This is a genomic window from Luteimonas sp. GW821-FHT14E02, assembly GCF_058803905.1.
In genome coordinates, this window is sequence record NZ_JBXAPK010000005.1 from 57,672 (window position 1) to 114,573 (window position 56,902).

51 protein-coding genes, 2 tRNA genes, 3 rRNA genes and 1 other RNA gene (2 of these 57 only partly in view) are annotated in these 56,902 nt (G+C 64.5%); 29 read left to right on the forward strand and 28 right to left on the reverse strand.

Going from position 1 to position 56,902, the window contains the following annotated elements; genetic code table 11:
• The 4 genes in view from AC1RNP_RS09675 to AC1RNP_RS09690 are tightly spaced (at most 1 nt apart) and all read right to left on the reverse strand, a layout consistent with a single transcriptional unit that may run on beyond the window.
• Nucleotides 1–347, reverse strand: the 5' portion of a protein-coding gene (locus tag AC1RNP_RS09675) for a pilus assembly protein PilP (RefSeq protein WP_493051049.1). 187 nt of this gene lie to the left of the window's left edge; the window shows 347 of its 534 coding nt (coding positions 1–347); the start codon lies at nt 345–347; its stop codon lies off the left edge, out of view.
• Between the two features lies 1 nt (nt 348).
• A complete protein-coding gene (locus AC1RNP_RS09680; protein WP_493051050.1) occupies nt 349–1,065 on the reverse strand; it encodes a type IV pilus inner membrane component PilO in 717 nt (238 codons plus the stop codon).
• On the reverse strand, nt 1,062–1,772 hold the full coding sequence (locus AC1RNP_RS09685) for a PilN domain-containing protein (protein WP_493051051.1): 711 nt from the start codon (nt 1,770–1,772) through the stop codon (nt 1,062–1,064). Before AC1RNP_RS09685 ends, AC1RNP_RS09680 begins: the two co-directional genes overlap by 4 nt.
• Nucleotides 1,772–2,830 carry a pilus assembly protein PilM gene (locus tag AC1RNP_RS09690; RefSeq protein ID WP_226468009.1) on the reverse strand — a complete coding sequence of 353 codons (1,059 nt, stop codon included), beginning with the start codon at nt 2,828–2,830 and terminating at the stop codon, nt 1,772–1,774. The genes AC1RNP_RS09685 and AC1RNP_RS09690 overlap by 1 nt, the downstream gene beginning before the upstream one ends.
• A 349-nt stretch (nt 2,831–3,179) precedes the next feature.
• Here AC1RNP_RS09690 and AC1RNP_RS09695 point away from each other — a divergent pair, with 349 nt between their 5' ends.
• The gene (locus AC1RNP_RS09695) at nt 3,180–5,762 is read left to right on the forward strand and encodes a penicillin-binding protein 1A (RefSeq protein ID WP_493051052.1); all 2,583 of its coding nucleotides are present in this window, start codon (nt 3,180–3,182) and stop codon (nt 5,760–5,762) included.
• A 190-nt stretch (nt 5,763–5,952) separates the two neighbouring features.
• Complete coding sequence (locus tag AC1RNP_RS09700) at nt 5,953–6,594, forward strand: hypothetical protein (RefSeq protein ID WP_493051053.1); 642 nt, start codon at nt 5,953–5,955, stop codon at nt 6,592–6,594.
• Nucleotides 6,595–6,740: 146 nt separating this feature from the next.
• Here the strand turns inward: AC1RNP_RS09700 and AC1RNP_RS09705 are convergent, their stop codons facing one another.
• The 8 genes from AC1RNP_RS09705 to AC1RNP_RS09740 form a co-directional block, all read right to left on the reverse strand.
• The gene (locus AC1RNP_RS09705; protein WP_493051054.1) at nt 6,741–7,313 is read right to left on the reverse strand and encodes a hypothetical protein; all 573 of its coding nucleotides are present in this window, start codon (nt 7,311–7,313) and stop codon (nt 6,741–6,743) included.
• A 4-nt stretch (nt 7,314–7,317) separates the two neighbouring features.
• Entirely contained in the window at nt 7,318–8,607 is a 1,290-nt protein-coding gene (locus tag AC1RNP_RS09710; protein WP_493051055.1) for a citrate synthase, read from the reverse strand.
• Between the two features lie 358 nt (nt 8,608–8,965).
• Nucleotides 8,966–9,208, reverse strand: a complete 243-nt coding sequence (locus tag AC1RNP_RS09715; protein ID WP_493051056.1) for a type B 50S ribosomal protein L31 — start codon at nt 9,206–9,208, stop codon at nt 8,966–8,968.
• A 115-nt stretch (nt 9,209–9,323) separates the two neighbouring features.
• Nucleotides 9,324–10,316 (reverse strand): nucleoside hydrolase, encoded by a 993-nt coding sequence (locus tag AC1RNP_RS09720; RefSeq protein ID WP_493051057.1) that lies wholly within the window; start codon nt 10,314–10,316, stop codon nt 9,324–9,326.
• Between the two features lie 116 nt (nt 10,317–10,432).
• Nucleotides 10,433–12,547: an ATP-dependent DNA helicase RecG gene (gene recG, locus AC1RNP_RS09725; RefSeq protein ID WP_493051058.1), complete on the reverse strand. Its 2,115-nt coding sequence runs from the start codon at nt 12,545–12,547 to the stop codon at nt 10,433–10,435.
• 66 nt (nt 12,548–12,613) lie between these two features.
• Nucleotides 12,614–15,088: a TonB-dependent receptor gene (locus AC1RNP_RS09730; RefSeq protein ID WP_493051059.1), complete on the reverse strand. Its 2,475-nt coding sequence runs from the start codon at nt 15,086–15,088 to the stop codon at nt 12,614–12,616.
• A 240-nt stretch (nt 15,089–15,328) separates the two neighbouring features.
• On the reverse strand, nt 15,329–16,405 hold the full coding sequence (locus AC1RNP_RS09735) for an SO2930 family diheme c-type cytochrome (protein ID WP_493051060.1): 1,077 nt from the start codon (nt 16,403–16,405) through the stop codon (nt 15,329–15,331).
• A gap of 439 nt (nt 16,406–16,844) precedes the next feature.
• Nucleotides 16,845–18,068, reverse strand: coding sequence for a parallel beta-helix domain-containing protein (locus AC1RNP_RS09740; RefSeq protein WP_493051061.1), 1,224 nt, complete (start codon nt 18,066–18,068; stop codon nt 16,845–16,847).
• Between the two features lie 115 nt (nt 18,069–18,183).
• On the opposite strand from AC1RNP_RS09740, the gene AC1RNP_RS09745 reads away from it, so the two are divergent.
• The gene (locus tag AC1RNP_RS09745; protein ID WP_493051062.1) at nt 18,184–19,314 is read left to right on the forward strand and encodes an AraC family transcriptional regulator; all 1,131 of its coding nucleotides are present in this window, start codon (nt 18,184–18,186) and stop codon (nt 19,312–19,314) included.
• Between the two features lie 24 nt (nt 19,315–19,338).
• On the opposite strand, the gene AC1RNP_RS09750 is transcribed toward AC1RNP_RS09745, so the two are convergent.
• On the reverse strand, nt 19,339–19,722 hold the full coding sequence (locus tag AC1RNP_RS09750) for a RidA family protein (RefSeq protein ID WP_493051063.1): 384 nt from the start codon (nt 19,720–19,722) through the stop codon (nt 19,339–19,341).
• 367 nt (nt 19,723–20,089) lie between these two features.
• On the opposite strand from AC1RNP_RS09750, the gene AC1RNP_RS09755 reads away from it, so the two are divergent.
• Nucleotides 20,090–20,308 (forward strand): hypothetical protein, encoded by a 219-nt coding sequence (locus AC1RNP_RS09755; RefSeq protein ID WP_493051064.1) that lies wholly within the window; start codon nt 20,090–20,092, stop codon nt 20,306–20,308.
• A 56-nt stretch (nt 20,309–20,364) separates the two neighbouring features.
• Here the strand turns inward: AC1RNP_RS09755 and AC1RNP_RS09760 are convergent, their stop codons facing one another.
• From AC1RNP_RS09760 to AC1RNP_RS09775, 4 genes are all read right to left on the reverse strand, one after another.
• A complete protein-coding gene (locus AC1RNP_RS09760; protein WP_493051065.1) occupies nt 20,365–22,542 on the reverse strand; it encodes a RelA/SpoT family protein in 2,178 nt (725 codons plus the stop codon).
• Between the two features lie 154 nt (nt 22,543–22,696).
• Entirely contained in the window at nt 22,697–22,999 is a 303-nt protein-coding gene (gene rpoZ, locus AC1RNP_RS09765) for a DNA-directed RNA polymerase subunit omega (protein WP_493051066.1), read from the reverse strand.
• Nucleotides 23,000–23,138: 139 nt separating this feature from the next.
• The gene (gmk, locus tag AC1RNP_RS09770) at nt 23,139–23,753 is read right to left on the reverse strand and encodes a guanylate kinase (RefSeq protein WP_493051067.1); all 615 of its coding nucleotides are present in this window, start codon (nt 23,751–23,753) and stop codon (nt 23,139–23,141) included.
• A gap of 2 nt (nt 23,754–23,755) precedes the next feature.
• Nucleotides 23,756–24,631, reverse strand: a complete 876-nt coding sequence (locus tag AC1RNP_RS09775) for a YicC/YloC family endoribonuclease (protein WP_493051068.1) — start codon at nt 24,629–24,631, stop codon at nt 23,756–23,758.
• 144 nt (nt 24,632–24,775) lie between these two features.
• Here AC1RNP_RS09775 and rph point away from each other — a divergent pair, with 144 nt between their 5' ends.
• Nucleotides 24,776–25,510, forward strand: coding sequence for a ribonuclease PH (gene rph / locus AC1RNP_RS09780; protein WP_493051069.1), 735 nt, complete (start codon nt 24,776–24,778; stop codon nt 25,508–25,510).
• Complete coding sequence (locus AC1RNP_RS09785) at nt 25,507–25,896, forward strand: VOC family protein (protein WP_493051070.1); 390 nt, start codon at nt 25,507–25,509, stop codon at nt 25,894–25,896. Before rph ends, AC1RNP_RS09785 begins: the two co-directional genes overlap by 4 nt.
• A gap of 63 nt (nt 25,897–25,959) precedes the next feature.
• Here the strand turns inward: AC1RNP_RS09785 and AC1RNP_RS09790 are convergent, their stop codons facing one another.
• Nucleotides 25,960–26,769 carry a crotonase/enoyl-CoA hydratase family protein gene (locus tag AC1RNP_RS09790; protein ID WP_493051071.1) on the reverse strand — a complete coding sequence of 270 codons (810 nt, stop codon included), beginning with the start codon at nt 26,767–26,769 and terminating at the stop codon, nt 25,960–25,962.
• A gap of 95 nt (nt 26,770–26,864) precedes the next feature.
• On the opposite strand from AC1RNP_RS09790, the gene rdgB reads away from it, so the two are divergent.
• The 8 genes from rdgB (at nt 26,865) to AC1RNP_RS09830 (ending at nt 34,835) form a co-directional block, all read left to right on the forward strand.
• On the forward strand, nt 26,865–27,467 hold the full coding sequence (gene rdgB / locus AC1RNP_RS09795; RefSeq protein WP_493051072.1) for an RdgB/HAM1 family non-canonical purine NTP pyrophosphatase: 603 nt from the start codon (nt 26,865–26,867) through the stop codon (nt 27,465–27,467).
• A gap of 43 nt (nt 27,468–27,510) precedes the next feature.
• Complete coding sequence (gene hemW / locus AC1RNP_RS09800) at nt 27,511–28,707, forward strand: radical SAM family heme chaperone HemW (RefSeq protein WP_493051073.1); 1,197 nt, start codon at nt 27,511–27,513, stop codon at nt 28,705–28,707.
• Between the two features lie 125 nt (nt 28,708–28,832).
• Nucleotides 28,833–30,173 carry a Xaa-Pro dipeptidase gene (gene pepQ, locus AC1RNP_RS09805; RefSeq protein WP_493051295.1) on the forward strand — a complete coding sequence of 447 codons (1,341 nt, stop codon included), beginning with the start codon at nt 28,833–28,835 and terminating at the stop codon, nt 30,171–30,173.
• A 12-nt stretch (nt 30,174–30,185) separates the two neighbouring features.
• Nucleotides 30,186–30,875, forward strand: coding sequence for a TetR/AcrR family transcriptional regulator (locus AC1RNP_RS09810; RefSeq protein ID WP_493051074.1), 690 nt, complete (start codon nt 30,186–30,188; stop codon nt 30,873–30,875).
• 66 nt (nt 30,876–30,941) lie between these two features.
• Entirely contained in the window at nt 30,942–31,907 is a 966-nt protein-coding gene (locus tag AC1RNP_RS09815) for an SDR family oxidoreductase (protein ID WP_493051075.1), read from the forward strand.
• On the forward strand, nt 31,904–32,587 hold the full coding sequence (locus tag AC1RNP_RS09820; RefSeq protein ID WP_493051076.1) for an NAD-dependent epimerase/dehydratase family protein: 684 nt from the start codon (nt 31,904–31,906) through the stop codon (nt 32,585–32,587). Before AC1RNP_RS09815 ends, AC1RNP_RS09820 begins: the two co-directional genes overlap by 4 nt.
• Nucleotides 32,580–33,842: an MBL fold metallo-hydrolase gene (locus AC1RNP_RS09825; protein ID WP_493051077.1), complete on the forward strand. Its 1,263-nt coding sequence runs from the start codon at nt 32,580–32,582 to the stop codon at nt 33,840–33,842. Before AC1RNP_RS09820 ends, AC1RNP_RS09825 begins: the two co-directional genes overlap by 8 nt.
• Before the next feature lie 102 nt (nt 33,843–33,944).
• Complete coding sequence (locus AC1RNP_RS09830; protein ID WP_493051078.1) at nt 33,945–34,835, forward strand: EamA family transporter; 891 nt, start codon at nt 33,945–33,947, stop codon at nt 34,833–34,835.
• A gap of 34 nt (nt 34,836–34,869) precedes the next feature.
• Here the strand turns inward: AC1RNP_RS09830 and AC1RNP_RS09835 are convergent, their stop codons facing one another.
• Both AC1RNP_RS09835 and AC1RNP_RS09840 read right to left on the reverse strand, forming a co-directional pair.
• Entirely contained in the window at nt 34,870–36,195 is a 1,326-nt protein-coding gene (locus AC1RNP_RS09835) for an aminopeptidase P N-terminal domain-containing protein (protein ID WP_493051079.1), read from the reverse strand.
• A 54-nt stretch (nt 36,196–36,249) separates the two neighbouring features.
• The gene (locus AC1RNP_RS09840) at nt 36,250–36,795 is read right to left on the reverse strand and encodes a UPF0149 family protein (RefSeq protein ID WP_493051080.1); all 546 of its coding nucleotides are present in this window, start codon (nt 36,793–36,795) and stop codon (nt 36,250–36,252) included.
• A 158-nt stretch (nt 36,796–36,953) separates the two neighbouring features.
• Between AC1RNP_RS09840 and AC1RNP_RS09845 the strand changes: the two genes are divergently transcribed.
• The 8 genes from AC1RNP_RS09845 to AC1RNP_RS09880 all read left to right on the forward strand — a co-directional run bounded on the left by AC1RNP_RS09845 (nt 36,954) and on the right by AC1RNP_RS09880 (nt 43,839).
• Nucleotides 36,954–39,164 carry a putative bifunctional diguanylate cyclase/phosphodiesterase gene (locus AC1RNP_RS09845; RefSeq protein WP_493051081.1) on the forward strand — a complete coding sequence of 737 codons (2,211 nt, stop codon included), beginning with the start codon at nt 36,954–36,956 and terminating at the stop codon, nt 39,162–39,164.
• A gap of 31 nt (nt 39,165–39,195) precedes the next feature.
• Nucleotides 39,196–39,423: a TIGR02449 family protein gene (locus tag AC1RNP_RS09850; RefSeq protein ID WP_493051082.1), complete on the forward strand. Its 228-nt coding sequence runs from the start codon at nt 39,196–39,198 to the stop codon at nt 39,421–39,423.
• Nucleotides 39,420–39,722: a cell division protein ZapA gene (locus tag AC1RNP_RS09855; RefSeq protein ID WP_493051083.1), complete on the forward strand. Its 303-nt coding sequence runs from the start codon at nt 39,420–39,422 to the stop codon at nt 39,720–39,722. The genes AC1RNP_RS09850 and AC1RNP_RS09855 overlap by 4 nt, the downstream gene beginning before the upstream one ends.
• Nucleotides 39,723–40,036: 314 nt before the next feature.
• Nucleotides 40,037–40,222, forward strand: a non-coding RNA gene (gene ssrS / locus AC1RNP_RS09860) — 6S RNA.
• A 142-nt stretch (nt 40,223–40,364) separates the two neighbouring features.
• The gene (locus tag AC1RNP_RS09865) at nt 40,365–40,967 is read left to right on the forward strand and encodes a 5-formyltetrahydrofolate cyclo-ligase (RefSeq protein WP_493051296.1); all 603 of its coding nucleotides are present in this window, start codon (nt 40,365–40,367) and stop codon (nt 40,965–40,967) included.
• A gap of 32 nt (nt 40,968–40,999) precedes the next feature.
• Nucleotides 41,000–41,470, forward strand: a complete 471-nt coding sequence (locus AC1RNP_RS09870; protein ID WP_493051084.1) for an EVE domain-containing protein — start codon at nt 41,000–41,002, stop codon at nt 41,468–41,470.
• Nucleotides 41,471–41,576: 106 nt separating this feature from the next.
• Nucleotides 41,577–42,224 carry a ribose-5-phosphate isomerase RpiA gene (gene rpiA / locus AC1RNP_RS09875; RefSeq protein ID WP_493051085.1) on the forward strand — a complete coding sequence of 216 codons (648 nt, stop codon included), beginning with the start codon at nt 41,577–41,579 and terminating at the stop codon, nt 42,222–42,224.
• A 139-nt stretch (nt 42,225–42,363) separates the two neighbouring features.
• Nucleotides 42,364–43,839: a DNA polymerase Y family protein gene (locus tag AC1RNP_RS09880; RefSeq protein ID WP_493051086.1), complete on the forward strand. Its 1,476-nt coding sequence runs from the start codon at nt 42,364–42,366 to the stop codon at nt 43,837–43,839.
• Nucleotides 43,840–44,011: 172 nt separating this feature from the next.
• Here the strand turns inward: AC1RNP_RS09880 and rrf are convergent.
• The 5 genes from rrf to AC1RNP_RS09905 form a co-directional block, all read right to left on the reverse strand.
• A 5S ribosomal RNA gene (gene rrf / locus AC1RNP_RS09885) occupies nt 44,012–44,125 on the reverse strand.
• Nucleotides 44,126–44,258: 133 nt separating this feature from the next.
• Nucleotides 44,259–47,121, reverse strand: a 23S ribosomal RNA gene (locus AC1RNP_RS09890).
• A 228-nt stretch (nt 47,122–47,349) separates the two neighbouring features.
• Nucleotides 47,350–47,426 (reverse strand) — tRNA-Ile (locus AC1RNP_RS09895).
• A 22-nt stretch (nt 47,427–47,448) separates the two neighbouring features.
• Nucleotides 47,449–47,524: transfer RNA gene (locus AC1RNP_RS09900), tRNA-Ala, on the reverse strand.
• 71 nt (nt 47,525–47,595) lie between these two features.
• Nucleotides 47,596–49,140, reverse strand: a 16S ribosomal RNA gene (locus AC1RNP_RS09905).
• The 16S, 23S and 5S rRNA genes sit together here with 2 tRNA genes alongside, the layout of an rRNA operon.
• 671 nt (nt 49,141–49,811) lie before the next feature.
• Between AC1RNP_RS09905 and AC1RNP_RS09910 the strand changes: the two genes are divergently transcribed.
• Together AC1RNP_RS09910 and AC1RNP_RS09915 are read left to right on the forward strand one after the other, a co-directional pair.
• Nucleotides 49,812–50,300, forward strand: coding sequence for a DUF192 domain-containing protein (locus AC1RNP_RS09910; RefSeq protein ID WP_493051087.1), 489 nt, complete (start codon nt 49,812–49,814; stop codon nt 50,298–50,300).
• Nucleotides 50,301–50,353: 53 nt separating this feature from the next.
• Complete coding sequence (locus AC1RNP_RS09915; RefSeq protein ID WP_493051088.1) at nt 50,354–51,199, forward strand: SirB1 family protein; 846 nt, start codon at nt 50,354–50,356, stop codon at nt 51,197–51,199.
• A gap of 54 nt (nt 51,200–51,253) precedes the next feature.
• Here the strand turns inward: AC1RNP_RS09915 and AC1RNP_RS09920 are convergent, their stop codons facing one another.
• Nucleotides 51,254–51,493 carry a rubredoxin gene (locus tag AC1RNP_RS09920; RefSeq protein ID WP_493051297.1) on the reverse strand — a complete coding sequence of 80 codons (240 nt, stop codon included), beginning with the start codon at nt 51,491–51,493 and terminating at the stop codon, nt 51,254–51,256.
• Nucleotides 51,494–51,515: 22 nt separating this feature from the next.
• On the opposite strand from AC1RNP_RS09920, the gene thiE reads away from it, so the two are divergent.
• Genes thiE through AC1RNP_RS09935 form a run of 3 tightly spaced genes read left to right on the forward strand, consistent with a single transcriptional unit; the run spans nt 51,516 to nt 54,262 of the window.
• Nucleotides 51,516–52,223 carry a thiamine phosphate synthase gene (gene thiE, locus AC1RNP_RS09925; RefSeq protein WP_493051089.1) on the forward strand — a complete coding sequence of 236 codons (708 nt, stop codon included), beginning with the start codon at nt 51,516–51,518 and terminating at the stop codon, nt 52,221–52,223.
• Between the two features lie 45 nt (nt 52,224–52,268).
• Complete coding sequence (gene hemL, locus AC1RNP_RS09930) at nt 52,269–53,561, forward strand: glutamate-1-semialdehyde 2,1-aminomutase (RefSeq protein WP_493051090.1); 1,293 nt, start codon at nt 52,269–52,271, stop codon at nt 53,559–53,561.
• Entirely contained in the window at nt 53,558–54,262 is a 705-nt protein-coding gene (locus AC1RNP_RS09935) for an HAD family hydrolase (protein WP_493051091.1), read from the forward strand. Before hemL ends, AC1RNP_RS09935 begins: the two co-directional genes overlap by 4 nt.
• Nucleotides 54,263–54,339: 77 nt before the next feature.
• Here AC1RNP_RS09935 and AC1RNP_RS09940 read toward each other — a convergent pair whose 3' ends face one another.
• The gene (locus tag AC1RNP_RS09940) at nt 54,340–55,572 is read right to left on the reverse strand and encodes an acetylornithine transaminase (RefSeq protein WP_493051092.1); all 1,233 of its coding nucleotides are present in this window, start codon (nt 55,570–55,572) and stop codon (nt 54,340–54,342) included.
• 255 nt (nt 55,573–55,827) lie between these two features.
• Between AC1RNP_RS09940 and AC1RNP_RS09945 the strand changes: the two genes are divergently transcribed.
• Entirely contained in the window at nt 55,828–56,046 is a 219-nt protein-coding gene (locus AC1RNP_RS09945) for a hypothetical protein (protein WP_493051093.1), read from the forward strand.
• A gap of 28 nt (nt 56,047–56,074) precedes the next feature.
• The gene (locus AC1RNP_RS09950; RefSeq protein ID WP_493051094.1) at nt 56,075–56,275 is read left to right on the forward strand and encodes a hypothetical protein; all 201 of its coding nucleotides are present in this window, start codon (nt 56,075–56,077) and stop codon (nt 56,273–56,275) included.
• 214 nt (nt 56,276–56,489) lie between these two features.
• On the opposite strand, the gene AC1RNP_RS09955 is transcribed toward AC1RNP_RS09950, so the two are convergent.
• Nucleotides 56,490–56,902, reverse strand: the 3' portion of a protein-coding gene (locus AC1RNP_RS09955) for an SDR family oxidoreductase (protein WP_493051095.1). The gene runs 403 nt beyond the window's last position; the window shows 413 of its 816 coding nt (coding positions 404–816); the start codon falls outside the window, past its right edge; its stop codon occupies nt 56,490–56,492.

The following is a 56,902-nucleotide window of genomic DNA, read 5'->3' on the forward strand; positions in this document are numbered from 1 at the left end:
CCACCGGCCTGGATCGTACCCACCATGTCGAGCGTATCCAGCGGAAATTGCTCCAGTGGCTGCTTGCGGCGATGCGAGTCCGGACGCGGACCACTGCCCGTGTCTTCGTCCGTGAATGCATCGCTAAACGGATCGCGCAGCCCCTGCGCGGCGTATTCGAAGGTCTCGAACTGCTGCATCACCGGCAAGGGATCCAGCGGCGGCGCCGGCTTGGCCTTGATCTCGGCGACCCACTCCTCGAGGTTCGGCGCATCGCCGGGCGTGCTGGTGATGCCGCGGCCACAACCGGTCAGCGCCAGGACAACGGCGAGCAATGCCAGGGAACGCGAAGTGACGATCATGCGCATGTCAGCTCTCCCCTCCGGCAGCGGCCTTGGGCTTCTTCTTGCCCTTGTTCTCCTTGGCGGCGGCTTCGGCGGCGACCTTTTCCTGCTCGGCCACTTCCTGCTCGTCGAGATAGCGATAGGTCTTCACGGTGCCGGCGAGCTTCAGGCTGCCGTCCGGGCGCAGCGATGCGAGCGGATCTTTGTCCGCATTCACGGGCTTTAGAGAGATGTTGTGCATCGTCATGATGACCACGCGCGGCAGCGAGGCCACGCCGCTGACGAAGGCGCCGAACTGGTGATAGGTCCCCACCATTTCCAGATCGATGGGCTTCTCGGCGTAGAACTCTTTCAACGTCTCGGGCTGGGGCCGGAACAGCTCGTTGCGGATGCCGGTGGCCAGTGCCGTCTGCGAGATGTCGGTGATCAGGTCGGGCATCTCGGTCTTGCTGGGCAGCTGGCGCAGCATCTGCTGCAACTGCTGTTCCATCTGCGCCAACTGCTGCTTCAGCGGCTCGAGATTGGCGGCGCGCCCCTGATCCTTTTGGAACTTGGCGCGCAGTTCGGTTTCCTTGCTCTCCAATCCCTTCAGCACATCGCCCTTGTCGCTGGTCAGCAACCACCACATCAGGCCGAAAATGATCAGGGCGATGAGCGCGCAGAACCCCATCTGGTAGGTCCGCGGCCACGATCCGATGTTGTTGATGTCCAGCTGTTTGAGCGACACCTTTTTCTGGCTCATGGCGTGGCTCCTGCGGCGGTCTTGGCATCGGCCGGTTTGGCGGCGGCTGGCGCTGCGGCCGGCTGCGTGCCGGCGGCCGGCGTCGTGCCCGTGGCATCGGCCGCGCCGGGCGTCTGCTCTGGCGGCGCATCGGGGATGCCGTCGCCGTCCTCGTCACGCGGCGCGTTGGGATTCGCGGTCGTCACCGCCAGGGTGAAGACGTAAGGCAGGCCCTTCACCGCGCCCTTGGCCTGGATCACCGACAGATCCGGCTTCGTCATCCAGCCGGAGCTTTCCAGGTTGCGCATGTAGTTGCTCACACGCGCATTGGACTGCGAGCGACCTTCCAGGGTGAGCTTCTCGCCCTCCTGCTTGATCGAGGTCAGCACCACGCCGTCGGGAATCGTGCGCACCAGCGAATCGAACAGGTGCACCATCTTCGAACGATCGGACTGCAGCTTCTCGATGATCTCCTTGCGCTTGAGCAGTCGCGCCTTCTTCTCGTCGAGCTGCTTGATCTCCTCGATCTGTTTCTGCACTTCCTTGATCCGCGCCTCCATGTAGGCATTGCGCGCGTTCTGGCCGTCGATCTGGCTGTTGTAGTAGCTGTTCACCAGGAACCAGAGGAACACGCCGCCCAGGGCGAAGAGCCCGAGCATGATCATGAATCCTTTCTGGCGCTGCTTGCGGCGTTCTGCCCGCCACGGCAACAAATTGATCCGCGCCATCAGTCAAAGCTCCTCAGGGCCAGGCCCACCGCGATCATCAGCGCCGGCGCATCCTGCTGCAGCATGTGTGCCTGCACGCGCGCGCCCAGCGTCATCTGCGCCATCGGATTGGCGACCACGGTCGGCACGCCGAGTTGTTCCACCACCATCTCGGCGACGCCGGGAATGGAGGCGCATCCGCCGGCCAGCACGATCTGGTCGACGCGATTGAACTCGCTGCCCGCATAGAAGAACTGCAGCAGACGTCCGATCTGCTGCACCAGCGTTTCCTTGAAGGGTTCCAGCACTTCGATGGCGTAGCTTTCCGGCAGGCCGCCCTGGCGCTTGGCGAGCGCGGCGTCCTCGTAGCTCAACCCGTAACGGCGCATCACCTCGTCGGTGAGCTGCTTGCCGCCGAACATCTGTTCGCGGCTGTACAGGCTGCGGCCGTTGCGCAGGATGCTCAGCGTGGTCGTGCTCGCACCGATGTCGACCAGCGCCACCAGGCCGCCGTGCGGCAGGTTGAGCGAGTGCGACACCAGCGCGAAGGCGTTCTCGATCGCGAGCGCCTCGACATCCATCACCTTCGCCGAGAGCCCGCCGAGTTCGAGCGCCGAAGCGCGCAGCTCGACATTCTCCGAACGCGACGCGGCCAGCAGCACCTGCACCATCTCGTTGTTGCCGGGCATCGCGCCGAGCACTTCGTAATCGAGGTTCACTTCCTCGATCGGATACGGGATGTAGTTGGCGGCCTCGAGCTCGACCTGCGACTCCAGCTCGTCGTCATCGAGATCGGCCGGCATCGGAATGATCTTGGTGATCACCGCCGATCCCGCCACGGCGGCGGCGGCATGCTTGGCGCGGCTGCCCGAACGCGTCAGCGCGCGCCGGACGGCACCCGCGACCGCGTCGACCTCGACGATGTTCTTCTCCACCACCGCGTTCGCGGGTAACGGCTCGATAGCGTAATGCTCGACCCGGTAACGCTCGCCCGCACGCGACAACTGCACCAGCTTTACGGCCGTCGAGCTGATATCGACCCCGACCAGCGGGACCTGGCTCTTAGTAAGTAACCCCACGATCTCTCCCCATTTCACGGGCGCGCATAGCGCTTCTCGTGCCCCAGCGTCATTAGATAACGGACTTTTCACTCCCTGGCAACCGCCAAGTTCACAGAGCGTGTCGCAATGCCCGCATTTGGGATCGTACAAGCGACGTGAAGCGCTCGTTTACGACCGACATGCAACTGTCATGCCAAAAATCGACGCATCAGGTCGCCACGCCCGCAGCGGGTATTTCGTGGCGTAACGGGGCTGGAAACGCCTCTCGGGAGGCGCCCCATCCCCTATTCCGGGGCCGATCAGGCCGGTCCTCTATACTTCCGCGGCCACGACAACCTCGTTACACCACACCCCAGGGACCTGTTTGATGTCACGCTTTCGCCGCCTGTTGCGCTGGACACTGATCGTTTGCGTCGCCGCGATCCTCCTGGGAGGACTGGCACTCGGCACGCTCTACGTCGTCGTCTCCTCGCGCCTGCCGGACGTGCAGACGCTGCGCCACATCGAGTTGCAGGAACCGATGTACGTCTACGCGCGCGACGGCCGCCTGATGGCGCTGTTCGGCGAGACCCGGCGTTATCCCATCGCCATCGAGAAAGTGCCCAAGCGTGTGAAGGACGCCTTCATCGCGATCGAGGACAGCCGCTTCTACCAGCACCACGGCGTCGACTACAAAGGCGTGGGGCGCGCCATCTGGCTACTTGCCACCACCGACGACCAGCGCGTGCCCGGCGGCTCGACCATCACCCAGCAGGTGGCGCGGCAGTTCTTCCTCAGCTCCGAATACAGCTACATGCGCAAGCTGCAGGAAATGCTGCTGGCGATGAAGATGGAGCGCGAACTGACCAAGGACGAGATCCTCGAGCTGTATCTCAACAAGAGCTTCTTCGGCAATCGCGCCTACGGCGTCGCCGCGGCATCGGAGTACTACTACGGCAAGCCGCTGGACCAGCTGAGCCTGGACGAGATCGCCACCCTGGCCGGCACGCCGAAGTTCCCCTCCAGCGGCAACCCGATCAGCAATCCCGAGCGCAACAAGCTACGCCGCGACTACATCCTCGACCGCATGGCCGAACTCGGCTACGCCGCCGCCGATGAGGTCGCGCAGGCCAAGACCGTCGCGATGCACGCCACGCCGCACGAGCGGCCGGTGGAGGTCTACTCGCCCTATGTCGCGGAAATGGTGCGGCAGGAGATGCTCGCCCGCTACGGCGGCGAAGCGCTTACCAAGGGCTATCACGTCACCACCACCATCGACCCGGTGATGCAGGCCGCCGCCGACAAGGCGATCCGCGACGGCCTGGAGACCTACGACCACCGTCACGGCTGGCGCAAGGTCGAACAGCATTTCGACCTGGCCGCGAACGAGGACGCCACCGCGGCGGCCGCGCGCCTGCGCGGGATCGCCTCGCAGGGCGGCCTGTATCCGGCGGTGGTGTTGCGCAGCGGCGGCGGCACCGCCGACGTCGTTCTCGCCGATGGCACCACGCTGACACTGGACGCGGCCAGCAGCCGCTGGACCGGACGCGCGCCCTCGGCCCTGCTCGTGCGCGGCGACCTCGCGCGCGTGCGCAAGATCGAGACGCCCGTGAAAACGGCGACGCCACCCGCCGGCAACGACAAGACCGGCGCCGCCGACGCGCCGCAACCGCCGCCAGCCGTCACGGTGAGCTGGCGCCTCGACCAGTTGCCGCTCGCGCAGGCGACGCTGGTCTCGCTGGAACCGGACACCGGCGCCCTGCGCGCCCTGGTCGGCGGTTTCAGCTTCGCCGGCAGCAAGTTCAACCGCGCCACGCAATCGCGACGCCAGCCCGGCTCGAGCTTCAAGCCTTTCCTCTACGCCGCCTCCTTCGAACGCGGCTACAACCCGGCCTCGATCGTGCTCGACGCCCCGGTGGTATTCCGCATGCGCCGCGGCCAGATGTGGCGTCCGCAGAACGACACCGGCAACTTCGCCGGCCCGATGCGCCTGCGCGAAGCGCTGGTGCAGTCGCGCAATCTCGTCTCGGTGCGCCTGCTCGATGCCATCGGCGTCGACTACGCGCGCCGCTACATCAGCCACTTCGGCATCGACGAGGCGCTGCTGCCGCCCAACCTGTCGATGTCGCTCGGCACCGCCTCGCTGCCGACCATCGACATCGCGCGCGGCTACGCCGTGTTCGCCAACGGCGGCTTCCGCATCACGCCCTGGTTCATCGACGAGGTGAAGGACCGCGACGGCAAGGTCATCTTCAAGGAGAAGCCGCCGACCGCCTGCCGCAGCTGCAACCAGGGCACTGGCGGACAACAGGGCATCCAGGTCTCCAACGTCGTCGACGGCTTCAATCTCGGCCCTGGCACACCGCCGCCCGCCCCCACCGACAAGACCGCTGCGGGCAAGGACAAGAACGGCAAAGACAAGAAGGACGCCAAGGCCGACGCGGACACCGCGCCGCTCGCACCGCCGCCCCCGCCCGGCACGCCACTCGCGCCGCGCGCCATCGACGAACGCGTCGCCTACCAGCTCGTCTCAATGATGCGCGATGTGGTCCAGCGCGGCACCGGCACCGCTGCAAAGGTGCTCGGACGCGAGGACATCGGTGGCAAGACTGGTTCCACCAATGACCACCGCGACGCCTGGTTCTCCGGCTTCGGCGGCAACCTCGTCACCACCGTCTGGGTGGGACGCGACGATTTCCGTTCGCTCGGCTACCGCGAATACGGCGGCAAGGCCGCGCTGCCGATCTGGATCGACTACATGCGCGTGGCGTTGAAGGACGTGCCGATCGCGCGCAACGATCCGCCGCAGGGCATGGTCAAGGTCACCGTCGCAGGCAACGGCACGCTGATCCCGGGCGGCAGCGGCGGCATCGTCGAATGGGTCAAGGCCGAAGACCTCGAACGCATGGAGACCTACACCAACGAAGACGTCGAACAGGCACCGGACGAGAAGTCGTTCGACATCTTCTGAGCCGGTGAGTTCCCGCAGGGTGAATTCCTGCGAGGAATCCGGCCCATTCTTCCGGCATCATCGACCGATGCCGGTTGCGTTGCTCCGTCTCGTTTCGTAACGCCCGATGCGTCATTTCGACCGGGGCGTTTGGTAGACATGCATAAAACTTCGTGTACAGTCCCGCGCAGGCTTGATCCGGGAGCATGCGATGCACCACGCCCGTCAGCACGCCGAGACGCGAACCCGCGAACGTCGCCGCCGTCTCGCTCATGAAGCCGCGCGCCTGATGGCCGAAGGCGGCATCCGCGACTATCACCAGGCCAAGCTCAAGGCCGCCAGCCGCCTCGGCATCCACGACGACGCCTCGCTTCCGCGCAATCGCGAGATCGAGGATGCGCTGCGCGAATATCAGCGCCTGTTCGTCGGCGGCGCTCATCGCGATGCCCTGCGCGCGCGCCGCGACGCCGCGCTACGCGCACTGGAATTCTTCGCCGCCTTCGATGCCCGCCTCGTCGGCCCGGTGCTCGAGGGCACCGCCGATGCCAACGCGCCGGTCGCATTGCAGCTCTACACCGACGATGCCGAAGCGGTCGTGCGCTTCCTCGAGGAGCATCGTATTCCCGCCGACAGCCGCAACCGCCGCCTGCGCCTGGATCGCTCGCGCGAAGGCGATTTCCCGGTCTGGGTGTTCAGCGCCGAGGAGTTGTCGTTCGATCTGACCGTGCTACCCGCCGACGCGTTGCGGCAGGCGCCGCTATCGGGCATCGACGAGAAGCCAATGAAACGCGCGTCCGCCTCGCAGTTGCGGCAGATGCTGACCGAGGAAGAGATCGCCGCCTACGAAGCGTAGGCGGTGTGTCGTATCCGCATCGATGCGTTCGGCTTCGCTCAGCCGAGGATGGTGATCGTCGGCACTCGGCGCTGGCCGAGATTGTTCGCACGACAATGCGCGGACGCGATCGCGTGCATCCGCGTGCGTCAGGCCGGGGATCAGGTTCAAGCGGCCGTCGGGCGCTGCTCGAAACCGAAGACGTTGAGTTCGATCACCACGAACGCCACCAGCCACAGCAGCGCATCCCAGGCGTCCAGCCAGACCGCCGCGGTGCCATCACCGACACCACGCACGAACCAGGTGAGGAGAAAACCGGCCAGCGCCAGATACAGCAGGCCGGTCGCCCAACGCCGCAACGCGTGCGCGAGCCGGCGTTGCCGTGGAATGCGCACTTCCAGCTCCAGCAACGCCACCACCCCGAGCCAGGTCAGGGCATTGCCGAAGTCCAGCCATTCCCGCGCCAGGGCGTAATCGAGACAAGCCCAGACCACCGCGGCGGCAGCGGGGATGCGCAACCCATGCAGCCATCGCCGCAGCCGCGGCGATGTTCGCCAGTCGCCCGTCTCCCATTCGAACAGGAGCAGCAGCACGACCCAGGCGCCGGTATCGATCTGCTCGGTCACCGTGCCGTGCATGCCGTAGAGCATGACGTTCCCGGCGAGCAGAACGTATACCAGCCACTTGAACGCGACGAAGCCGCGCAGCGAATGCCGCCCGGACGACGCCGCGTCGGTCACACGCTCAGCGCTTGTCGATGCCGACGTAATCGCGCACGTCGTGGCCGGTGTAGATCTGGCGCGGACGGCCGATCTTCGCTTCCGGATCGACCTGCTGTTCCAGCCAATGCGCCACCCAGCCGGCGGTGCGGGCGATGGCGAACATGACCGTGAACATCTCGGTCGGAATCTTCAGCGCCTTGTAGATGATGCCGCTGTAGAAATCGACGTTCGGATAGAGCTTGCGCTGGATGAAGTACTCGTCCTTCAGCGCCGCCTCTTCCAGCTTCAGCGCCACTTCCAGCAGCGGATCGTTGACGCCGAGTTCGCCCAGCACCTTGTGCGTCATCTCGCGGATGATCTTGGCGCGCGGATCGAAGTTCTTGTAGACGCGATGGCCGAAGCCCATCAGGCGGAAGCCGGATTCCTTGTCCTTGGCCTTGGCGACTGCGCTTTCCACGTTCTTGGCGTCGCCGATCTCGGCCAGCATCTTCAGCACCGCTTCGTTGGCGCCACCGTGCGCCGGGCCCCACAGCGCGGCGATACCGGCAGCGACCGAAGCATACGGATTGGCGCCGGTGGAACCGACCAGGCGCACGGTCGAGGTCGAAGCGTTCTGTTCGTGATCGGCGTGCAGGATGAACAGCAGGTCCAGCGCCTTGGCGACCACCGGGCTCAGCTGCAGCGGTTCGCTCGGCACCTCGAACATCATGTGCAGGAAACGGTCGACGTATTCGAGGTTGTTGCGCGGATAACGGACCGGCCAGCCGATCGAATAACGGTAGGCGGCCGCGGCGATCGTCGGCACCTTGGCGATCAGGCGGATCGCGGCCAGGCGGCGCTGCTCGGGATCATTGAGATCGAGCGTGTCGTGATAGAACGCCGACAGCGAAGCCACCGAGGCGCACAGGATCGCCATCGGATGCGCGTCGTAATGGAAACCGTGCAGGAAGTTCTTCAGCGACTCGTGCATCATCGTGTGATGCGTGACTTCGTCGTCGAAGGCGGCGAATTGCGTCTTGTCCGGCAGATCGCCGTTCATCAGCAGATAGGCGACTTCGAGGAAGCTGGAATCCTTCGCCAGCTGCTCGATGGGATAGCCGCGATACAGCAGCACGCCGTTGTCGCCGTCGATGTAGGTGATGGCGGACTTGCAGCTCGCCGTCGCCGTGAAGCCGGAGTCGTAGGTGAACAACCCCGTCTCCTTGGTGAGCTTGGCGATGTCGACACAGCCGTTGCCCAGCGTCGGTTTCAGCACCGGCAATTCGACCGACTTGTCGCCGGCGTTCAACGTGACCTGATCGATGGTTGACACTGCAACACTCCTCAGAACATGCCGTTTTCACAGCCGCGCTGCCTGGACAGCGCTGGGTGGATGGGATCGGCGGTCGAAGCCGGCGGCTTGCCGCGATGCAGCAATTATTGCATAGCGCGATTGGAGTCCCGACTCGATCCCGAGGGGTGGTGCGCGATGCAGCGTTGCGCCTGACGAACGGTGGGATTCGCGGGCCGCGGCGCCGTGTTTTCTCGCGGCATCATGCGACCGTCACACGCCCATGACCTCGCAGGGATGGCCAGGATTCGTGCCACTCACGTTTCCGGATGCCGGAAGCACAAACGGCCGCCCGAAGGCGGCCGCGGCGGCGTCGCGCGAAGCGCGGACGCTTAACTTATTACTTGGTGTAGCGGCGCTTGAACTTGTCGATACGGCCGCTGGTGTCCATGACCTTGTTCTGGCCGGTATAGAACGGATGCGTGGCCGAGGAGATTTCCACCTTGATCAGCGGATACTCATTGCCGTCCTCCCACTTGATCTTCTCCTTGCTGCCAAGGGTCGAGCGGGTGAGGAACTTGAAATCCGAAGTCACGTCCTGGAAGACGACTTCGTTGTATTGGGGGTGGATGTCGGCCTTCATGGCGGGCACCAGATTCGTGCAAGGAAAGAGCGGCATTTTAGCCCGCTTTCGAGCCGGTATGCAACCCCGGGCGTTCCATGCTGACCGAAGCCGTCCTTGGCGCGACCCGACCGGCTTACGGGACGTCCGGCCCGGCCATCCCTGGCTGGGCGTTCGCAGGCGCTGACGGCGCCTGCTCACCCAACGCCGCCTGGATCAAGGACTCGAAGCGGCCCTGGTCGTAACGCATCAGGATCGCCGCCTTGTCCGGACGCCCCTCCTGGCGGCGCCAGTCGACCACGGTCGCGCCGCGGCCGTAGCGGCCTTCGAGCTCGATCGAGACCGGACGTTCGAGCACTTCCAGCGCCCCGTCCGGCTCCAGCGCATAGGCCATCGCCAGGGCGTCGGCGGCGAACCAGTGATCGCCGCGGCGATCGATCGACCACAGCCGGGTCTTCTCGGAGATGCGGTCGTAGAAGCGCCCGCGTTCGGAGCCGGCCTTCAGCCATTCGGCCACGCGGGCGTGATGCAGCCCGTGGGCGATCACGGCCTCCCAGTCGGCCAGTTCGATGTGCTCGAAGGCCTCGAACACGATGTGCGCGGCCTCGGGGTCGTAGTAGATGTTGAACTCGGCGGCCGGCGTGATGTTGCCCTGGCAGGTCACCGCACCGCCCATCACCACGAAACGCGCCACACGCTGCGGCAGCGTGGGATCGAGCTTGAGCGCCAGCGCGATGTTGGTCAGCGGGCCGAGCGCCACCAGCAGCAATTTGCCGGCATGCGCGTGGGAGAGGCGCAGGATCGCTTGCGCGGCGTGCTCGGCCTCGGCCTGGCGCTTGGCGGGTTCGTAGCCGACGTCGCCAAAGCCGTCCTGTCCGTGCACGTAACCCGCGTCCGGCGCCGGATGCAGCAACGGCCCGGCGCAGCCCGCGAACACGGGCACATCGTCGCGGCCGGCCACTTCGCACAGCTTGAGGGCATTGGCGACGGTGTGCTTCAGGCCGACGTTGCCCGCGGCGACGGTCAATCCGACGACGTCGTGGCGGGGATCGTTGAACGCCATCAGCAGGGCGAGGGCGTCGTCGACGCCGGGATCGGTGTCGATGAGCAGCGGAGTCTTGTCGGTCATGCTGGCTATCTGGACTCGGCGGGGAAGTTTATACGCTTTTTCCCGGCCTTTCCGTCGTTCTCATGCTGGCCGGGAGACCGCGGGCGGCGCCCCTCGCCGCCGCGACGGGCACAACCTCACGCGGCGGCATAGCGCGCGGCGCTGCCGATCCAGCGATCCACCAGCCGGTCCGCCAGCTGCGGCGATTCCTGCAGCAAGCGCTCGGCCACGCGGTGCACGAACGGCAGCAGATCGGCATCGCGCGCCAGATCGGCGACGCGGAACGCGGCCAGGCCGGTCTGGCGCGTGCCGAGCAGTTCGCCGGGACCGCGCAGTTCGAGATCCTTCTCGGCGATGACGAAGCCGTCGTTGGTCTGGCGCATCGTCTCCAGCCGCTGCTTCGCCATCATCGACAGCGGCGGCTGGTACAGCAGCACGCAGGTCGACGCCGCGGAACCGCGACCGACGCGGCCGCGCAGCTGATGCAATTGCGCCAGCCCCAGCCGCTCCGCGTTCTCGACGATCATCAACGAAGCATTCGGCACATCGACGCCGACCTCGATCACCGTGGTCGCCACCAGCAGATCGAGCTCGCCGGATTTGAACGCGATCATCGCCGCCTGCTTGTCGCGCGCCTTCATGCGTCCGTGTACGAAGCCGACGCGCAATGCCGGCAGCGCTTTCGACAAGGCTTCGAACGTGACTTGCGCGGCCTGCGCGACCACTTCATCCGATTCATCGATGATCGTGCACACCCAGTACGCCTGCCGCCCTTCGGCGCAGGCGGCGCGGATGCGCTCCACCAGCTCCGGCCGCCGCTCGCCGCTGAGCACGACCGTCTGCACCGGCGTGCGACCCGGCGGCAACTCGTCGATCGCCGAGACATCGAGATCGGCGTAGGCGGCCATCGCCAGCGTGCGCGGGATCGGTGTCGCGGTCATCACGAGTTGATGCGGGACGCGGCCGCCCTCGCCGCCCTTGTCTCTCAACGCCAGACGCTGGTGCACGCCGAAGCGATGCTGCTCGTCGACGATCGCCAGCGCGAGATCGCGGAAGACCACGCCTTCCTGCATCAGCGCATGCGTGCCGACGACCAGTTGCGCTTCGCCGCCCGCCACCGACGCCAACGCGGTTTCACGCGCGCGGCCGGCGACCTTGCCCGCCAGCCAGGCGATGCGCACACCAAGCGGCTCAAGCCATGCGCGCAGATTGTTGAGATGCTGCTCGGCGAGCAGCTCGGTCGGCGCCATCAGCGCGGCCTGCCGTCCGTTCTCGATCGCCAGCAGCGCCGCGAGCGCCGCGACCACGGTCTTGCCGCTGCCGACGTCACCCTGCACCAGGCGCAGCATCGGCATCGCCTTCGCCAAGTCCTCGCGCACCTGCGCGTACACGCGTTCCTGCGCGCCCGTGAGCGCGAACGGCAGCGCCTTGCGCAATGCGTCCGCCAATTTCCCGCCGCGCAGCGGCGTCGCCGCATGCGCCTGCAAGGCGATGCGCTGACGACGCAGGCTGAGATGGTGCGCGAGCAATTCCTCCAGCGCCAGACGACGCTGCGCGGGATGCGTGCCGGCCAGCAGTGCGGCCACGTCGGCGTCCCTCGGCGGGCGATGCATGATCCGCAACGCATCGCGCAGGCCGGGAAGATTGTGTTCCTGCAACCACGCCTGCGGCAGCAGTTCCAGCGCCTGCTCGTCGGGCAGATGATCGAGCGCCTGTCCGATCAGTTTGCGCAGCGTCGCCGGACCAATGCCCTCGATGGCGGGATAGACCGGATCGAGCCCTTCGCTCAGTTCGGCGGCATCGTCCGCACCAAGAATGCGATAGCTCGGATGCACCATTTCCAGACCATGCTGGCCCGGTCGCGGCGTGCCATAGGCGCGCAGCCGCGCGCCCGGCGTGAACTGCGCCACCTGGGCAGCGCGAAAATGAAAAAAGCGCAGCACCAGCGTGCCCTGCGAATCGTCGCTGATCGCCACGCGCAGCATCGGCCGATAGCGGAAGCCGCGCTCGACCGCCTCCACCCTGCCCTCCACCTGCGCCGCCACGCCGGGCTGCAGCAACCGGATCGGCGTCAACGCGGTGCGGTCCTCGTACTGCCGCGGCAGCAGCAGCCACAGGTCCTGCAGATTATGGAGATCGCGCGCCGCGAGCTTTTCCGCCACGCGCGCGCCGACGCCCGGCAAGGTCGTCAACGGCGCGTGGGCGGGATCGGTACGATCAGAAGCGGATGGAGGGGGAACGGACACCGGCATGCTGCAAGCATGCCGGGAACGCCCGCAAACCAAAACCCCGACACGCGGTCGGGGTCGGGATTGGCCTCAGAACTTCAGCTGCGCCTCCACGCCGTACATGCGTGGCGCGGTGACGCGCGCGCCGACCGTGCCGAGCACGGTCTTGCCGTAGGTGCCGAGCGAGTTGATGTACTGGTTATCGAAGACGTTGTTGCCGAACACCGCCCAGGTCCAGTGCCCGCGCGGCGAAGTCCACGCCACGCGCACGTCGGTGCGGTTCTCGGCCTCGCCGAGGTCGAGCGCATGGCTGGGACCACAAGCGCCCTGCTCCTGCGACTGGTCGTTGCAGCGGGCCTTGCCACGATAGGCATGACGGAGCGTGAAGCGCACATCGCCAGCGTCATTCAGATTCCAGAGGTAGTTCACGCCGGCCGCGAACGACCAGCGCGGCTCGCCGCTGGGCTGGCCACTGAGATCGTCATTGCCGACCTTGTACTCCTTGTACGTGGAATCGATGTATTCGACGTTGAAGTCCAGGCTCAGCGCGTCGGTCGGCTTCCACACCGTGTCGAAGTCGAGCCCGTAGGCCTTGATGTCGGCGGTATCGACCACGAAGCGCGGGATGTCGGTGCTGAAATCCAGCACCGTCGACTGCCGGTTGTCGTAGACGTAGTAGAAGAGCGAGGCGTTGTACTGCAGGCGCAGATCCGGGAACGCCTGCTTGATGCCGGTCTCGAAGTTCCACACCTCTTCGTTGTCGAAGCGGCTGTTGATCTGCAACGCGTTGTAGCCGCCGGCCTTGTAGCCCTTCGCCAGCGAGGCGAACACCATCGTGTCGTCATTGAGGTGATAGTCGACGACGAAGCGCGGGCTGAAATCGGACCAGGCGTGCTTGGTGCGTACGGTCTGGTTGCGATAGAGCTCGGACACCGGATCGCTGAAGGCGACGTTGAAGAGCAGGTCATCCCGATTCAGGCCCAGAGCGGCCAGCAATCCCATCTGTTCAAGCTGATCGAGGCTGGCGTCGAGCCCGGGCGCGGAACGATCGGGATTGAACCAGCTGAATTCTTTCTTGTCGCGCGTGTAGCGCAAGCCGAAGGTGAGGTTGAGCTTGTCGGTGGCATGCCAGATCACGTCGCCGAACAAGGCGTAGGACTTCGACTTCAACTTGTTGTGATAGGCCTCGTTCCAAGGCTGACCGAGCAGCTTGACCGGGATGTTGAACGCGTCGAGCAATCCCTGACCGAAGGTGAACAAACCGACGCCCGGCGGCAGCGGACCATTGGGCTGCACGAATTCCGGCGGGATCAAACCACTGCTCACCATCGCCGTGTCCACGCTGTCGCTGAACAGGTTCACTTCGCTGGTCTGCTGCGAACTCTCGTCGTAGTAGCTCGCACCCGCCACCCAGTCGATGTGTTCGTTGCTGCCGTTGAACTTGATCTCCTGATAGTAGCTGCGGCTGCTCTCGGTGTTGGTGGAATCGATGTACAGGTTGCGGCGATTGGTGCCGTCCTCGTCGACCGCGGTGTTGTTGGAGTCGTAGTCGCGCCAGGCCGTGGTCGAGGTCATCGAACCCCAGTCCATGCTGTGGTCGACGATCAGGGTGACGCCGTCGAAACGGCGTGACTCATCGCTGCCGATGGCGTCGTTGTAGGTCGGGGTCTTGCGCGGATCGAGATAAGCGGTCTCGTCCACCGGCACCGGCGGCACGCCGGGCTCAGGTGGCAGGGCAACGATCCCGGTCGTCGCCTGCGCACGCTGGCTCAGGCTTTCGTGATCCCAACTCAACACCGCGCTGGTGTTGTCGCCGAAGCGCATGCGCCAGGCGGCGCGCGTTGCCCAGTTGTTCTCGGGATTCAGATCCTCGCCGGTGGCGGCGTCCTTGATCCAGCCCTTGCTGTGATTGAACAGGCCGTTCAAGCGCAGCGCCGAGTCCTCGCCCGTCGGCAGGTTGACCATCGCCTCCAGATACTGCTTGTGATCGTTGCCCAGGCGCAGCTTGGCGCGCGCTTCCTGCTCGTCGCTGGGCTTGTTGGTGATGATCGAAATGGCACCGGCCGCGGTGTTGCGGCCGAACAGCGTGCCTTGCGGTCCTTTCAGGATCTCGATGCGTTCCACATCGGTGAACGGCAGCAGCACACCGCCACCTCGGCCCGCATAGACGCCGTCGATGTAGACGCCGACCGCCGAATCCGTGCCGATGCCGAAATCGTCGGTCTGGATGCCACGCAGCTGGAAACTGGGTTGCGTCGGCTGGTTGCTGTTGACCTGGAGACCCGGCACGAACCCCTCGATGTCGCCGAGATTCTCGGCACCGACATCACCGAGCAGCTGCTCGTTCACCACCTGCAGCGCGATCGGCACATCCTGCAATTCCTGCTCGCGGCTCTGCGCGGTCACGATCATGCGATCCAGCGTCACCGCTTCCTTCGCTTGCGCGGGCGCCTGCGGCGATGGCTGCGTTTGCGGCGGCGATGCCTCCTGTGCTTCCTGGGCGACCGCGACCGGCGTGATCGCGGAGAACGACAGCGCGCACGCGCCGATCAGCGCGCGACGCATCGAAATGCACAAGCGGGACGCCGAGAGGCGTTCCGCTTGTGCGGCCAGGGATGGCCGCAACGCCGGATCAAGCACGCGCGTGCTTGATCCGGCGAGAGCCAGTCCGGACCTGCGCCGGACTGGCTCTTTGAAGAGCGCACAGGATGTGCGTTCTTCAAAATTCTGTGAGACATGTTGTTTCAACGACATTTCCCTCTCCCCTAGCGTTGATTGTGTTGCCATTCCCTGGCTCCCTCGGCTTCAGCCCGCTGCCTCGCAGCCTCCTGTTTCCATCGCGGCGATCCATTCCCGGATCAGCTCGACACCCTCGCGATGCACCACGTCGCGACCCAGCTCCGGCATCATCACGCCGGGATCGTCGCTGTCCATACGGTAGACCATAATCGACTCGTCCGGTTTGCCGGGCACGATGCCGTAGCGTCGATCGCCCGTGCCGCGCCCCGCGGCCACCGGCGGCTTGCACAGGCCGAGGTGACGCGGATCGCGGCTGCCGATCTCCAGCAGCAGCCCCGACGTGTCAGCCGGCCCCTTGGCGTTGTGGCAATGCGCGCAGTTGATGTCGAGATAGGCGCGGGCACGGGACTCGAGGCTGGCATGAGCGGCATCGCGCCAATTGGCGTTGCGCGGCAACGTGCCCGTTGGCGTACCGGCGAGATAACCGAGCTTCGCCCAGTGCTGCAGCTGGTTTTCGTTGCCGGATGCATAAGCGTATTCACGGTTGAGATGCCGTGCCTTCGGCCCCAGTGGCTGGATCAGTCGCGTGGTGTTGTTGCTGGCGTGACAACCGGCGCACTGGTTCTGGTCCGGCACCTGGTAGGTGAAATCCTCGCGGCTGCCGTCGGCCGCCACCAGTTGCAGCGGCACGCTGTCCCCGGTGCGCATCAACTCGGCCTCGGTCTGTTCCTGGTTCCAGACGTAGGCCAGCGCCACCCAGCCGTCCTTGCGTCGTACCAGTAGACGCGTCTCGACCATGCGCACATTGCGCAGATCCAGCCCTTCGCCGCTGCGGTCGCGCGATTCGTCGTAGGTGCGCGCCACCGCATCGCTGCCGTCCGCGGCCTTGCCTGCCTTGGGATAGAAGAACGTCTTGCTGAAGATCGTGCCGACCGGGAAATCGAAGGCTTCATCGGCTTCGTACTTCGCCGCCTGTCCGTTCGGCATCCACACCGTGCGCAGCTTGTGCGCGTAATCGGAGAACAGCGGCGTGTTGAGATCGAACGGCATCACGCCCTTGTTCAGGGCCAGCTGCTGGCCGTCACTGCTCACCACGTGCCAGTCGCTGAGCTTGGGCGGGTAGCCGTCGGCGTGGAACTGCACAGGCGCGGGCTCTCGCGCGCAAGCGGCGAGCAATCCCGCCACCACCATCGCAGAAAGCCAGTGAAATCGCGTTTTCGCCTCTAAGGATGTCTGAGCACCCCTGCCAACCGGAGACCCGGAGGGCGGCGCACAGGGATGTGCGCCGTTTTTCGACCGAGCCATGGATGGCGAGTCGAAAAATCCCGATAGCAACGAAACACTGGGGCTGCTTCGTCGGGGAAAGCGTTTTTCTTTGGTTCGTTTCTTTTGACGCTTATCAAAAGAAATGAACTCGGCCGCGCAGCGGACGAAACGCTTTTGCCTTTCAACAAAGGCAAAGACGGAAAAGCAAACTCGCCAGACTCCTGCCTTCGCGGGAACAACGAGCAAAGGCAACGCCCAAGGAGTCCCACCTTCGCGGGAATGACGAACAAGAGCGAAGCGAACCCTCGCCATCCCGTTAACCAAGTTGCAGCGTCACCGGCGGCAACGACTCCAGCTTGCAGTTGAACGGCGCGGCATCCGCTTTCGGATTCTTGTTCTTGTTGGGACCATCGGCATTGATGACGCCCGAAGCGCCCTGGATGCAGATCTGCGGCCCCTCGGTGCGCTTGCTGTTGACGTAACCGTCCCACATCACGTCAGGCAGATGGCCACCCAGTCCGAACATCGCCAGCTTCAGCGCCTTCAACTCGAGCCCATCCGGCGAATCGCCGCCGCCGGAGAACTTGTTGTCGTGCACGTAGATGCGCTCAGGATATGGATCGAACGTCGGCGCCGGCTTGTACTTGCCCTCGTAGCCGGCCGAGTAGTGGCTGGCGATGATAACGTTGGCCGTCTTGTTGTCGGACACCTCGTTGCCGAAGATCTCCACGTCGTCGTTGGACATGATCACCACGCCCGACCCCGCCGGCACGCTGGCTACCGCCGTGCCCTTGCGGCCGAAATTGTCGGTGTTGTTCTTGAAGATCTTGTTGTTGAACACGCGCGTGGTGTGCCCCGGCTGCGGCAGGTCCGGCATGTTGAACACCAGGATGCCGCCGGTGTTCTCGGTGGCGACGTTGTCGTGCACGTCAGCGCCGATGCAGTTCTCGATCTCGATGCCGGCAACGTTGCGCTCGGCACGGTTGCGGCGCACCACGATGTTCTGCGACTGGCCGACGTAGATGCCGGCGTCGGAGGCACCAATCACCACAGAATCCTCGATCAGCACGTTCTTGCTCTGCACCGGATACAGGCCGTAGGCGCCGTTGTCGGTATCCGGCCCGTTGGTCCATTCCACGCGCACGCCGCGAATGACGATGTTCTCGCCCTCGTTGACCTTCAGGCCGTCGCCCTTGCTGTCCTCGATCGCGAGGTTCTCCAGCGTGAAGTTGTCGGCGTTGACGATCAGCCCTTCCGCACCGGACTTCTGTCCCTTGAAGCTGAGCACGGTCTTGTCCTGGCCGGCGCCGCGGATGGTCACGCCGTTCACGCGCAGGCTCAGGCTGCGATCGAAGGTGTAGCGGCCGGCGGGAATCTCGATGACCTCGCCGGTCTTCGCATCGAGCAGGCGTTGTTGCAGGGTTTTCTGGAACTCGGCGTTCGCCGCAGGCGCGGCTGGCGTATCCGACGCGCTCCCGCCGTCGCGGCCGCAACCTGCCAACAATCCGAGCATGGCCAAGGCCAAAAATGTGCGCGTCATCGCATCCTCTCCACGACCGGCGCCGCGCCAGCCTGCGCATTCCAGTCTCCGACGCGCACCGTCGCAAGTGGAGGGCAATCACGGCATACTGACGGGGGGAAAAACGGACAATTTGATGCGCTCGCCACACCCGCCCATCGACCCTCGGCTCACCACCGCCAGCAACGCCACCAACATCCTGTCCGGGCTGTGCATGGTCGCCGACGAACAGGGCGTCCCCTGCGAACCATGGTTCGCCGGACTACGACTGTCGCGCGCGCAGATCGACGATGCCAGCGTGCGCGTCTCCTACCGACAGGCCAGCCGCATCGTGCAGCGCGCGTTGCGTGCGCTGCCGCTTCCCGATCTCGGCCTGCGTTTAGGCCGACGGCAGAACATCGGCAATTTCGGACTGCTCGGCCTGGCGATGATGACCGCGCGCACGTTCGGCGACGCGGTCGGCGTCGGATTGCAATATGCGCCGGTGTCCGGCGGACTGATGGATCTCGAACTCGACACTTCCGAATCCGGCGTGGTGGCGATGGTCGCGCACCCGCGCGCGCAGGAGCCGCAGATCCTGCCGTTCCTGTGCGAGGAACTGTTCGCAAGCACGCTGATGCTATGCCGCGGACTGGTCGGCGCGAACTTCAAGCCGCGACGCCTGGAACTCTCCTACCCCGCGCCAGCCTACGCGGCGGAATACGACGCGCTGTTCGAATGCGAAGTGCGTTTCGGCATGCCACGCAACCGCGTCATGATCGACACCAATTGGATGACCTACGCACTGCCGACCTACAACCCGGTCAGCGCGCAACAAGCGCTCGCGCTATGCCGCGCGATGATGCCGGATGGACAGGGCGCCAGCGAGATCGTCGCCACCGTGCGCAACCTGCTGCGCGAACGCCTGCAGGAAAACCCGAGACTCGCCGACATCGCCGCCGACCTGCATCTCACCGAACGCACCCTGCGCCGGCAACTGTCCGCCGCAGGCTTCGGGTTCAAGGAAATGCATGATCAGCTACGCAGCGAACGCGCCCATGACTTGCTACGCGAAGGCCAGCTGTCGATCACACAGATCGGCGCGCGCGTCGGTTTTCGCGACGCGCGCGAATTCCGGCGCGCGTTCAAACGCTGGACCGGCGTCGCACCGCGCGAGGCACGAAGATCTTCCAATCCCCACGCCATCCATGGCGCAAGACCATCGACTTCGGAATCTCCGCCCCGGCCATCCATGGCGGGACGTTCGAGGCCGCAGCGAACACCTTGAAGGCGTTCGCCAGCGCGCGACCTCTCACCCCAACACCAGGATCGCGTCCACTTCGAACTGCACGCCCTTCGGCAGCGCTGACACTTCGACGGTGGAGCGCGCGGGGTAAGGCGCCTTGAAGTATTCGCCCATCACCGCATTGACTTCGGCGAAAGCGCCCAGATCGGTGAGATAGAGCCCGACACGCACCACGTCGTCGAGCGAACCGCCGGCCGCGGCGCACACGGCCTTCAAATTCTCGAACGCACGACGCGCCTGTTCTTCGACGCCGCCTTCGACCAGATTGCCGGTTGCTGGATCGAGTGCGATCTGGCCGGAGAGAAATACGATATTGCCGGCACGCGTGGCCTGCGAATACGGGCCGATGGCGGATGGGGCTTGGTCGGTGCTGATCGGGATGCGGGGCATGGTTTGTTGAGACGCTTGGACGGTTCTTGAGTTTAATCCTTTTTTCTGTCGCACCAGGTAAGTGGTGTTCGGGGGCCGACATCTCTTCTTCAAAGTCAAAAGCGTTTCGCCCCTGAAGGGGCGAGTTCATTTCTTTTGGTAAGCCCCAAAAGAAACGAACCAAAGAAAAAAGCTTTGCTCGGCTTTGCTTCGCCTTTCGCTTCTAAAGATGCTTGAACGCCCTCACCAGCCGGAGACCCGGAGGGCGGCGCACAGGATGTGCGCCGTTTTTCGACCGAGCCATGGATGGCGAGTCGAAAAATCCCGATAGCAATGAAACTCTGGGGCTGCTTCGTCGGGAAAAGCGTTTTTCTTTGGTTCGTTTCTTTTGACGCTTATCAAAAGAAATGAACTCGGCCGCGCAGCGGACGAAACGCCTTTGATCTTCAACAAGCAACAACAACAGCAAAAGCCAAATGGATCCCAGCTTTCGCTGGGACGACGATCAAGCCAAAAGCTGGATTCCGGCTTCCACCGGAATGACGAGCAACAGCAACAGAAAAAACCAAGTGCATTCCAGCTTTCACTGAAACGACAACACCACTGAAACAACAACAAAGGTGATGCCCGCCCCCCATTTCCGCAATCACAACGAACCAAACCTCAGACCCGCTGCACCCCATGCACCACACCCAACCGCCGCACGCGCCGAATCACTTCCGCCAAATGCTCCCGATCCCGCACCTCGATCGAAAACCGAATCGCCGCCACATTCGTATCGCGCTCCAAATATTCGACACCGTCGATATTCGATTCCGCCTGCGCGATCGCCGCCGCCACCTGCGCCAACACCCCGGGCCGATTCCCGACCTCGATCCGCAACGCCACCTGGAAATCGCCACTCACCTCGCGATCCCAGCCAATCGCCACCCATCGTTCCGGCGACTTCCGATACTCCGCCACGTTCGGACAATCCAGGCGATGCACGACGATGCCACGCCCCGTCGTGTGATACCCCATGATCTCGTCGCCCGGAATCGGCATGCAGCACTGCGCGAACGTCACCACGCCGCGCTCGTTGCCGGTGATCAGGATGCGATCGCCGTCGCGCGGCACGCGCACGTTGCCCGGTGGCTGCGGCAGATTCGCGCCCTGCTTGGCCAACGTCTGCGCCACCTGTGCCGGCATGCGATTGCCCAGCGCGATGTCGGCGAGCAGTTCTTCCAGACGCGGGTAGCGGAACTCGCTCAGATACGCATCCAGCAGCGACACCGGCAAGCGTTCGAGTGAACTGCCGAGATCCTCCAGCGCGCGATCGAGCATGCGATGCCCGAGCTGCACCGCATCCTCGTGCTCGAGATGCTTGAGCTGATGCCGGATCGCGGTGCGCGCCTTGCTGGTGACGACGAACTCCAGCCACTGCGGCTTTGGCGAGGACGACTTGGCGGTGATGATCTCGATCTTCTGCCCGCTGGTGAGCTTGGTGCGCAGCGGCACCAGCTTGCGGTCCACGCGCGCGGCCACCGCCTGGTTGCCGACGTCGGTGTGCACGGCATAGGCGAAATCGAGCGCGGTGGAATTGCGCGGCAGCGAAAGGATGTCGCCCTTGGGCGTGAACAGGTAGACCTCGTCCGGGAACAGGTCGACCTTGACGTTCTCCAGGAATTCGAGCGAGGAACCGGTCGCGCGCTGCGATTCGAGCAGGTTGGCGATCCACGAATGCGCGCGCGTCTGCGCGCTGTTGGGCGTGCCGGCGCCGTGCTTGTAGGCCCAGTGCGCGGCGATGCCGCGCTCGGCGATCAGGTCCATCTCCTCGGTGCGGATCTGCACCTCGATCGGTGAGCCATACGGCCCGAACAGCACCGTGTGCAGCGACTGGTAGCCGTTGGCCTTCGGGATCGCGATGAAGTCGCGGAAACGGCCATCGAGCGGCTTGTACACCGAATGCGCCACACCGAGCGCGTGATAACAATCCGCCACCGAGGCGACGATGATGCGGAAGCCGAACACATCCATCACCTGGGCGAAGGTTTTTCCTTCCGCCTGCATCTTGCTGTAGATGCTCCACGGCGATTTCACCCGGCTCACGAGGCGGTACTGCAGGCCCTCGTTGGTGAGCCGCTGCGCCAGTTGCGCCTCGATCTTGGCCATGGCTTCGCGCCGCACAAGCGGCTGCGAGCGGATGCGCTTCTCCAGCACCAGGTGGCGCACCGGATGCAGGGTGTGGAAGCCGAGATCCTGCAGCTCCGACTTGATCAGGTTCATGCCCAGGCGCTGCGCGATCGGCGCGTAGATTTCCAGCGTCTCGCGCGCGATGCGCTCGCGCGCCTCCAGCGACTGCGCGCCGAGCGTGCGCATGTTGTGCAGGCGGTCGGCGAGCTTGATCAGGATCACGCGCAGGTCGCGCGCCATCGCCAGCAGCATCTTGCGGAAGCTTTCGGCGGCGGCTTCCTTGCGGTCCTGGAACTTCAGCTTGTCCAGCTTGGTGACGCCGTCGACCAGTTCCGCGACGGTTTCGCCGAACTGGCCGGCGAGTTCCTCGCGCGTGAGCGGCGTGTCCTCGATGGTGTCGTGCAGGATCGCGGCGACCAGGGTCTCCACGTCGACATGCTGCTCGGCCAGTACCCGCGCCACCGCGACCGGATGCGTGATGTAGGGCTCGCCCGATTTGCGCGTCTGCCCGGCATGCGCCGCCGCGCCCACCGCCCAGGCACGGCGCAGCAGCAGGCGCTGGTCGTCCGGGAGGTAGCCGGTGGCCTGTTCGAGGTCGCGCACGTAGTCCGGCACCGCCTCGTCGGCGGGCACGGGCACATGGCGAAGGGCAGGTTCGGCGGGCGTCATCCTCTGAGGATAAGGCCGGGATTCGCGATTCGGGAGTGGGGATTCACAAAAAGACAACGGCCCGCCGAGGCGGGCCGTTGCAATCGTATTCGGGGCTAGGTCTGTGCGAATGCAGCATTCCCGTTCCAAACCGCTGTTTTCATGGATCGTCGTCTTACAGGTCGTCGCCCTTCGACATGTCGTCGTCGGCGACCACTTCGGCGGCGGCCCATTCCAGCGCCTCGCGCTCCTTGCGCTCGCGCTCGGACTTGTCGACGGCTTCGATGAAGCTCGTATCGATGCGGCGCGCGGCGATCTCGCGCAGTGCCAGCACGGTCGGCTTGTCGTCGTGCTCGCTGTTGTCCAGCTGCGGCTCGACGCCGTTGGCCAGCTGGCGCGCGCGCCTGGCAGCCATCATGACGAGTTCGAAGCGGTTATCGACCACTTCCAGGCAATCTTCTACGGTGATGCGGGCCATAACACTCCCGGCGGCCTAAGGGCCGTCGACTCAATCAAGAAAGGGGGCGGGAATTATGGGGATTCGGCCCGCAATTCGCAAGCCAAATCTTTAAAGTCAATGATTTAGACCGGATTTCGCCATCCAGGCCGGGCCAAAATCACGTGTTCAGCAAGGTGTCGATCAGTCCGGCATGCCGGACCGCCTGGGCCTCGCGGCGCAGGCGGCTGGCGATGAAGATCGCGCACATCTCGTCCACCGCGGTCTCGAAGACCTCGTTGACGATCACGTAGTCGAACTCGTCGTAATGCGACATCTCCTCGCGCGCAGCGGCCAGGCGCTGCGCCATCACCGCCTCGCTGTCCTGCCCGCGCTTGCGCATGCGCTCGTCGAGCGCGGCGCGCGAGGGCGGCAGGATGAACACGCTCACCGCGTCCGGCATCTGCACCCGTACCTGGCGCGCGCCCTGCCAGTCGATTTCCAGCAGCACGTCGCGGCCGGCGGACAGCTGCGGCTCCACCGATTGCTTGGCCGTGCCCTTCCAGTCGCCGTGCACCAGCGCGTATTCGAAGAAATCGCCGGCATCGATCATGCGCTGGAACTCGTCCTTGCCGATGAAGTGATAGTGCTCGGCATGGCGCTCGCCCGGACGCGGGCTGCGCGAGGTGAACGAGATCGACAGCGCAATGTTCGGATCGCGCGCCAGGCAGGCATTGACGATGCTGGATTTGCCGGCGCCCGACGGGGCGGCGACGATGAAAAGGGTGCCGCGCATGCTCATTCGATGTTCTGTACCTGTTCGCGGATCTGGTCGATCAGCACCTTCAATTCCACTGCAATGTTGGTGGTGCGGGTGTCGACGGATTTCGATCCGAGCGTGTTGGCTTCGCGGTTGAATTCCTGCAGCAGGAAATCCAGGCGGCGGCCGACCGGTTCGCGTTGGGTGAAGATGCGGCGGATCTCCACGATGTGGCTGTCGAGGCGGTCGAGCTCCTCGTCGACATCGAGCTTCTGCAGCCACAGCACCAGTTCCTGCTCGACGCGCCCGGTCTCGAACTTGTTGGGGCCGGGCTGCATCAGATCGGCCAGCCGCGCTTCGAGCTTGGCGCGCTGGCCGGCGCGGATCATCGGCATCAGGGCGCGTGCGTCGCCGGCGAGCCGGGCGATGGCGTCGACGCGTTCGAGGATGGCCGTGACCAGCTTGCCGCCCTCGCGCGCGCGCGTAGCGAGGAAATCGTCGAGCACGGTATCGAGCAGCGCCAGCGCTTCGGCCTGCAATGCCGCGGGGTCGCTCGCCTTCGATTGCAGCACGCCGGGGAACTGCAGCAGGTCCGTCAGTTCGACGCGCAGGCCGGAAAAGCGCGCCTGCAGGTCCAGCGCCAGTTCGGAAAGCTGGCCGATGCGCGCGAGGTTGATCTGCAGCGTGTCGCCGCCTTCACTCGAACGCAGGCGCAAGGTGAGATCGACCTTGCCGCGCGAGACGCGCGCGCCCACGCGCTCGCGCAACGAAGATTCCAGCGCGCGCAACTCGTCCGGCAGCCGAATGCCCAGTTCGAGGAAGCGATGATTGACCGCGCGCAGCTCGCAGCCGAGCGTGCCCCCGTCGGCGATATTGCGCTCGCCCGAGGCGAAGGCGGTCATGCTGCGGATCATGCCGAGAACCTATAGGGACGTGCTGAATTGGCGCAGCAGTATGCCTCAGGCCGGGAAAAGGCGCAGGGTTGGCGGAAACCGGCACAGATCGTTTCCCGCCTGCTCCCGCGCCGGACGACCCGCTTCTCCACTAAACTTGCACCGATGAACTCCCCGACTCGCCCTAGCGGCCGCGCCCCCGACCAGTTGCGCGAGGTGCGCATTGAACGTGCCTACACGCGCCATGCGGAAGGTTCCGTACTGATTTCCTTTGGTGAAACCCGCGTGCTGTGCACCGCCAGCGTCGAGAACCGCGTGCCGCCGTTCCTGCGCGGCAAGGGCGAGGGCTGGGTGACGGCCGAGTACGGCATGTTGCCGCGCGCCACGCATACCCGCGGCGATCGCGAGGCCGCGCGCGGCAAGCAGGGCGGACGCACGCTGGAAATCCAGCGCCTGATCGGCCGCGCCCTGCGCGCCTGCGTCGATCGCGGCGCGCTCGGCGAACGCACCATCACCCTCGACTGCGACGTGCTGCAGGCCGACGGCGGCACCCGCACCGCGGCGATCACCGGCGCCTACGTCGCCCTGGTCGATGCGGTGCGCTGGCTGCAGGCGAAAAAAGAGATCACACGCGATCCGCTGCATGGCGCGGTCGCCGCGATCTCCGTGGGTGTCTATCGCGGCATGCCGGTACTCGACCTCGACTACGCCGAGGACAGCGACTGCGACACCGACATGAACGTGGTGATGAACGACGGCGGCGGTTTCATCGAGCTGCAAGGCACCGCCGAAGGCCACGCCTTCCGTCGCGATGAACTGGATGCGCTGCTTGCGCTGGCGGAAAAAGGCGTCGGCGAATTGCTCGCATTGCAGCGCGCGGCGCTCGCCGAAGGTCGATGAAGCCGCATATCAGCCTGGTCGCGCTGGTCGTGCGCGACTACGACGAGGCGATCGCGTTCTACACGCGAGCATTGGGCTTCACCCTGCTCGAGGACACCGATCTTGGCGACGGCAAGCGCTGGGTGCGCGTCGCGCCACCCGGTGCGGAAACAGCCTTGCTGCTGGCGCAGGCTTCCGACGACGAGCAGGCACGCAGCATCGGCCACCAGACCGGCGGGCGCGTCGGTTTCTTCCTGCACACCGACGATTTCTGGCGCGACCACGCCGCCATGTCCGAGCGCGGCGTGCGTTTTCTGGAAACACCGCGCGTGGAGGGCTACGGCACGGTCGCGGTGTTCGAGGATCTCTACGGCAATCGCTGGGATCTGCTGCAGCTGAACGCGTAGTTGTTTTTGCCCATCATTCCGGCTGTTGAACACTGCCGGAATGACGACTGATGGGATTTCTGCTCAGTGATCGATGCGGCGCTTGACGAACGCGGGCACCGCCTCGCCCTTACCTAAGTTGCGCCGCATCGCGATGCGCTGATTGGCACGCCCGATCAAGCTGCGCTGGCGCCGCCGTTCCGCCGCCAATGCCTCGGACAGCGAGCCGTGCCAGGCCTCCTGCAGCAGGAACTTGCCGGCGGCGATCGCATCGGGCGACCCCGCGCTCAATACGTTGGCGAGTTCGCGCGCCCGCGACAGCGGATCGTCGGCGACTTCGCTCACCAGACCAAGTCGCAGTGCTTCGTCGGCGCCGATCACGCGTCCGCTCATCACCAGATCCTTGGCCCGATCGATCGGCAACAGTTCGCGCACCAGCGCGATCCCGCCCATGTCGGGCACCAGTCCCCAGCGCGCTTCCATGAACGACAGCCGCGCTTCCGGCGCCAGCACGCGAAGATCGGCGCCGAGCGCCAGCTGGAGGCCGGCGCCGAAGCAGTTGCCATGCACAGCCGCGATCACCGGGAACGGCAATTCGCGCCAGCCCACGCTCCATTGCTGGAACAGGTTGCGCCATGGCAGCCATAGCGACAGCACGCCGCGCAGCGCGCCGCGGCGATCGGCCAGCACGCTCTTGAAATCGAGTCCCGCGCAGAACGAGGGCCCGTCGCCGTGCACGATCGCCGCGCGCACGTCGCGGCGCCGTGCTAGTGCTCGCTGGATCGCGCGCATCTCGCGCAGCATCGCCAGGTCCACGCCGTTGTGGCGGTCGCCGCGCGCGAGCGTCACCTGGGCCACGCTTTCGGAGACTTCCAAACGCACCCGCTCGCCCATCGCCATCTCCCTCTGTTCCGAGTCTGCCGTACCGAGTCTGCTGTGCCGCATCCGCGACGCGTTATCCTAGGCCATCGCCCTCTCCTTCGAGCGTCATGCAACGGATCGTCCTCGCCAGCAGCAACCAGGGAAAACTGGTGGAGCTGCGCGAACTGCTCGCCGATACCGGCATCGAACTGGTGGCGCAGACCGATCTCGGTGTCGAGGACGCCGAGGAAACCGGCGGCACCTTCATCGAGAACGCCCTGCTCAAGGCCCGCCACGCCGCCACGATCACCGGCCTGCCGGCGCTGGCGGACGATTCGGGCATCTGCGTGGATGCGCTCGGCGGCGCGCCCGGGCTGTATTCGGCGCGCTATGCCAAGCATGGCGATGCCGAGGCGAATATCGACAAGCTGCTGACTGCCCTCGCGGACGTACCGGAGGGGCAGCGCACCGCGCATTTCTACGCAGTGATCGTGCTGATGCGGCACGCCGGCGATCCGCGCCCGGTCATCGCCGAAGGTGTCTGGCACGGCCGCGTCCTGCACGAGCGCCGGGGCAACAAGGGTTTCGGTTACCAGCCGGTGTTTTTCGATACCGAACACGGCGTGTCGGCGGGCGAGATCGACGATGCGCTCAAGAACCGGGTCAGCCATCGCGCCCGCGCGCTGGCGGAGCTGAAGCGGCGCCTGCCGGAATTGCAGCCCGGCGCCTGAGGTCGCGGCGCCCCGCGCGCTTCGCACCTACAATCGCATTGTCGTGAACACCCCTCTTTCCACGCCTGTCGATGCGCCAGCGGCGCCCGCGCTGCTGCATCCGCCGCTTTCACTCTATGTGCATCTGCCCTGGTGCGTGCGCAAATGTCCTTACTGCGATTTCAATTCGCATGAACAGCGTGGCGAATTGCCGTTCGCGGCCTACGTCGATGCATTGCTGGCCGATCTCGACCACGACCTGCCGCTGGTGTGGGGCCGCACGATCCACAGCGTGTTCTTCGGCGGCGGCACGCCGAGCCTGTTCCCCGCCGAAGCCATCGACGCCTTCCTGCAAGCCGCCAGTGCGCGCCTGCGCTTCGCGCCGAACCTGGAAATCACGCTGGAAACCAACCCCGGCACCGCCGAACACGGCCGCTTCGAGCATTACCGCAGCGCCGGCGTGAACCGCATCAGCTTCGGCATCCAGACCTTCGACGATGCCACGCTGCAACGCCTGGGCCGCATCCACGACAGCGCCGAGGCCGTCGCCGCCGTCACGCTCGCGCGCGAGGCCGGGTTCGACAATTTCAATCTCGACCTGATGTATGCCCTGCCGCAGCAGACGCTGGCGATGGCCGAGCGCGACATCGAACGCGCCGTCGCCCTGCAGCCCTCGCATATCTCGCACTATCAGCTGACGCTGGAACCCAACACGGTCTTCGCGGCCAAACCACCGGACGGGATTCCCGACGAGGACGACGCCTGGGACATGCAGGAGCGCTGCCAAGTCCTGCTCGCCGACGCCGGCTACGCGCAGTACGAAGTGAGCGCCTACGCGCGTCCGGGCCGCCAGTGCGAGCACAACCTCAACTATTGGCGCTTCGGCGACTATCTCGGCATCGGCGCCGGCGCCCACGGCAAGATCACGCTAGGCGCGGAACAGGCGATCCTGCGGCGCTGGAAGCTCAAGCATCCCGCCGCCTACCTGGCCTTCGCCGGCACGCCGCAGGCGATCGGCGGCGACGAACGCATCGAGCCCGAGCGGCGGCCCTTCGAATACATGCTCAATGCGCTGCGGCTAAACGAAGGGTTCTCGCTGGCGCAGTTCGAGCCACGCACGGGGCTAACGCGGGCGACGATCGCCGACGCGCTCGCCACCGCGCGCGAACTCGGCTGGCTGCAGATGAATGGCGATCGCGTGGTGCCGACCGATCTGGGCCGGCGCTTCACGAACGACGTGATCGCGCTGTTCCTCGCCTGAGGCCGTTCGCGGCCGGATGGCCATGATGGCCGCCCTCGGCCATGGAGCCGGGCCGTCTCACCGCTTCGTGCGCAGGACCGCGGCAATTGCGGCAAAATCGTCTTTTTCCGCCGCAGATCATGCCGATGAACCTCCAGGAACTCAGCGCCCTCTATCCCGAGCATCTCGCCACCGTCAGCAAGCGCGCGGACGAGGCGCTGGCGCGCGGCGGCTTCGATCATCTGGTGGTCCCCAGCGGCACGTCGCACTATCAGGTCTTCGATGACCGCGATTACCCCTACGCGGTCAACCCGCAATTCAAGGCCTGGGTGCCGCTCACGCGCAATCCCGGCAGCTGGCTGGTGTACACGCCGGGCTCCAAGCCCAAGCTGATCTATCTGCAGCCGTTCGACTATTGGCACGTCGTGCCTGAGGCGCCGAGCGGCTGGTGGGTCGAGCATTTCGACATCGTCGTGATCCGCAAGCCCGCCGACGCACTCGAACACCTGCCGAAGAACGCCTCGCGCTGCGCCATCCTGGGCGAGCCGCAGAGTGCGCTCGGCGACTACGGCGCGTTCAAGCCGAACAATCCGCCGGCCGTGGTGAACTATCTCGAATACCACCGCGCCTACAAGACGCCCTACGAAATCGCGATGATGCGCGAGGCCACGCGTCGCGCCGTGCGCGGCCATCGCGCGGCCGAGCGCGTATTCCGCGCCGGCGCCTCCGAGTTCGGCATCCATCTGGCCTACTGCCAGGCCGTGGGCCAGGACGCCGCCGAACTGCCCTACAACAACATCGTCGCCCTCAACGAGCACGGCGCGGTGCTGCATTACACCGAGCTCGGCCGCATGCCGCCCAAGCCCGCGCGCAGCTTCCTGATCGATGCCGGCGCCAGCTTCGGCGGCTACGCCTCCGACATCACCCGCACCTACGCCGCCGAGGGTGAAGGCGACTTCCAGGCGCTGATCGACGCCGTCGACAAGGCGCAGCTGGACATCGCCCAGCGCTACCGCGCCGGCCACGATTACCGCCAGGTGCACCTGTACGCGCACCTGACGCTGTCGATCGTGCTCAAGGACTTCGGCATCCTGAAGATCTCGCCGGAAGCGGCGGTGGAAACCGGCGTCAGCAGCACCTTCTTCCCGCATGGCCTCGGCCACGGCATCGGCCTGCAGGTGCACGATGTCGCCGGCTTCGCCGAATCGGATCAGGGCGGCACCATCGCCAAGCCGGACGGCCATCCCTACCTGCGCCTGACGCGCACGCTGGAGCCGGGCATGGTGGTCACCAACGAACCCGGCCTCTATTTCATCGACCTGCTGCTCGACGAGTTGAAGCAGGGGGCGCATGCCGACAGCGTGGATTGGGGCCGCATCGACGCCTTCCGCCCCTACGGCGGTATCCGCATCGAGGACGACATCGTGGTCACCGAGGGCGACCCGCTCAACCTGACGCGGCCGGCGTTCGAGGAAACCGCCGAATAAGCCCGGTCCCGAATGGGCGCGGCCGTCCGGAAGCTGAACCGGCACGCCGCGCCCCTTGTCTTGGCGCGGCCCGCCTTTATTATTGAGCGCGTACTCAATCAATATTCCTCAATCAATCCCCCCGGTATGGCCCGCCCCCGCAGCGAAGACAAACGCAACGCCATCCTGACCGCCGCCACTGAGGTGTTCGCGGAGCAGGGGCTGAGCGCGCCCACGGCCCGGATCGCCCGCGAGGCCGGCGTTGCCGGGGGCACGCTGTTTACCTATTTCCGCACCAAGGAGGAGCTGCTCAACCAGCTCTACCTGAGCCTGAAGCTGGGCATGCGGGAAGCGATCATGACCGCCTACCCGCACGAGGCAAGCCTGCAACAGCGCATGCAGCACCTCTGGCGCTGCTACGTCGGCTGGGGCGTCGCCCATCCAGACAGGCGCAAGGTCATGATGCAGCTGGTGATGTCCCCCCACATCGACGACCGCAGCAAGGCGACCAGCGCGGAGGCGTTCGCCGAGGTCGGCGCCCTGCTCGATGAAAGTCGCCGCAGCGGGCTGCTGCGCGACGGGCTGCTGCCCGAACTCCTCCCGGCCATCTTCGGGGCGCTGGCGGACATGACCATGGACCTGATTCTCCGCGAGCCGAAACACGCCGAGCGTTACAGCCAGGCCGGATTCGAGGCCTGCTGGAGCGCGATCGCCAAACCCTGATTTTTTGATTCCGATAATGAGTGACTAGTCACTCATATATCTCCACGCCACGACAGGAACATTGCCATGCCAACCGCCCTCTGGACCACCCAGGACATCCCCCCGCAAACCGGCCGCCGCGTGGTCATTACCGGCGCGACCGGCGGCCTGGGCTACGAGACCGCCCTCGCCCTGGCCGGTGCCGGCGCCAACGTGCTGCTCACCGGCCGCAACGACGCCAAGGGCCAGACCGCTCTCGTCCGCATTCGCAAGGCCTATCCCAACGCGACGATCGGCTATGCGCACCTCGACCTCGGCAGCCTCGCCTCGGTGGCGGACTTCGCCGAGCGCTATGCGCGTGAGCACGACGGCCTCGACCTGCTCGTCAACAACGCCGGCGTGATGACGCCGCCCACGCGCTTCACCACCAGCGACGGCTTCGAGTTGCAGTTCGGCACCAACTACCTCGGCCATTTCGCGCTCACCGCGCAATTGCTGCCACTGCTGCGCAACGGCCGGCAGCCGCGCGTGGTGAATCTGAGCAGCGGCGCGCACCGCCTGGGCGCCGCGATCCATTTCGACGATCTGCAATGGCAGCGCAGCTACAGCCCTTGGCGCGCCTACGCGCAATCCAAGCTGGCGATGCTGATGTTCGCGCTCGAACTGCAGCGCCGCAGCGATGCCCACGGCTGGGGCTTGATGAGCAATGCCTGCCACCCCGGCTACGCGGTGACCGACCTGCAGACGTCCGGGCCGCGCCTGGGCCAGGGCAAGCCGCATCCGATCGAGCCTCTGACGCGATGGATGCAGCCTTACATGTCGCAATCGGCCGCGGACGGCGCCCTGCCGACACTGTTCGCCGCCACTTCGCCCGACGCGGAACCGGCGGCCTACTACGGCCCGCAGGACTGCCTCGAACTCAAGGGCCCGGTGGGAAAAGCCATCGTCGGCAGGCGTGCGCGCGACATCGCCGTCGCCAAACAATTGTGGGAAGTCTCCGAACAGCTGACCGGCGCGCACTGGCCGCAAGACCGACAAGGGATCGCCGCATGAACGTCCTGATCTTCGGCGCCACCGGCATGATCGGCCAGGGTGTGCTGCGCGAATGCCTGCTCGACGACGACGTGACGCGCGTGGTCACGCTCGGTCGCAACGCCACCGACCAGCAGCATCCCAAGCTGCACGAGATCGTGCACAAGGACCTGTACGACTACACGGCCATCGAAGCGCAGCTGCGGGATTTCGACGCCTGCTTCTTCTGCCTCGGCGTGTCCTCGGTCGGTATGAACGAAGCCGACTACACCCGCGTCACCTACGATCTCACGCTCGCCGCCGCGCGGACGCTGTCGCGGCTGAATCCTCGGATGACCTTCGTCTTCGTGTCCGGCGCCAGCACCGACAGCACCGAACGCGGCCCCAAGATGTGGGCGCGCGTGAAAGGCCGCACCGAAAACGCGCTGCAGCGCCTGCCGTTCAAGGCCGTCTATCTGTTCCGGCCCGGCGCGATCCAGCCGCTGCACGGCATCCGCTCGAAAACGGCCCTGTATCAAGCCGCCTACACGGTGCTGCGGCCGTTCCTGTCGACCTTGCGCGCGCTGTTCCCGAATTCGGTGCTGACCACCGAAGCGATCGGCCGCGCGATGCTGGTGGTGGCGCACGAAGGCGCGGAGACGGCCGTACTGGAAAGCCGCGACATCCGACGGCTCGCCGAACGGAAGCCGGTCCATGGCTGAGCGCGCCCCCGCTTCACCAACCCGTGCCGGCGGGAAACTGCGGCGCCTCCTGTACTGGACGCTCGCGGTGCCCGCGTTGTTGCTGGCGCTCGCACTCGGCGTGCTCGTGCTGGGCGGCAGTTCCTCCTTCGGCGGCCGCGCCGAAGGCACGCGGCTGGCGCGAATGCAGCATTCGCCTCAATGGCACGGCGATGCGTTCGCCAATCCGCAGGCGATGTGGGGCGACATGCCGCGCGCGCTGTCGCGGATGTTCGAGAACACGCCGCACAGCGTGCCCGATGCGCCGATCGCTCCGGTCAGTGATGCCTCGCAATACGCGCGGCCGTCGCGGAGCGGATTGCGCGTCACCTGGTTCGGTCATTCCACGACGCTGGTGGAACTGGACGGCGTCAACGTGCTGACCGACCCGCTGTGGAGCGAACGCCCCTCGCCACTGCAATGGATCGGTCCGAAACGCTGGTTCGCGCCGCCGCTGCCGCTGCGCGCATTGCCGCGAATCGATGCCGTGGTGATCTCGCACGACCATTACGATCATCTCGACGAAGCCACGATCCGCACCTTGCAGGCGTCTTCTTCCGCCGTGTTCGTCGTCCCGCTCGGTGTCGGCGCGCATCTGGCGCATTGGGGCGTGCCCGACTCGCGCATCGTCGAACTCGACTGGTGGGAGCGCACCCGCATCGGCGGCGTCGATGTCGTGGCGACCCCCGCGCGGCACGCGTCCGGGCGCGTCGTGCCGCAAAGCAACGAGACGCTATGGGCCGGTTATGCATTGATCGGCGGCCAGCATCGCGTGTTCTATTCCGGCGATACCGGATTGCACGAGGGTTTGCGCGAAATCGGCACGCGCTTCGGGCCGTTCGACGTGGCCATGATCGAATCCGGCCAGTACGACGCCGACTGGCCGGACTGGCACATGGGACCGGAACAGGCCGTCATCGCGAACACGCTGGTGCGTGGCAAGGCATTGCTGCCGGTGCATTGGGGCCTGCTGAAACTCGCGCATCACGGCTGGACCGAACCGGTCGAGCGCGTGGTCGCCGCCGCCCAGTGCACGGACACGTCCGTGCTGACACCGCGGCCGGGACAAAGTGTCGAACCCACGCTGCATCCAGCGTTCGCGCAATGGTGGCCGCCACTCCCCTGGCAGAACGCGAGGGAGCGCCCGGTGATCGCGACGAAGACGGGAAATCCCGCCGCGCGTTACGAGCTGCCGCAGTGCATGACGCCCCGCACCGGAGCGGTGGCCTCCACATAGTCATCGCCGCCTTCGTGCAGAATGTCGCACCGGCAGCGCGATGCATGCGTTGTCTACTTACGATTACTTCCGCACGACCACTTCCGCACCAGCCGCGTTTCGATGTCCCCCGCCCATCTCCTGCTTGCCCTGGCCGTCGTCATCGTCTGGGGCACGAACTTCGTCATCATCAAGCTGGGACTGGGCGAACTGCCGCCGCTATTGTTCGCGACACTGCGCTTCTTCTTTTCCTTCTTCCCCTGGATCTTCGTGATCCGGCGCCCGCCGGTGGCGTGGAAACTGCTGATCGCGACCGGCATCTTCCTCGGCTTCGGCCTGTTCGGCCTACTGTTCATCGCCATGCGCGCGGACATCACGCCCGGCATCGCCTCGCTGGTGGTGCAGACGCAGGCGTTCTTCACCATCGGCCTGTCGATGCTGTTGCTGTCCGAACGCCTGCGCGCTTTCCAGGCCGTGGGACTGGTGTTCTGCATCGCCGGGCTGGTGATCCTGTTCGCGCATACCGATGCGTCCCTGACCACGCGCGGCCTGATCCTGACGCTGACCGGCGGCTTGTCGTGGGCGATCGCCAATCTCGTCGCCAAGCGCGCCGGCAAGGTGGACATGCTGGGATTCATGGTGTGGTCGAGCCTGTTCGCAGTGCCGCCGCTGCTCGTCGCGAGCCTGGTCTTCGAAGGGCCGGAGCGGATCGCGCACGCACTCGCGAACGCCAGCTGGCTCGGCTGGAGCGCGGCGATCTGGCAGGGCGTGGCCAACACGCTGTTCGGCTACGGCGCCTGGAACTGGCTGCTGGCGCGCTATCCGGCGGCGACAGTCTCGCCGCTGTCGCTGCTGGTGCCTGTGTTCGGCATGCTCACCGCGACACTCGTATTCGCCGAACCCTTGCCCGCATGGAAGCTGCAGGCCTGCGCCCTGCTGCTGCTCGGTTTGGTGGTGATCACGCTGTGGCCGCGCCTGAGCGCGCGGTGGCTGCCGTCGCGCGGGAACGCCTGATCACGATCGATGGCGCGCTAACAGCGGTACATCATCAGCCGCGCGCCATCAGCGCTTCGATCTCGTCGGCGCTGTGCGCGAGCTTCGCCGTCAGCACTTCATGACCGTCGTCGGTGATCGCCACATCGTCCTCGGTCCGGATGCCGATGCCGCGCCACTTCGCATGCACGGATTTGTCGTCCGGCGAGATGTACAGGCCGGGCTCGATGGTGAACACCATGCCCGGTTCGAGCAGGCGCGATTCGCCGTCGATGCGGTAATCGCCGACGTCGTGCACGTCCAGGCCGAGCCAATGCCCGGTCTTGTGGCGATAGAAGCGCTTGTAGCTGCCATCGCTGATGTTCTTCTCCAGCTTGCCCTTGAGCAGGCCGAGCTGAAGCAGGCCCTCGGTGAGCGTCTCCACGGCGGCGTTGTGCCCGGCTTCGTAAGGCACGCCGGGCCGCGCCTGCGCCATCGCCGCGGCATGCGCGGCGCCGACCAGATCGTGCAAGGCGCGTTGCGCCTTGCTGAAACGGCCGTTGACCGGGAACGTGCGCGTGATGTCGGAGGCATAGTTGCGGTATTCGGCGCCGGCGTCGATCAGCACCAGATCACCGTCCTTCGCCGCGCCGCCGTTGGCGACGTAGTGCAGCACGCAGGCATTGCCGCCGGCACCGACGATGCTGCCGTAGGCCGGATGCGCGTCGTGGGCGCGGAACACGCGTTCCAGTTCCGCCTGCAGTTCGTATTCGTGGATGCCGGGCCGCGCCGCGCGCATCGCCGTTTCGTGCGCCAGCATGCTGATCTCGGCGGCCTTGCGCATCAGCTTGAGCTCGCTCTGCGACTTGAACAGCCGCATCTCGTCGAGCAAATGGCCCAGTTCGAGGAATTCGTGCGGCGGCTGCGCGCCCTGGCGCACCTGCGCGCGCACGCGGTTGAGCCAGCCGATCAGCTTCAGATCGAAATCGGTGTCGCGGCCGAAATGGTAGTAGACGCGGGTACGGCCTTCGAGCAGCCCCGGCAGGATTTCGTCGAGATCGTCGATCGGATAGGCATCGTCCATGCCAAAGGCGTCGATGGCGCCTTCCGGACCGACGCGCGGCCCGTCCCAGCCCTCGCGTTCGGAATTGCGCTCGCGGCAGAACAGCAGATGCTCGCCATGCTTGCGCCCCGGCACCAGCACCAGCACGGCCTCCGGTTCCGGAAAGCCGGTCAGGTACCAGAGATCGGAATCCTGCCGGTACGGGTAATGCGTGTCGCGGCTGCGAATGCGCTCGGGCGCGGCCGGCAGGATCAGGATGGCGTCTTCGCCGGCCATGCGCATCAGCTGCTTGCGGCGGCGCGTGTAGGCCTGGGCGGTCATTCCGGCGTTGCTGGTCATCGCGATGTCGTTCGGTTCAACTGAAACATTCGGTTCAACTGCAACCAATAGCGTTCAATTCAGCTTCTGGCGATGCCGCGGCCCCAGCGCGCAGTCACTGTGCAGCAGCAGGGCGGCGACGCGGACGAATTCCTCGATCTCGGTCAGCGCGGCCTCGTCCTCCTCATCGCCTTCTTCCTGCGGCGAGGCGGCCGCCAGCCTGGCCAGATCGGCCAGTGCCTCGCCCGCTTCCTCCGACAATGCCGGCTTGGCGCCCGCGGCCAGGCCGAAGCCGCCGAGAAAACCGCGGCACCAGTCGAACAGGGCGGCGCTGCGCTCGCTCAGCGCGGCGCCTTCGTCGGGAAGCAGCAGTTCGAAGCCGAAACTGCGGTCCTCGAGCTGGGTGACGCTGGCCTTGCACAGACGATCCAGCGCGCCATCGGCGGACACGGCCGGGAGATCGTCGTCGGCCAGTACCTGGCCCAGCCACTGGGCCGTATCGGCGCCGCCGCCGGCCAGCCAGCCGCACAGCGCGCCATGCAGCTCGGGGGCGCCCACGCCGATTCGCAGTGCTCGGCAGGTCTCTTCCACTTCGGATAATGCGGGCAGATCGAGCGGCACGGATCGTCTTCGGATACTGCAGGTGCCGCAGAGTGTATCAACGCCATGGCACGGCTTTCGAATTCTCCTGAACAGGTGTCATAGGTTTGCCCCCTGTCACAGATCGGCGCACACCCCTAAACTTGAAAAGATGACACGGCGTGGCCAGGGGGCGCCACTTGAGCAGTTTCGTGGATCTGCGCTTTCTCGCGGCAGCCGTGTTCGTGCTGCTCGCGTTGATTGCGACCGTCGTCTGGCGCAGGCGCGCGGACCGCTTGCGCATGGTCGACATGCGTGAGCTGGAAGAGCGCCTGAAACTCGCGCTCTGGGCGACTGGGCAGTATTACTGGGACTACGACGTCGTCGCCGGCAAGGTGCGGCGGCTGCAGGTGAAGGATCCGGGCGACGGCAATGCCGGCCGCCTGGAGGCGCTCACCCTCGACATCCGCAACGTCGCTCATCCCGAAGACCAGCCGCTGATGACCGAGCGCATCCGGCACTATCTGGAAGGCAGCGACGACAGATACCGCTCCGAGCACCGGATGCACGACGCCGAAGGCAAGCTCATCTGGGTGCGCGCCAGCGGCCGTGCCGTCAAGCGCGACGACGCCGGCAAGGTGCTGCGCATGGCCGGCACCACGCTCGACATCACCCGTGAACACGAGATCGACGACGAACACCGCGTCGCCGCGCAGGTGCTGCGCAGCATGAGCGAGGCGGTGACGGTGCTGAACCGGGACTTCGAATTCGTCTCGGTGAACCCGGCCTTCACCCGCATCACCGGCTACGAGGAAACCGAAGTGATCGGCCGCAGCGCCGCGCTGCTCGACAGCAGCCGGCACGACACCGCCTTCTACCACCACATCCGCGCGCTGGTCACGCGGCATGGCCATTACGCCGGCGAACTGTGGCAGCGGCGCAAGGACGGCGAGGAATTCCTCTGCGCCTACGAATTCAACGTCGTGCTCGACGCCAACGGCACGCAGCAGTATTTCGTCGCCGTGCTCAACGACATCACCCAGCAGAAGCGCGCCGAAGAGGAACTGCGCTATCTCGCCAACTACGACACCCTCACCGGCCTGCCCAACCGCACGCTGCTTTCCGAGCGGCTGTGGCGCGCGATCATGCATGCGCAGCACGCACAGACCCACATCGCGGTCCTGTTCCTCGACTTCGATCGCTTCAAGGACATCAACGACTCGCTCGGCCACGCCACCGGCGACCGCATCCTGTGCGCGGCCGCGCAGCGCCTGCAGGCGACCGTCGGCGACCACCACACCGTCGCCCGCCTCGGCGGCGATGAATTCACCGCGGTGCTCGAGAACATCGAATCGCAGGAAGACGCCGACAGGATCGCGCAAGCCGTGCTGAAGGCGTTCGAGGTGCCGCTGACGATCGACAAGCATCTGGAAGTCTCGATCTCCCCCTCCATCGGCATCAGCCTGTATCCCGATCACGGCCTGGTGCCCGCCGACCTGCTCAAGCACGCCGACACCGCGATGTACCAGGCCAAGGCGGCCGGCCGCCGGACATCGATGCGCTACGACGACACGATGGAAGTCGCCACGCGGCGCCGCGCGGTCCTCTCCGGCGCGTTGCGCAAGGTGCTCGACCGCAATGAACTGCATCTGGTCTATCAGCCGCGCCTGACCCTCGCGTCCTCGCCTTCCGCTTCCGCGCGCATCTCCGGCGCGGAAGCGCTGCTGCGCTGGAGCAGCCGCGAGCACGGCCAGATCGATCCCACCGAATTCATCCTGCTCGCCGAGGAAAGCGGCCTGATCCGCGACATCGGCGAATGGGTGCTGCGCGAGGCCTGCCAGACGCTGCGCGACTGGCGCCGTCAGGGCCTCGATGACTTCCGCATGGCCGTGAACGTTTCCGGCCTGCAACTGCTGCGCGGCGATTTCCCCGGCATCGTGCGCGACATCCTCATCGAAACCGGCGTGCCGGCTAGCGCGCTGGAACTGGAACTCACCGAATCCGTGCTGATGGCGAGCGCGGAACAGACCGCGGCGCGATTGCAGGCGTTCCGCGAGCTCGGCGTCTCCCTGGCCATCGACGACTTCGGCACCGGCTACTCCTCGCTCGCTTACCTCAAGCGCCTGCCCATCACCACCGTGAAGATCGACAAGGAATTCATCGACGACCTCGCCCGCAATCCGGACGACGCCGCGATCACCGGCACCATCATCGCCATGGCGCATTCGCTGGGGCTGAACGTCGTCGCCGAGGGCGTGGAGACGGACACGCAGATGCAGTTCCTGCAGCAACGGCACTGTCACGAAATCCAGGGATTCTGGCTTTCGCCCCCCCGCGAGGCACAGGATTGCCTGGACTTCATCCGCCGCTGGGCGCCGGCGCAGCCGGACGCCGCCCTCGTCCTGTCTTGACCGCCCCCCCGCCGCCTCCTATCGTGCCCGCATGGACACAGGTTCTTCCGACGTACTCGAGCAGTTGCGCGCCCTGGCCGAACGCTTCGACGCGCTGGCCGAACGCACCCGGCGCCTGGCCGAGGAGAACCGCAGCCTGCGCCAGCAACACGAGCAACTGGCCGGCGAGCGCTCGCAACTGCTCGCCAAGAACGAACAGGCACGCTCGCGCGTCGAAGCGATGATCGCGCGGCTGAAGTCGCTGGAGCAGCACACATGAGCGCCGCGACCGCCAACGAAGTCGTCAGCATCCACATCCTCGACCGCGAATACACGGTCGGCGTCGAACCCGGCGAGCAGGACAGCCTGCGCGCCGCCGCCAAACTGCTCGACACCCGGATGCGCGATGTGCGCGGCGCCAACCGCATGGCCGCGGTGGACCGCGTCGCCGTGCTCGCGGCCCTGAATCTCGCGCACGAACTGCAGCAATTGCGCGACGAAACGGTGAAGCGCGAACGCGAACTCGCGCGCACGCTTGGCGAATTGCAGCGCAAGCTTGACGCGCTGCTCGATACCTGAACGCGGCAAGGTTCAAGCGACGCAAGGCATCAAGTTTCGAGCGCGACAGCGAGTCGCGAAGAACTCGAGACTCAAGCCGTCAGCATCCACGTCGACAATGTGCGCTTCGTGGTTAAGTGTTCGTGATGCCATCCGTGGCGCCACATCTTCGTCTTCGGAACCCCCTGCCCAGCCATCTGGCTGGGCGTTCGCACACACAGCCCTCAGAGACGTCGACGACGTCTCTTCGACCTTGAAGGCGTCCGCCAGCATGCGCGTGCTCACCACCGACAAACGGATATTGCACAGCGCGTGTACGCGCTATACTGCCTGCGCGTCCTCTGCCGTGATCGACGGCGTGCGCAAACATTCGCCTTGTCCCTTATTGACGACCACGGGGGCGCAGCGGAAGCCGGGTGTGCATGTCCGCCTTCGAGCGGGAAGCCCGATGGAGTCCAAGCGTTCCCACTTGAACCTCGGGTTCAAGGTCGTTTCGCACGCATCGGCATGGCGGAGGACGTATTTTTTCCTGCATCGTCGCGATCGCGCGGCGCATGCATTCGATCGCGGTAGCTTTGCCGAACGCGACGGCTTCGCCGAAGCGTTGCCTCCAGAAGCGATTCCTCTAAAATCGCCCGCATGCCGGATGCGGAACCTCTTGTGATCAGCGAAACCCGCGGCGCGCTCCGGCGCACGATGCGCGCGCAGCGTCGCGCCATTACCGCCGCCGACCGCATCGCCGCGGCCGAACGGCTCGCCGAACACCTGCTCGCCTTGCCTGGCCTGCCGCTGCAAGGCCATGTCGCGGGCTATTGGGCCGTGGATGGCGAGATCGGCCTGCATGCCTGGCAGATCCGTCTCCCGAGCGCGTACACGTACTGCCTGCCCGTGCTGCACGAGGACGGTCGCCTGCGCTTCGCGCCCTGGCGCCAGGGCGCGCCGCTCGTCGCCAATCGTCATGGCATTCCCGAGCCGGATGTCGGCGAGGACGCCCTGCTCGAACCCGAATCGATGGCCCTGGTCGTCGCCCCGCTGGTCGCCTTCGATGCTCATCGACACCGGCTCGGCATGGGAGCCGGCTGGTACGATCGCAGCTTCGCGTTCCGCCGCGACGCCACCGGCAAGCGCACCGCACCGCCACCGTGGCTGGTCGGTGCCGCGTTCGCGATGCAACAGGTTGATGCGCTCGTCGCCGAATCCTGGGACGTGCCGCTCGACGCGGTATGCACGGAACTGGATACCTTCGTCGCTACCGATGTTTCCTGATCACATCATTTGATCACCTCAAACCCGCCGACATGACGAGCACGCGCAAACGCTACTGGCTGATGAAATCCGAGCCGGACGCTTTCTCCATCGACGATCTGCAGCGCGCCGGCACCGAACCGTGGACTGGCGTGCGCAACTATCAAGCACGCAACTACATGCGACAGATGCAGGCCGGCGACGGCGTGCTGATCTACCACTCCAGCTGCGAGGTGCCGGGCATCGCCGGCACCGCCACCGTCGCCTGCGCCGCCTATCCCGATCCCACCCAGTTCGACCGCAAGTCCGACTACTTCGATCCGAAAAGCACACAGGAAGAACCGCGCTGGCAGATGGTCGATGTCACGTTCGAACGCAAGTTCAAGCGCGTCGTGCCGCTGGAGGAGATCAAGCAGCATGCCGCCAAGCTCGGCGAGGAATTCGCGCTGATCCGCCGCGGCAGCCGTCTTTCGGTCCTGCCGGTGACGGCCGCGCAGTGGAAAATCCTGCTGTCGCTGGAATAGTCGGGACACGCCAGGGGCCGGAATTCGAGATTCCTCGAATCACGAACTAGAATTCCGCTTCCCGCACATCCCTTTCCCGCAAATTCCCGAGTCCCTGGACCCCGTCATGTCTGAAGCCAAGCGCCTCGCCGGCGAAAAAGCGATCGATTTCGTCGAAGACGGCAGCATCGTCGGCGTCGGCACCGGTTCCACCGTGGCCTACTTCATCGACGCGCTGGCGCGGATCAAGCACCGCATCCAGGGCGCGGTTTCCAGTTCCGAACAGAGCAGCGAACGCCTGCGCGGTCACGGCATCGAGGTCATCGACCTCAATCATGCTGGCCCGCTCGCGCTCTACGTCGACGGCGCCGACGAATGCAATCCGCGCAAGCACCTGATCAAGGGCGGCGGCGCCGCGCTCACGCGCGAGAAGATCATCGCCGAGGCCAGCGAGAAGTTCATCTGCATCATCGATCCCTCCAAGCGCGTCGACGTGCTCGGCAAGTTTCCGCTGCCCATCGAGGTGATTCCGATGGCGCGCAGCCTCGTCGCACGCGAGATCGTTGCAACGACTTCCGGCCAGCCCGTCTGGCGCGAAGGCGTGGTCACCGACAACGGCAACTGGGTGCTCGACGTGCATGGCCTGTCCATCACCGATCCGATCATCCTCGAGCGCGAGTTGAACCAGATTCCCGGCGTCGTCAGTGTCGGTCTGTTCGCGCGCCGTCCCGCCGATGTGGTGATCGTCGGTGGCGAGCCGCCTCTGGTGCTGTAATCGCTCGGATCATGTTCGATGTCGGCGGAATCCGGCAACACCAACGCCAATGTAACCTGTTGATTTAATTGAAATCTCACTCGATTAGACTGAGAAACGCGATACTGGGGTCCGATCAAGCGTCCCCGCTGCTCGCGCCATGACCCTGCGTTGCCTGTTCGTCGATTTCGACTCGTTTTTCGCCTCCGTCGAACAGCACGACAGCGAAGCCTTGCGCGGCAAACCCGTCGCCGTCGTTCCGGTCGCCACCGACACCACGTGTTGTCTCGCCGCGAGTGCGGAAGCCAAGCGTCATGGCGTAAAAACCGGCACCGGCGTGCGCGAGGCGAAGGAACAATGTCCCGACATCACCTTCGTGCTGGCGCGGCCGGCGCGCTACATCGAAATGCACAAGCGCTTCATGGATGCGATCGAGGATTGCATTCCCCACGGGGAGGCTGCGTCGATCGACGAGGTACCGTGCTATCTGATCGGTCGCGAACGCAAGCGCGAAAACGCCGTCGCCATCGCGCATACCATCAAGCAACGCCTGCTCGATCTCGGCATTAGCCCGTCGATGACCTGCTCGATCGGCATCGCACCCAACAAGTTCCTGGCGAAAACCGCCTCGGACATGAACAAGCCGAACGGGCTGACCGTCATCGAGCAGGAAGATCTTCCGCATGCCCTGCATCCGCTGGCATTGCGGGATTTCTGCGGGATTGGTCCATCGATGGAAGCGCGTCTGCATGAGGCGGGCATCGAAACCACGGAACAGCTTTGCGCCACCAGCCGCGAACAATTGCGCCGCGCCTGGGGCAGTATCGAAGGCGAACGCTTCTGGTACCAGTTGCGCGGCTTCGACGTGCCGGAACGTGCCCGCGTCCGCGGCTCGATCGGGCATTCCCACGTCCTTGGCCCGGAACTGCGCAGCTTCGAGGGCGCGCGCGCCGTACTGTTCAAGCTGCTGGCGAAGGCGGCGATGCGTCTGCGGCACGAAAAATTCCGCGCCGGCGGCATGGCGATCCGGATCCGCTTCGTCGGACGCGATGATCGCTTCGAACGCGATCTGCAATTCGCCCCGATCGACGACACGCCGGCTCTGCTCACCATGCTCGGTGAACAGCTGGAACGCCTGCGCAAGAAAATGATCAACGGGCGCTGGCGGCCGTCGCGTCATCCGCCGCTCTCCGTGGCGGTGACATTGACCGGCCTGGAAGCCGTGGGCAGCGCTTCCGGCGAACTGATGCCCGATCGCGATCGCGCCAAGGCCATGAGCTCGGTGCTCGATCGCATCAACCAGCGCTACGGCAACAATGCGCTGTACTTCGGCGCCATGCAGGAAGCGCTCACGCAAGGCGCGGCGCCGATGCGCATCCCGTTCTCGACGATTCCGGATGTGGCGCTGGAGGAAGACGTCGCGCCGCAACCGCAACGCGATGCTTCGGAAGCCTCCGGTGCCGTTGAACTCTGGCGACTGCGTGAGCGCCAATTCAAGGTTTTGGCGGAAAACACGCATCGCGAAGCGCGGAAACCGAAACCTTCCGCGTCGCATCAGCCTTCCGGGACCGGCGGATGGGGCGGAAAATCGAAGCGGAGCGATGATGCGCAGCCCACAACCCGCGATCTGTTCTGAGGAACATACGCGTTGCGCGACAAATTACGCATAACCCGGCAATTAGCCACGCAGTAAATCACCACATCCGCGAGGATTTTCTCCCGCAGTGATTGTGGTCTGCGGCGCGGATCATTTTCGTGCGCGCAAAAAGAAACCCCGCAGCTTTTGCTGCGGGGTTTCGGGGTAAAGACCCTGGCGATGACCTACTCTCGCATGTTAAGTACACACTACCATCGGCGCATGTGCGTTTCACTTCCGAGTTCGGGATGGGATCGGGTGGTTCCACACAGCTATTGTCACCAGGGAGAGGGTGGAGGGTCGCGGTTCCACTCCATACAAGATGGAATGATCGCGCTCACGCTCTCATAGGGTTGGGATGTAGCAGCGATAGCGATGAACTCAAACGTGTCGTCGAGTCCAAGGCCACTTGAGGTTATATGGTCAAGCCACACGGATCATTAGTACAGGTTAGCTCAACGCATTGCTGCGCTTACACACCCTGCCTATCAACCACCTAGTCTTGATGGTTCCTTTAGGGGACTTGTGTCCCGGGAGATCTCATCTTGAGGCGCGCTTCCCGCTTAGATGCTTTCAGCGGTTATCGCTTCCGAACATAGCTACCCGGCAGTGCCACTGGCGTGACAACCGGAACACCAGAGGTTCGTCCACTCCGGTCCTCTCGTACTAGGAGCAGCCCCTCTCAAATCTCCAACGCCCATGGCAGATAGGGACCGAACTGTCTCACGACGTTCTGAACCCAGCTCGCGTACCACTTTAAATGGCGAACAGCCATACCCTTGGGACCGACTACAGCCCCAGGATGTGATGAGCCGACATCGAGGTGCCAAACACCGCCGTCGATATGAACTCTTGGGCGGTATCAGCCTGTTATCCCCGGAGTACCTTTTATCCGTTGAGCGATGGCCCTTCCATACAGAACCACCGGATCACTAAGTCCTACTTTCGTACCTGCTTGATCCGTCGATCTTGCAGTCAAGCACGCTTATGCCTTTGCACACAGTGCGCGATGTCCGACCGCGCTGAGCGTACCTTCGAGCTCCTCCGTTACTCTTTGGGAGGAGACCGCCCCAGTCAAACTACCCACCATACATGGTCCCCGATCCGGATTACGGATCCAGGTTAGAACGTCAAGCACATCAGGGTGGTATTTCAAGGTTGCCTCCACGACAGCTAGCGCCATCGCTTCAAAGGCTCCCACCTATCCTACACAGACGAACTCAACGTTCAATGTAAAGCTATAGTAAAGGTTCACGGGGTCTTTCCGTCTTGCCACGGGAACGCTGCATCTTCACAGCGATTTCAATTTCACTGAGTCTCGGGTGGAGACAGCGCCGCTGTCGTTACGCCATTCGTGCAGGTCGGAACTTACCCGACAAGGAATTTCGCTACCTTAGGACCGTTATAGTTACGGCCGCCGTTTACTGGGGCTTCGATCAAGAGCTTCGCCTTGCGGCTGACCCCATCAATTAACCTTCCAGCACCGGGCAGGCGTCACACCCTATACGTCCACTTTCGTGTTTGCAGAGTGCTGTGTTTTTGATAAACAGTCGCAGCGGCCTGGTCACTTCGGCCCCTCTCAGCTATTAACCAAAAGGGGCGCACCTTCTCCCGAAGTTACGGTGCTATTTTGCCTAGTTCCTTCACCCGAGTTCTCTCAAGCGCCTGAGAATTCTCATCCTACCCACCTGTGTCGGTTTACGGTACGGTCTGCGTAAGCTGAAGCTTAGGAGCTTTTCCTGGAAGCGTGATATCAGCAGCCTAGCCCTAATGGGCCGGTCCTTAGTCTCAACGTTGCCCCCCCGGATTTGCCTAAGGGGACCGCCTCAACTCTCTCACCAGGACAACCAACGCCTGGCCTGCTTAACCTTCTCCGTCCCTCCATCGCACTTACGCGAGGTGCTGGAATATTAACCAGCTTCCCATCGACTACGCATTTCTGCCTCGCCTTAGGGGCCGACTCACCCTGCGTCGATTAACGTTGCGCAAGGAAACCTTGGGCTTTCGGCGTGCGGGCTTTTCACCCGCATTATCGTTACTCATGTCAGCATTCGCACTTCCGATACCTCCACGGGACTTCTCAATCCCGCTTCGACGGCTTACGGAACGCTCCTCTACCGCGCATACAAAGTATGCACCCCAAGCTTCGGTTTATCGCTTAGCCCCGTTAAATCTTCCGCGCAGACCGACTCGACCAGTGAGCTATTACGCTTTCTTTAAAGGGTGGCTGCTTCTAAGCCAACCTCCTGGCTGTCTGTGCCTTTCCACATCGTTCACCACTTAGCGATAAATTTGGGACCTTAGCTGTGGGTCTGGGTTGTTTCCCTTTTCACGACGAACGTTAGCACCCGCCGTGTGTCTCCCGCGCAGTCTGTCTTGGTATTCGGAGTTTGCCATGGTTTGGTAAGTCGCAATGACCCCCTAGCCATAACAGTGCTCTACCCCCAAGAAGATTCACGCGAGGCGCTACCTAAATAGCTTTCGAGGAGAACCAGCTATCTCCGGGTTCGATTAGCTTTTCACTCCTAATCACACCTCATCCCCTACCTTTGCAACGGGAGTGGGTTCGGGCCTCCAGTACCTGTTACGGTACCTTCACCCTGGGCATGACTAGATCACCCGGTTTCGGGTCTACTGCCCGCGACTATGCGCCCTTATCAGACTCGGTTTCCCTTCGCCTCCCCTATACGGTTAAGCTTGCCACGAACAGTAAGTCGCTGACCCATTATACAAAAGGTACGCAGTCACCCCGAAGGGCTCCTACTGCTTGTACGCACACGGTTTCAGGGTCTATTTCACTCCCCTCTCCGGGGTTCTTTTCGCCTTTCCCTCACGGTACTGGTTCACTATCGGTCGGTCAGGAGTATTTAGCCTTGGAGGATGGTCCCCCCATGTTCAGACAGGGTTTCTCGTGCCCCGCCCTACTCAATTTCATCGAATTGGCCCTTTCGCATACAGGGCTATCACCTTCTATGGCTGGCCTTTCCAGGCCATTTTGCTAAAACCAAATCGACTTTTGGGCTGCTCCCCGTTCGCTCGTCGCTACTGAGGGAATCTCGGTTGATTTCTTTTCCTCCGGTTACTTAGATATTTCAGTTCACCGGGTTTGCTTCCCTAAGCTATGTATTCACTTAGAGATACTCCTTGCGGAGTGGGTTTCCCCATTCGGACATTGCCGGATCAAAGCTTGTTGCCAGCTCCCCGACACTTTTCGCAGGCTGCCACGTCCTTCATCGCCTCTGACCGCCAAGGCATCCACCGTGTGCGCTTATTCGCTTGACCATATAACCCCAAGTCGCCTCGGAGTCATGATGGTGGCCGGGGGTACAAAGCCCGGTCCCGAATATAACGACTCAATTAATAAAGTGTCTTTCGACACTCGCCTTAGCCTCTACGACACGTTTGTAGAATTCATCTCAAACGCGCTACATCCCAAGTTTTCAAAGAACACGACGCTGGCTTCAGGGCCAGGTCGTTTCAAATCTTTGTGTGCGCAATCGACATTCAGAGTGGTGGGTCTGGGAGGACTCGAACCACCGGCCTCACCCTTATCAGGGGTGCGCTCTAACCACCTGAGCTACAGACCCAATGTGTCGTCTCTCATGTTACTGGTGGAGCCAGTCGGGATCGAACCGACGACCCCCTGCTTGCAAAGCAGGTGCTCTCCCAGCTGAGCTATGGCCCCAAATGGGGTCGACTCTGAATGCAGGTCACTTGTGCGGACGTCTGACAAGCAATTAGCTGTCTTTAGTCTCTAAAGGAGGTGATCCAGCCGCACCTTCCGATACGGCTACCTTGTTACGACTTCACCCCAGTCATCGGCCACACCGTGGCAAGCGCCCTCCTTGCGGTTAAGCTACCTGCTTCTGGTGCAACAAACTCCCATGGTGTGACGGGCGGTGTGTACAAGGCCCGGGAACGTATTCACCGCAGCAATGCTGATCTGCGATTACTAGCGATTCCGACTTCATGGAGTCGAGTTGCAGACTCCAATCCGGACTGAGAGAAGGTTTCTGGGATTGGCTTGCCCTCGCGGGTTCGCAGCCCTCTGTCCTTCCCATTGTAGTACGTGTGTAGCCCTGGCCGTAAGGGCCATGATGACTTGACGTCATCCCCACCTTCCTCCGGTTTGTCACCGGCGGTCTCCTTAGAGTTCCCACCATTACGTGCTGGCAACTAAGGACAAGGGTTGCGCTCGTTGCGGGACTTAACCCAACATCTCACGACACGAGCTGACGACAGCCATGCAGCACCTGTCTCACGGTTCCCGAAGGCACCAATCCATCTCTGGAAAGTTCCGTGGATGTCAAGGCCAGGTAAGGTTCTGCGCGTTGCATCGAATTAAACCACATACTCCACCGCTTGTGCGGGCCCCCGTCAATTCCTTTGAGTTTCAGTCTTGCGACCGTACTCCCCAGGCGGCGAACTTAACGCGTTAGCTTCGATACTGAGAGCCTAGTTGCTCCCAACATCCAGTTCGCATCGTTTAGGGCGTGGACTACCAGGGTATCTAATCCTGTTTGCTCCCCACGCTTTCGTGCCTCAGTGTCAGTGCTGGTCCAGATGGCCGCCTTCGCCACGGATGTTCCTCCCGATCTCTACGCATTTCACTGCTACACCGGGAATTCCGCCATCCTCTACCGCACTCTAGCCCGCCAGTATCCAGTGCAATTCCCAGGTTGAGCCCAGGGCTTTCACATCAGACTTAACGAACCACCTACGCACGCTTTACGCCCAGTAATTCCGAGTAACGCTTGCACCCTTCGTATTACCGCGGCTGCTGGCACGAAGTTAGCCGGTGCTTATTCTTTGGGTACCGTCAGAACAATCGGGTATTAACCGACTGCTTTTCTTTCCCAACAAAAGGGCTTTACAACCCGAAGGCCTTCTTCACCCACGCGGCATGGCTGGATCAGGCTTGCGCCCATTGTCCAATATTCCCCACTGCTGCCTCCCGTAGGAGTCTGGACCGTGTCTCAGTTCCAGTGTGGCTGATCATCCTCTCAGACCAGCTACGGATCGTCGCCTTGGTGGGCCTTTACCCCGCCAACTAGCTAATCCGACATCGGCTCATCTTATCGCGCGAAGCCTTGCGGTCCTCCGCTTTCACCCGTAGGTCGTATGCGGTATTAGCGTAAGTTTCCCTACGTTATCCCCCACGACAAGGTAGATTCCGATGTATTCCTCACCCGTCCGCCACTCGCCACCCAAGGAGCAAGCTCCTCTGTGCTGCCGTTCGACTTGCATGTGTTAGGCCTGCCGCCAGCGTTCACTCTGAGCCAGGATCAAACTCTTCACTTAAGTTTTTCGACTCCGACCCGAAGGTCTTCGTCAATGCTTTGAGTGCAGTCGTCGTTACCTGAGCTCCAAATTACTCACTCGCATTTGCATGCTTTTGAATTGACTTGTTGCTCTGTTACGAACGTCTGCAAGATGGACAGTCATCCACCTGCCAGACGCCCGCACAAGTCACCTGCGCACACTGTCAAAGATCTTAGGAACCGGCCTCAGCGCCTTGTTCCGTCCTCGCCACCGAAGTGCCCGAGGGAGCCGCACACTATACAGCGATTTTCGTGGACGTCAACACCTCGTGAGAGATTTTTTTGACGCCCCGAATCGGTTTGATGCGGGCCCCTTGGTGAGGGGCGCGCATTGTGCACGGCACCAACGGTTTTGGGAAGGGGGAGGAACAAGAATTTTTTTGCGGCGGGTCTCCCGAGCGTCCGCCAGCGATGCCCAGCGCCGGACTTTTAAGACTCCTATACCGGATGCTCCGCCTTCCGGACTTCCCAGGAATGGCTGCCGCACTCAAAAATGCGTGAAAAACGCCTGAAAACAAGCCGCCACAGCCCCTTCCGGCACCGTCATACAGCCTGATTTCAGGCCCGGAAACGCCCGATTCCACCGCACACCCCACCTTGACGCCGCTCCCGGCTGGCGTGAATGTCACGTCTTCCCTACGGAGCCCATTCATGCGCCCTACTTCCGGCCTCCTCCCCGGCCTTCTGCCTGCCCTGCTCGCCCTTTCCGCTTCCGCCTGCGCCAGCAGCGATCCTTCCAGCTCGTGGGTCGAGCTGTCCGGCCATCGCTACAAGGTGGAAATCGCCGACGATTTCACCGAACGCCAGCGCGGATTGATGTTCCGCGACGAGATGGCGAAGGATCACGGGATGCTGTTCGTTCACGAGGAGCAGCAGCCGCTGGCCTACTGGATGAAGAACACGCGCATTCCGCTCGACATCCTGTATTTCGACAACGGACACAAGCTGGTGGCGCAGCAGCGTGATGTGCCGCCGTGCACCGCGGGAGATCGTTGCCCTGCGTATCCGAGCCAGTCGGCGGATGGATCGATCGTGCCGGCACGATTCGTGCTCGAACTCAACGCCGGCGAGGCGGCGCAACTGGGCCTGAAAAACGGCGAGGAACTGCGTTTCGGACCGGGCATACAAGATGCGCCCTGATCGCATCGCGCGCAAGACTTGCACGCGCTGACGCGTGCGCGCAGTCTTGCATCATGCGCGCACGTCTCACGCTCCCGGACTGGAATTCGCTCTCGCGGCTCGATGATGCATCGCTGCCGCTGCTCGGCACCGCTCTGCTCATCGCAAGCGACGAATATCCGGACCTCGACGCCGATCTCTACGACACGCTGCTGCAGGGCCACACCGCGGCGCTGCAGACGGAAGTCGACGGCATCGAGCACTGGGCGCTGAAGATGCAGGCGATCAACCGCCATCTCTTCGATGAATTGGGTTACGCCGGCAATCACGAAGAGTATTACGACCCGCGCAACAGCTACCTCAACGAGGTGTTCGAGCGCAGGCTCGGCAATCCGATCTCGCTGGCGATGGTGCAGATGGAAGTGGCGCGCCGGCTCGGCGTGCCGTTGGACGGCGTGTCGTTCCCCGGCCATTTCCTGGTGCGGCTGCCGGTCGACGATGGCGTTCTGGTGATGGACCCGTTCAATCGCGGCCGTCCGCTCGATGTCGATGAACTGCGCCAGCGCGCGCGGCCCCATCTCGGTGGCGACTCGATCGATGACGAGGCTTTATCGCAAATCCTGAATCCGGCCTCGCATCGGAGCATCCTGATGCGCGTGCTGCGCAATCTGCATGGCGTGTACCGCAACGTGCAGGACTGGGAACGCGCCACGCGCTGCGCCGACCGCCTGCTGCGCCTGTCGCCGAACGACGCGGAAGCGCTGCGCGATCGCGGCCTCGGCTATCTGGAACTGGATTACCGCCACGGCGCGCGCGAGGATTTGTCGCGCTACCTGCAGCTCAATCCGCAGGCCGAGGATGCGGCCACGCTGCGCGAACGCCTGATCGAAGTGAGCGTCGGCCGCACACGGACGCATTGAGTATCGTCCCGGACGCGGATGCATTGAGCCTCGCCTCGGGCGAGGCAGGCGCGCTCAGAGCGCCATCATCTCGAAATCGTCCTTGGTGACGCCGCAGTCCGGGCAGGTCCAGGTCTCCGGGATGTCTTCCCAGCGCGTACCGGGCTCGATGCCTTCTTCCGGCAAGCCCTTGGCCTCGTCGTAGATGAATCCGCAGACGACGCACATCCAGGTCCTGTAGGCGGTGGCGGTCTCGTTCATCGGATAATGCGGTCGGAGGCATGCGTTCGTGGAACGCGCATTGTCCCATCCCACGCCCGTGCAGGAAACCATGAGGATGAATGATTCGCGCCGGTCGCATCGCGGCGCCGCTCCCGGCGACTCGGCGGGAGCACCCCCCAAGGGGCTCTACCTGATCACGCCGGACGAGACGGATACCGCGCGCCTGGTGGAGCGCGTGCGCGCGGTGCTCGGCTGCGCGACATGGCTGCAGTACCGCAACAAGCAGGCCGATGCCGCGCTGCGACGCGTTCAAGCCGAGGCCCTGCTGCCCCTGTGCCGCGCGGCGCGGGTACCGTTGATCGTCAACGACGACTGGCGGCTGGCGCGCGATCTCGGCGCCGAGGGCGCGCATCTGGGCGAGGACGACGGCGATTTGCGCGCCGCGCGCGAGGCGCTGGGCGAGGACGCGATCCTCGGCGCGTCCTGCTACGACGACGTCGCCCGCGCCGAGGCGGCGGCGCGTGCCGGCGCCAGCTATCTGGCCTTCGGCGCCTTCTTTCCCACCCGGAGCAAATCCGGCACGCGCCAAGCCGAGCCGGGACTGCTGCATGAATGCGCGCACCTCGGGCTGCCCATGGTGGCGATCGGCGGCATCACACCCGACAATGCGGAGGTGGTGATCGCCGCGGGCGCCGATCTGGTGGCGGTGATTAGTGGCGTCTTCGACGCGCCCGATCCGGTCGCGGCCGCACGCGCCTACCGCGCTGGGTTCCAAGCCAGTCCACCTCAAACCAATTCGCCCCCATCGCTCCCGCCCGGTTGAGCCCCACTCCACCGACGCCGGACATCTCCCCCGCACAGGATTTACATGGATAGCTCGCGTTCCCAAGCCCTCTTCACCCAAGCGCAGACGTTGATGCCCGGCGGCGTGAATTCGCCGGTGCGCGCGTTCAAATCGGTCGGCGGCACGCCGTTCTTCGTGCAGCGCGCCGAGGGGCCTTCTCTGTTCGACGTCGATGGCAACCGCTACATCGACTATGTCGGTTCATGGGGGCCGATGATCGTCGGCCACAACCATCCGGCGGTGCTGGAAGCGGTGCTGCGCACCGCGCGTGACGGCCTGAGTTTCGGCACGCCGAACCCGCTGGAAGTGACGATGGCCGAGACCATCACGCGACTGATCCCGGGCTGCGAGATGGTGCGCATGGTCAATTCCGGCACCGAGGCCACGCTGTCTGCGATCCGCCTCGCCCGCGGCGCGACCGGGCGCGCGCGCATCGTCAAGTTCGAGGGCTGCTATCACGGCCACGGCGACTCCTTCCTGGTGAAGGCCGGCAGCGGCGCGCTCACATTCGGCGTGCCGACTTCGCCGGGCGTGCCGAAAGCGCTGGCCGATCTGACGCTGACGCTGCCGTACAACGATTTCGACGCCGCCACCGCGCTGTTCGACGAATGCGGCGACGACATCGCCGGGCTGATCGTGGAACCGGTGGTCGGCAACGCCAACTGCCTGCCGCCGCGCGAGGGCTATCTGCAGCATCTGCGCGAGCTGTGCACGCGGCACGGCACGCTGCTGATCTTCGACGAGGTGATGACCGGTTTCCGCGTCGCACTCGGCGGCGCGCAGGCGCGCTACGGGGTAACGCCGGATCTGTCGACGTTCGGCAAGGTGATCGGCGGCGGCATGCCGGTCGGCGCCTACGGCGGACGCCGCGAACTGATGCAGCAGATTGCGCCCGCCGGCCCGATCTACCAGGCCGGCACGCTGAGCGGCAATCCCGTGGCGATGGCGGCCGGGCTGGCGATGCTGGAACTGATCCAGGCACCCGGCTTCTACGACGCGCTGGAACGGCGCACACACGCGCTCTGCGATGGCCTGGAAGCCGCGGCGCAGGCGGCGGGCATCCCGTTCACCACGCAGCGCGTGGGCGGCATGTTCGGCCTGTTCTTCAGCGCTTCGCCGGTCGATACCTACGCACAGGCCGTGGCTTGCGACACCGCGGCGTTCAACCGCTTCTTCCACGCCATGCTCGAGCGCGGCGTGTATTTCGCGCCTTCGGCGTTCGAGGCCGGATTCATGTCCAGCGCCCATGACGACGAGGCGATCGCGACAACAATCGCCACCGCGCGCGATGCGTTCGCAGTGGTGGCCCGCGCATGATCGAAGACACCGAAACCTTCCGCGATACCGCGTCGCAGGCACAGGAAACTCCCGCGGGGCATAGCGCGCAGCCTGCGGCGCAGCGGCTGCCCGCCCTCGTCCTGTTCGATCTCGACGAAGTGCTCGTGGACTACGACCACGAGGCGCGGCTGTCCCTGCTGGCTGCGCGCAGCGGCACGACACGGGAGCAGGTGTATGCGGCGCTGTTCCAGTCGGGCCTGGAACACGATTCCGACATGGGACGCTTCCAGCCGCAGGAATACGCCGATGAACTCGCGCGCCGCCTCGGCGCGCCGGTCACCCTCGCCGACTGCGTGGACGCCCGCGGCGCCAGCATGCGGATCCGCCCCGACGCACTGCGACTGGCGCAACGCGTCGCGCAACGCGCGCGCGTGGGCATCCTCACCAACAACGGGCTGTATCTGCGCGACACGCTGCACACGATCTGTCCGGACCTGTTCCCGTTGTTTGAAGGCCAGGTGCGCTTCGCCGCGCAATTCCGCCTGCTGAAGCCGGACCCGCACGTCTATCTGCGTTGCCTGCCGACGCTCGACGCCGTTCCGGAGACGACGTTGTTCATCGACGACAAGCCGGAGAACGTGGAAGGCGCGATCATGGCCGGGCTGCAGGCCGAGCAATTCACCAGCCTGGCGGCGCTGGCCGAGACGTTCGCCAGTTACGGGCTGATCGAGGCGGATTAGCCGCCGTCTGAATCGAACCGCGGCATGTTCCATCGTTCCCGCGAAGGCGGGAACGATGGCCAAAGCCCGAGGTTGTCCTAGCCGTTTTTCGAGGCAACGAACGCCTGCAAGGCCTTGCGCAGCCGCGCGAGGCCTTCGGCGATGTCGGCATCGCCGATGTTCAACGCCGGGACGAAGCGCAGCACGTCCGGCCCCGCTTGCAGCAGGAGCAAGCCATTGGCGGCGGCGTGATCGAGTATCTCGCCGGCACGGCCGGCGTATCCGGGTTTCAGCACCGCGCCAAGCATCAGGCCGCGGCCGCGGATTTCGGCGAACAAGGACAATTCCTCGTCGATCGCCATCAGTCCCGCGCGCAGGGCTTCCGACTGTGTCTTCACGTTCGCGGCGATCGCGTCCGAGGCCAGCTTGCGCAGCGCCACGCGCGCCACGGCGGCGGCGAGCGGATTGCCGCCGAAAGTAGTGCCATGCGCGCCGTACTGCATCACTTCGGCAGCCTTCGGGCCCGCCAGGAGCGCGCCGATCGGGAAACCGCCACCGAGCGCCTTGGCCAGCGTGACGATGTCCGGCACGACGCCATCCTGCCAATGCGCGAACAGCGTGCCGGTGCGTCCCATGCCGCACTGGATTTCATCCAGCACCAGCAGCGCGCCGTGACGATCGCACAGCGCGCGCGCCGCCTGCAGGAAACCTGCCGCCGCCGGCATCACGCCGCCCTCGCCCTGCACGGGTTCCACCAGCACGGCGGCGACATCACCGGCCGCCATCGCCGCCTCGAGCTGCGCGATGTCGTTGAAATCGACGTAGCGGAACCCACCCGGCAGCGGCTCGTAGCCTTCCTGATATTTCGGCTGCGCCGTCGCCGTCACCGCGGCCAGCGTGCGTCCGTGAAAACTGCCGCGACAGCTGACGATGACGCGCCGCGCCGGTTCACGCCCTTGCGCGGCGGCCCACTTGCGCACCAGCTTGATCGCCGCTTCGTTGGCTTCCGCGCCGGAGTTACAGAGGAACACGCGGCTGGCGAAGCGCGAGGCGGCCACCAGCTCTTCGGCCAGGCGCAACGGCGGCTCGCTGTAGAACACGTTGCTGGTGTGCCATAGCTTGCCGGCCTGTTCGGTGAGCGCCGCGATCAGATCGGGATCGCCGTGGCCGAGCCCGCAAACGGCGATGCCCGCGGAGAAATCGACGTACTCGCGCCCGTCACGATCCCACACGCGCGCGCCTTGCCCGCGGTCGAGGATGACCTCGCGCGGACGGTACACCGGCAGGTAGAACTGCTGGCCCAGGGCGACAAGATCGGCAGTGGCGCTCACTTTTTGATTTCTCTGATCAGGGGGAACGCGCAATTGTGACCCATGTCGGAGGATTTGGTGCGACGCCGCTTGACCCTGTCGCGACGTCGCCAATAGCTTCGGCCTGCGTCTTTCGACCACTGCCGCGCGCAGCCAATCGGAAAGACGACAGACCGGAAATCTCCCGATGCGGCGCCCTCACCGCCGGATGCGAGTTCGGCATCGCCCATCGGGGTTCCGACGCACTGCCGCATCTCAACAAATGGAGAGGTTGAAATGAAACGTGACTTGTCCCACCTGCGCAACGGCGTTCTGGCGGTGGCGGTATTCGGCTGCCTGGCGTTCGGTGCCAGCCAGGCATTGGCGATCGGCGGCAACGGTACGCCGACGCATCGGGCGACCTGCCCTAGCTCGAACTGCAGGGCCGAATGCGGCTTCTACGGCGGACAGAGACTGCGCCCCGGCGCCCCCTGCCTTTGCTGTGCCGCGCCCTGAGCACCCAACCAACGAGGAGAGAGCCCTGATGAAATCCTATCTGTCGTATCTGCGTGGTGGTGTCATGGCGGTCGCGGTGTTCGGCTGCCTCGCCTTCGGCGCCAGCCAGGCATTGGCGACTTCCGATACCGGCGTGAATTCTCCGAAGGGCACGTGCTCGCAGTGCCGCGCGGAGTGTCCGGAATTCGGCGGTCAGTACATCAGCGGACGTTGTTATTGTTGTGGGTGAGAGAGCGCGTGCTAGCGGACGCCCTCAAGGCGTCTGCTGCGCTCTCGAACGCCCGGCCATGGATTTGGAGCCGCGCCGTCAGCGCGGCGACAGGCCGGACGATCCGAAGCCGTGAAGCCGCGCCAGGGACGGCAGCCGGACTTCATCCGAAGCAATTGGCTTGTACGGCAAAAGCTAGAGACCAATCGCTTCCGCCTCCCACTCCAACCCCACCTCAATCCAAGAACAAATCCGGAAACAACGGCTGCGCCAAATCCACTGCATACCCCGAAAAATCCGTCACACCCGCCTCACCCAACACTTCATCGTCAATCAAAAACCGGCCATAGAACCCGGTAGCATCCCGCGTCAGCACCGCATGCGCCGCATCCCCCATGATCTCCGGCTTGCGCCCGTTCCCCGCGCTCACGCCGGGAATCAGGTTGAGCGCATCCGTCGCGATCAGCGTGCGCGGCCACAACGCGTTCACCGCCACGCCCTGCGGGCCGAATTCGCCGGCCAGTCCGAGCGTTACGAAACTCATGCCCATCTTCGCCAGCGTGTAGCCGGTATGCGGCGCCCACCACTTCGGATCGAGCGACGGCGGCGGGCACAGCGTGAGGATGTGCGGGTTCGGCGCCTTCAGCA

Bases quoted from the DNA above. Each gene is read 5' to 3' on its own strand.
- AC1RNP_RS09680 (WP_493051050.1), bottom strand. From the start codon at position 1,065: ATGAGCCAGAAAAAGGTGTCGCTCAAACAGCTGGACATCAACAACATC.
- AC1RNP_RS09685 (WP_493051051.1), bottom strand. From the start codon at position 1,772: ATGGCGCGGATCAATTTGTTGCCGTGGCGGGCAGAACGCCGCAAGCAG.
- AC1RNP_RS09695 (WP_493051052.1), top strand. From the start codon at position 3,180: ATGTCACGCTTTCGCCGCCTGTTGCGCTGGACACTGATCGTTTGCGTC.
- AC1RNP_RS09700 (WP_493051053.1), top strand. From the start codon at position 5,953: ATGCACCACGCCCGTCAGCACGCCGAGACGCGAACCCGCGAACGTCGC.
- AC1RNP_RS09715 (WP_493051056.1), bottom strand. From the start codon at position 9,208: ATGAAGGCCGACATCCACCCCCAATACAACGAAGTCGTCTTCCAGGAC.
- AC1RNP_RS09720 (WP_493051057.1), bottom strand. From the start codon at position 10,316: ATGACCGACAAGACTCCGCTGCTCATCGACACCGATCCCGGCGTCGAC.
- recG (WP_493051058.1), bottom strand. From the start codon at position 12,547: ATGCCGGTGTCCGTTCCCCCTCCATCCGCTTCTGATCGTACCGATCCC.
- AC1RNP_RS09730 (WP_493051059.1), bottom strand. From the start codon at position 15,088: ATGCGTCGCGCGCTGATCGGCGCGTGCGCGCTGTCGTTCTCCGCGATC.
- AC1RNP_RS09740 (WP_493051061.1), bottom strand. From the start codon at position 18,068: ATGACGCGCACATTTTTGGCCTTGGCCATGCTCGGATTGTTGGCAGGT.
- AC1RNP_RS09745 (WP_493051062.1), top strand. From the start codon at position 18,184: ATGCGCTCGCCACACCCGCCCATCGACCCTCGGCTCACCACCGCCAGC.
- AC1RNP_RS09750 (WP_493051063.1), bottom strand. From the start codon at position 19,722: ATGCCCCGCATCCCGATCAGCACCGACCAAGCCCCATCCGCCATCGGC.
- AC1RNP_RS09760 (WP_493051065.1), bottom strand. From the start codon at position 22,542: ATGACGCCCGCCGAACCTGCCCTTCGCCATGTGCCCGTGCCCGCCGAC.
- rpoZ (WP_493051066.1), bottom strand. From the start codon at position 22,999: ATGGCCCGCATCACCGTAGAAGATTGCCTGGAAGTGGTCGATAACCGC.
- gmk (WP_493051067.1), bottom strand. From the start codon at position 23,753: ATGCGCGGCACCCTTTTCATCGTCGCCGCCCCGTCGGGCGCCGGCAAA.
- AC1RNP_RS09775 (WP_493051068.1), bottom strand. From the start codon at position 24,631: ATGATCCGCAGCATGACCGCCTTCGCCTCGGGCGAGCGCAATATCGCC.
- rph (WP_493051069.1), top strand. From the start codon at position 24,776: ATGAACTCCCCGACTCGCCCTAGCGGCCGCGCCCCCGACCAGTTGCGC.
- AC1RNP_RS09785 (WP_493051070.1), top strand. From the start codon at position 25,507: ATGAAGCCGCATATCAGCCTGGTCGCGCTGGTCGTGCGCGACTACGAC.
- AC1RNP_RS09790 (WP_493051071.1), bottom strand. From the start codon at position 26,769: ATGGGCGAGCGGGTGCGTTTGGAAGTCTCCGAAAGCGTGGCCCAGGTG.
- rdgB (WP_493051072.1), top strand. From the start codon at position 26,865: ATGCAACGGATCGTCCTCGCCAGCAGCAACCAGGGAAAACTGGTGGAG.
- pepQ (WP_493051295.1), top strand. From the start codon at position 28,833: ATGAACCTCCAGGAACTCAGCGCCCTCTATCCCGAGCATCTCGCCACC.
- AC1RNP_RS09810 (WP_493051074.1), top strand. From the start codon at position 30,186: ATGGGCGCGGCCGTCCGGAAGCTGAACCGGCACGCCGCGCCCCTTGTC.
- AC1RNP_RS09815 (WP_493051075.1), top strand. From the start codon at position 30,942: ATGCCAACCGCCCTCTGGACCACCCAGGACATCCCCCCGCAAACCGGC.
- AC1RNP_RS09820 (WP_493051076.1), top strand. From the start codon at position 31,904: ATGAACGTCCTGATCTTCGGCGCCACCGGCATGATCGGCCAGGGTGTG.
- AC1RNP_RS09825 (WP_493051077.1), top strand. From the start codon at position 32,580: ATGGCTGAGCGCGCCCCCGCTTCACCAACCCGTGCCGGCGGGAAACTG.
- AC1RNP_RS09830 (WP_493051078.1), top strand. From the start codon at position 33,945: ATGTCCCCCGCCCATCTCCTGCTTGCCCTGGCCGTCGTCATCGTCTGG.
- AC1RNP_RS09835 (WP_493051079.1), bottom strand. From the start codon at position 36,195: ATGACCAGCAACGCCGGAATGACCGCCCAGGCCTACACGCGCCGCCGC.
- AC1RNP_RS09850 (WP_493051082.1), top strand. From the start codon at position 39,196: ATGGACACAGGTTCTTCCGACGTACTCGAGCAGTTGCGCGCCCTGGCC.
- AC1RNP_RS09855 (WP_493051083.1), top strand. From the start codon at position 39,420: ATGAGCGCCGCGACCGCCAACGAAGTCGTCAGCATCCACATCCTCGAC.
- AC1RNP_RS09870 (WP_493051084.1), top strand. From the start codon at position 41,000: ATGACGAGCACGCGCAAACGCTACTGGCTGATGAAATCCGAGCCGGAC.
- rpiA (WP_493051085.1), top strand. From the start codon at position 41,577: ATGTCTGAAGCCAAGCGCCTCGCCGGCGAAAAAGCGATCGATTTCGTC.
- AC1RNP_RS09880 (WP_493051086.1), top strand. From the start codon at position 42,364: ATGACCCTGCGTTGCCTGTTCGTCGATTTCGACTCGTTTTTCGCCTCC.
- AC1RNP_RS09910 (WP_493051087.1), top strand. From the start codon at position 49,812: ATGCGCCCTACTTCCGGCCTCCTCCCCGGCCTTCTGCCTGCCCTGCTC.
- AC1RNP_RS09915 (WP_493051088.1), top strand. From the start codon at position 50,354: ATGCGCGCACGTCTCACGCTCCCGGACTGGAATTCGCTCTCGCGGCTC.
- thiE (WP_493051089.1), top strand. From the start codon at position 51,516: ATGAATGATTCGCGCCGGTCGCATCGCGGCGCCGCTCCCGGCGACTCG.
- hemL (WP_493051090.1), top strand. From the start codon at position 52,269: ATGGATAGCTCGCGTTCCCAAGCCCTCTTCACCCAAGCGCAGACGTTG.
- AC1RNP_RS09935 (WP_493051091.1), top strand. From the start codon at position 53,558: ATGATCGAAGACACCGAAACCTTCCGCGATACCGCGTCGCAGGCACAG.
- AC1RNP_RS09945 (WP_493051093.1), top strand. From the start codon at position 55,828: ATGAAACGTGACTTGTCCCACCTGCGCAACGGCGTTCTGGCGGTGGCG.
- AC1RNP_RS09950 (WP_493051094.1), top strand. From the start codon at position 56,075: ATGAAATCCTATCTGTCGTATCTGCGTGGTGGTGTCATGGCGGTCGCG.